This is a genomic window from Sphingomonas sp. Leaf208 (assembly GCF_001421415.1).
Lineage (GTDB): Bacteria > Pseudomonadota > Alphaproteobacteria > Sphingomonadales > Sphingomonadaceae > Sphingomonas.
Window position 1 is genome coordinate 113626 of the sequence record NZ_LMKH01000036.1, and the last position, 57671, is coordinate 171296.

Here is a 57671-nt window from a genome sequence, read left to right on the forward strand (position 1 = left end):
CCGGCCGGTGGTCCCACAGCATGTTGAGCAGCCAGCTCCGCCCGTCATCGTCATGGAACAGCGCCGGGTCGAAACCACTGCTGTTGAGGTGGACGGGATCGGACCACGGCCCATCGATATGCTCCGCCGTGACCCAGTAATTGTGGAAATCGCGCAGCGACGCGCCCCGCGCACCGTCGATCGTGGTCTGGCCGTAACGCTTCACGTCGGTGTAGATCAGGTGGAACCGGCCGTTCGCATGGCTCAGGTCCGGCGCCCATACTCCGCACGAGTCCGGGTTCCCGCGCATGTCCAACTGGCTCGCGCGGTTGAGCGGCCGCGTTATCAGCCGCCAGTTCGCGAGATCGCGCGATTGGTGGATCTGGACGCCCGGATACCATTCGAAGGTCGAGGTCGCGATGTAATAATCGTCGCCGACGCGGACGATCGACGGGTCCGGATTGAAGCCGGGAAGGATCGGGTTGCGAATGGTCATGCGGGCTTTCGTATCAGGACCCAGAGGAGTGCGGCGCCGACCAGGTCGAGCAGCCCGAGTAGGATGAAGAACGGCTGGTAGCCGACCTCCGCGACCATCGAGCCGAGCACCAGCGTGAAGATCAGCACGCCGAGATTGGCGGCGGTGCCCGACATTCCCGTTGCGGTCGCCACCTGGTCCTGCGGAAACAGGTCCGACGACAGCGTGATGACCGTCACCGACAGCGTCTGGTGCGCGAAACCGCCGAGGCACAGCAGTGCGATCGCCGCGATCGGGCTGGTCACCGTGCCGACGAACATCATCCCCGTCATCAGCACCGCACCCACCGTGAAGGCACCACGCCGCGCATCGATCAGGTCGACGCCGCGCCGTTGCAGCCACGCCACCACGATCGGCCCGAACAGGCATCCGAGGTCCGCCGCCAGGAACGGCAGCCACGCGAACATCGCGATCTGGCCGAGATCGAAATGGCGCACCTGCACGAGGTACAGCGGCATCCAGAACGACAGCATCCCCCAAACCGGATCGGCGAGGAACCGCGCCGCCGCGATCGCCCACAGGTTACGACGCCGCAGCAGTTCGCCGAGCGGCGGACGCTTGCGATGCGTGGCAAGCGATGCCTCCTGCCCTTCGACGATCAGCGTGCGTTCCGCCGGCGACAGCCGTCGATGTTTTGCGGGCGGCGCATACCAGAATAGCCAGGCGATCACCCACACCAGCCCAAGCGCGCCGGCGATGAAGAAGGCTGCGCGCCAGCTATGGTTGAGCACCGCCCAGGCCACCAACGGCGGCGCGAACACCGCGCCGAACGAGGCACCGATCTGATAGATGCCGCCCGCGACGCCGCGCTCTCGTGCCGGAAACCATTCGGCGACCAGCTTCATGCCCGCGGGTTGCGCCGATCCCTCGACCAGCCCCAGTGCACCGCGCAAGCCGGCGAATCCCATCCAACCGGTCGCCAGTCCGTGCGCCATCGTGATCAGCGACCAGACCGTGACGAACAGCGTGAAGCCGATCTTCAGCCCGACCACGTCGAGCACATAGCCGGCAAGCGGCTGGAACATGATACCGATCTGGAATGCGCCGGTGATCCAGGAATATTCGGCGGCGCTGATATGCTGCTCGGCCATGATCGCCGGCGCCGCGACGCCGAGCACGCTGCGTGCGAGATAGTTGATGACCATCGCCACCACGAACAGGCCGATGATGGTCCAGCGGATATTCCTGAAGCGCTGCACCCTCACCCCCTCGGTAACGTTATCATCGCGTGGTAGCCGTCGACGCTCGCCTTAGGCAAGCATTGCTGCTGCAAAAACGCGTCGAAATGCGGTCGAGAGCAACTGTAGCCACGCGCGGCGCGGTCGCGGTCCGGCTCAGGGCGCCGCCGCGATCGGCATTTCGTAGATCGCCGCGGAGATCGCCGGTACCATCACGGTGCGTGTCCCCGCCACCTTGCTTTCGGCGATCGTCACGCCGTTCGGGGAGGCGATCGTGTTCACCGCCTCCACCGTCTTGCCGGTCATGACCCAGCGCCTGCCGCCACCGCGCAGGCTCATGCCGGAAAGCGCAAGGTTCAGTCGCTGCGGCTGGAACGTCGCGTTCACCACTGCGAGGCGCAGTTTGGTGCCGTCCGGCGACAGCCCGGCGATCACGTCGAGCGGATAGGTCGGGCTGCCCGCGCGCACCTTAGGATGCGCATGGCCGACCGGGTATTTCGGCTCTGGTTGCGGTACATCGCCATCGACCTTCAGCGGAACCGTCCCGGCGCCGAAATGCTCGCCGTACAGCTTGAACACGGTCCCGGTGGCGTTAAGGGTCGCGGCGGATGGCGAGATGTCCATCGTCGACACGCCGGTCGTGAACGCCGACATCGTCAGGAAATCGGTGTGGCGTAGCATCTCCTGGAATACCATCGCATAGGCCAGCGAGGATTTCAGCGTCGGCGGCCCCGCCATGTACGCGTATTCGTCGATCGACAGGAACGTCTTGGCGGCGCGGATCTTGGGGAACTTCGTCTCGTAGAACGCCCACTCCTCCGCCTCCATGCGGACGTGGTTCGAGGGCGAACGGACGAACTCGATAAGCTCGTCGGCGGCCGGCGCATCGGGCCGTTTTTCCGCGCGATCATACCAATGCTCGGTGATGCCGTCGAAATTGCCCCATGCCTTGGCGAAGAAGCCACCGGTCCAGTCCTCCTCGGTACCGAACTTCGCCTGGATGCTTTCGATCGACGAGTTCTGTTGCACGCCCTTCGGATGCAACTGGTCGGGCATCGCGCCCGATGCGATGAGCGTTATCGACGGGTCCTTCGCCCGCATCGCCCTCGCAAACTCATTATGCTTGATCATGAAGTAATCGAGCGAGGTCTTGCCGATCTGCCACCAGCCGAACGGTTCGTTGCCGATGTTCCACCATTTGACGCGGTATGGCTCTGGATGACCGTTGGCCGCACGCTTGGCGCCCCATTCGGAGGTCGCCGCGCCGTTGAGATATTCGACCTCCTCGGCCGCCGAGTTCGCATCGCCCAGCCCGGCATTGACCGTAACATAGGGTTCGACGCCCAGGATACGCGTCAGGTCCATCCATTCGTCCATGCCGAGATCGTTCGGCTGCATCGCGCTCCAGGCGTGATCGAACATCGGCGGGCGCGCGTCGCGGGGCCCGATCGCCTCGTGCCAATCCCAGTCGGACAGGAAGTTTCCGCCGGGCAAGCGCCAGAAGCCCGAGTTCAGCGACTTCGCGATCGCGGTCGTATCCGCGCGCCAGCCATTGACGTTGTCCGCCGGCATCAGCGACACCACGCCGACCCGAAAAACGCCGTTGCCAGTGCCAGTGATCTCGAGCCGTGCATCGGACGCGGACGCGGTCGGCGTGAACGCAAAGCTGGCCTCGCTCCAGTCCGCGCCGGGCGTCGGCAGCGGCACGACCTGCCGGTCCTGCGGCCGATCGCCCCAGACCAACGCCACCGACACCGCCACGTCTGGGTCGCCACTCAGCCTGAGCTTGCCGACATACCGCCGGCCGCGGACGACCTCGATCCCGCCTTGGACGATGCCGGTGACATGGTCGGCGGACACCGCGATCCGCGCGCTCTGCGTGCCGGCGTACGGATGCTGCGTGTCCATCGTCACGACCGCGTCGCCGCCGATCGGGCGCCATTTGCGGTAGACGACACCGGGCCGCCCTTCGGCGTTGACGGGTGGCGGCGCGTCGCTGGCGGCGGGGCCGATCGGGTAATAGAATTTGCGGTCGTCGAGCATCTCCGCCCACAGCGTCCGCGCGACGAGTCCGCCGATCGGTTCGATGAACATGCCGTATTCATAGGGCGTAACGGCCGCAGACCGCGCCGTTGCGTCGATCCGGACGGCGATAGGCTGAGCCCGTTGCGCCTCGGCCGAGACCAAGACCGTGACTTGACCCGCGAGCAGGACGAACGCTGCGACGACCGGTTTCATCGACCTCTCCCCTTTGTGCGTGCTCGCCATTCCGGCGATGATCGCGACGCGCCGGTTCGATCCGATGTCGGCGCTTATCCGAATAGATTACGCAGACTAATGATAACGTCAACATGAACGTTCGCTGGGTCGGCATACTCTGGTCGAGATCGGACCAACTTGCATCGCGGGGCCAAAGGTCTAGGTCGCTTCGTCGTGTATGGTTCGTATTGAGGGGCTCGACGTGACGATCGTCGGGCGGGTTGAAGGGATCGGTGTGAAGGAACGCGCTCGGCGCTCGCGCAGCCCGACGATCATCGATGTCGCCGCGCAGGCCGGGGTATCCCCGATGACCGTGTCGCGCGTCATCAACGGCCGCGCCAGCGTCGATCCGACCACGCGCGCCAGCGTCCAGGACGCGATCGACGCACTGGGCTACACGCCGAACCTCGCCGCGCGCAGCCTGGTCACGTCCACCGAACTCAAGATCGGCGTGATCTACGCCAACCCGAGCGCCGCGTTCATGAGCGACTTCCTCACTGGCGTGTTCGAGGAGGCCTCGATCCGCGGCGCACGCCTCATCCTGCTGAAGGGCGAAGACGGCCGTCCGCCCAGCCCCGCCGCGCTGGAGAACCTGGTCGCAACGGGTATCTCCGGCATGATCTGCGCGCCGCCGTTGAGCGAGTCCGAAGCGGTCCTCGACGTGTTGCGCAAGGCGCGCGTGCCGGTGGCGGCGGTCGGCGCGCATGATGTCGACAACGTGATCTGCGTCCGTATCGACGATCGTCTCGCCGCGTACGAGATGACGCGCGAGCTGACCGCGATGGGTCACCGCCGGCTGGGGTTCGTCGTCGGCAACCCCGACCAGGTCGCCAGTCTGAAGCGGCTCGACGGCTTCTACGCCGCGGTGCGCGAACATCCGGGCGTTCGCGCAACGATCGCGCAAGGCGATTTCAGCTTTGCCTCGGGACTCGCCGCCGGCGACCAGTTGCTCCAGGCCGATCCGCCCCCCACCGCGATCTTCGCCAGCAACGACGACATGGCCGCCGCCGTCGTGTCGGTGGCGCATCGGCGACAACTGGACGTACCGCGCGAACTGACGGTCGTCGGGTTCGACGACACCACCGCCGCCGTGATGCTGTGGCCACCGCTGACGACGGTGCACCAGCCGGTCCGCCGACTCGCCGCGGAAGCGCTCGGCCTGCTGGTCGCGGAGATCGCCACGCCGCCGAGAACCCCCGCCAAGCGCGCCGACCGGGTGCTGGACCACGAAATCGTCAAGCGACAGTCCACGTCGCCGCCACAGGACGACGCCACGCCCTAACGCCATCCGCCGTTTCTGCGGACGTCGACGACCTCCACCCTACGCCACCGATAGTATGAGTATTGACTCCTCCGCGATGTCGACGCATTGTTGCGTGGTAACGTTATCAAACAGCAACATCGAGTTGCGGGATGACGATGCAGGAACGCCGGTAAATCGGCGCGCCGTAAAAGGGGGTAGGATGCAATGGTTTCTAGAATCACGACTCTGTCGGCTCACGTCCGCGCCAGCATTTGGGCGCAAGAGACATCGCGTTTAACGACAGCGGCACGATCGGTTTCTACCGTTTCCAGTCCGACTACACGGCAACGGCGCACCCTCATCGCCGGATCGAGCAGCATCGCCGCGCTTATCCTCTCGCTATACGCAGCGCCGTCTTTCGCACAGGCCGCACCGCCGCAAACCACCGACACCGTCGTCCCCGCAGAGCCGGTCGCCGAGACGCCCAAGGCCGCCGAACCCGAGGCCGTCAGAACGGCGGACATCATCGTCACCGGCTCCCGGATCCAGTCGAGCGGCTTTACCGCCCCGACGCCGACCACGGTCATCAGCGAAGCCGATATCCAGAACAACGCGCAGCCCAACGTCTTCACGACGATCGCGCAGCTGCCGTCGTTGCAGGGATCGAGTGGCTCGACGACCAACACCTTCAGCACGTCGAGCGGCCAGCAGGGCCTGAGCTCGTTCTCGCTCCGGGGCCTCGGCACGATCCGTACACTCACCCTGGTCGACGGCCAGCGCGTCGTCGGCGCCTATTATACCGGCGTCACCGACGTCAGCCTGCTCCCGCAATTGCTGATCAAGCGAGTCGACATCGTCAACGGCGGCGCGTCGGCGTCCTACGGATCGGACGCGGTCGGCGGCGTCGTCAACTTCATCACCGATACGCATTTCCAGGGCTTCAAAGGCAATATCCAGGGCGGCATCACCAATTACGGCGACGACGGCCAGGGCCTGATCCAGCTTGCCGCGGGACGGAGCTACCTGAACGATCGACTCCACCTCGTCGTCAGCGGCGAATATGCCAAGGAAGCAGGTGTCGGCCCCGGCGATTTCGGCACCGACCTCGCCGGTGGTCGCGACTGGTTCACGCAGACGACGATGATCAACCGCAACGTCGTCGACGACGGATCGCCGCAATACGTCCTGCGCGACTTCGCCCAGCCGTATAACTTTACGAAATACGGCCTCATCACCGCCGGTCCACTGCAAGGCACAGCGTTCGACCAGAGCGGCCGCCCCTTCCAGTTCCAATATGGCTCGAACGGCGTGCCCGCACGTGACAATTCCGGCGCGGTTCGAGGCTGCCTGCCCGGCTTTTGCGTCGGCGGCGACCTGTCGGGGAACATCGATACCGGCCGCACCTTGCAGTCAGCGATCCAGCGCCTCGATAGCTATGGGCGTATCGGCTATGATTTCGCGACCGACAACGAGGTCTATGTCAGCGTCAATGTCGGCCAGGTGAAGACTCACAACCAGCCAACCAACGGCGCCAACCGACCCGGCCTGAGGCTCCAGTGCGCCAACCCGTTCGTCCCGGCGTCGATCCAGGCGGCGTGCGCGACCGCGGGGATCACGGACTTCCAGTTCGGCGCCAGCGTCGCGATCCTGCCGAACACGATCGTTCATACCGACCGCCGCCAATACCGTGTCGTCGGCGGCCTGAAGGGCAAGTTCGATATCGGTGGCTCGCCCTGGACCTATGACGCCTATTACGAGCGCGGCATCACCGATACCGCAATCGACGTCGACGACATCGTCCTCACGCCGCATTTCAACCAGGCGATCCAGGCGATCACGCTCAACGGCGCGATCGTCTGCGCCAATCCGGTCGCACGCGCCAATGGCTGCATCCCGCTCAACATCATCGGCGGCGCGACGCCCTCCGAGTCGGCACGCCGGTATGTCCAGCCAGAGAACGGCCCGATCCAGCGCCTCCACTTGACGCAGGACGTCGCGAGCCTCGCCTTCTCCGGCACCCCCGTCGAGCTCTGGGCGGGTCCCTTGTCGGTCGCGTTCGGCGGCGAATATCGCAAGGAATTCTACAAGGTCCGTGCCGATGCATACGGCGCCGGCGTTTCCACGCTCAGTCCCTATACCAGCGAATACCCCGCCGACCCGACGCTGCTAACCGCAGGCAACAACTGGTATGCCGGCAACTACAAGAACGGCACCGGCGCCTACGACGTCAAGGAAGCATTCCTCGAGCTCGATGTCCCGCTGTTCAAGTCGGACATGATGGGCAGGGCCAACGTCAACGGCGCGGCCCGCATCACCGACTACAGCACGTCAGGCCGGGTCTGGACGTGGAAGATCGGCGGGACATGGGACACGCCGCTCAACGGACTTCGCCTGCGCGGCGTCACCTCGCGCGACGTTCGCGCACCCAATCTGTCCGAACTGTTCGCCGCACCGGTGACGACGACGCTGCCCAACTTCCTCGACCCTGCGCGCAACGTGAACGTCGTGGCTATCCAGAACGCGATCGGCAACCCGGCACTCACGCCCGAGATCGCGCGCAATACCGAGGTCGGCGCGGTCTATGCCAACCCGTCCTGGCTGCCGGGGTTCAGTGCCTCGGTCGATTACTATAACATCAAGGTCACCGACGTGATCTCCAGCCTCGGCGCCGCGCAGATCGTTGACCTGTGCTTCCGCAACATCCTGCCCGAAACGTGCAGCGCGTATAATCTCAACAACACCGCCGGCCCCAATTTCATCAACACGCAGGCGTTCAACCTCGCCTCGATCAAGACCGACGGCTTCGATATCGAGGCAAGCTATCGGTGGCGGCGCCCGCTCGGTGTGGACGGGACGTTCACGCTCCGCGGCCTGGCGACGCACATCCGGAAGTTCGTCACGGATACCGGCCTGCCGGGGACGATTCCGACCGACGGCGCCGGCGTCAACCTCGGTGCCACCCCGCGCTGGAAGCTGCTCGCGGTACAGGCGTTCAGCAACGACCGCTTCAGCCTGACGGTGCAGGAACGCTGGTTCAGCGACGGCAATTACGGCAACCAGTACGTCGTCTGCGCGCCCGGAACCTGCCCCAAATCGACCACGACCGCGCCGACGATCGACCGCAACTTCATGCCCGGCGCCTTCTATCTCGACGTCGGCGGAACGTATAATATCACCAAACAGGTGTCCGGGTATTTCAAGGTCGACAACGTCTTCGATCACGACCCGGCAGCCTCGCCGCAGAGCGCCAACCCGGCGTTGTACGACATCGTCGGGCGCATCTACCGTGTCGGCGTCCGCTTCTCGTTCTGACGCTCCACGCCCACCCATACGGAGATCCAGCATGCGCGCTCTCGCCCTTCTGATTGCCGGCATCATGCTGGGTTCGCCCGCGATCGCGCAGACCGCTAAAGGCGCGGCGGCGCAATCTGCGGCACTGGAACGCGGGTCCGGCGCCTACCCCGCGATCTTCGAGGAACGACCGGAGCTGCCCGACCATGTCGTCTACCGCCCGGCGAATCTTGGTGCGCTGGGTCGGGCCAAGCTCGGGATCTACGTCTTCGGCAATGGCGGCTGCAGCGCAGACGGGACGAGTTCGCGCAACCACCTGCTGGAGATCGCCTCGCACGGCTATCTCGTCATCGCGTCGGGCACGATCCCCAAGCCAAAGTCCGACGCCGCGACGAGCCCCGCCCCCGCCCCAGCGCCCGGCACGAAGCTGACCTCGGCAACGTCGACACGCGCGCTGACCGACGCGATCGACTGGGCGCAGCGTGAGAATTCCCGCGCCGGCAGTCCGTTCAAGGGCAGGATCGCCACCACCGAGATCGCGGCGTCCGGCTGGAGTTGCGGCGGCTTGCAGGCGCTATCCGCCGCACAGGACCCGCGCGTGACGACCGCGGTGATCATGAACAGCGGCTTCTTTCCCGAGGGCGCGAACCCGATCGGCGGCGTGGTGTCCGACAAGGCGTTGCTGAAGACGCTGCACGGCTCGATCCTCTACGTTCTCGGCGGCCCGACCGACATCGCGGCCGCGAACGGCACCGACGATTTCCAGCGGATCGACCACATCCCAGCGGCGCTGGTCAACATACCGGTGGGTCACGGCGGCACCTACATGCAACCGCATGGCGGTATCGCGGCGGAGGTCGTGACCGCGTGGCTGGATTGGCGGCTGAAGAACGATCGCACCGCCGCCGCACGCTTCGTCGGCAAGGACTGCGGGTTCTGTCAGGACAAGCGGATCACGATCGAGCGCAAGCACTTCGACTAAGCGAGCCGTCCGCACCATGACGGACGGAGAGAGGGAAACCACGGTTCCCGAAGGTCGACGTCGGTAACCCAGACGAGGATGATCGCCGGGAGGACGCCGCGCCGCCCCGTCAGAACCAGCCGGTCCGACACCAGGGCGCGCGCTTGCCCCCACCATAACGTCGCGCGAGCCCGGTCCGTACCAGCGCCTCGCCGAGCGATTTCCCGTCACGCTCGACGATGCGCAGTTTGCGGCCATAGCGATCGACGTCGCGCTTGATCGGGACCAGCGTGAAGGGGCCGGCGTTGAGCAGCGCCTGCATCTCGAGCGTGGCGGCCTTGCCGGCGCGGGCTTCGGACGCGCAACGGGGCGGATGGGTTTCGGGCGTGTCGATGTCGGCGATGCGGATCTTGGTGCCCGCCATCCAGAAGGTGTCGCCGTCGACCATGCAGTCGATCCGCTTGGCATGGCCGCATATCGTGAATCGCGCGGATACCGCCTTGCCGCCCGACAGCGCGGAGGCGGCGGCAGCGGCGGTCGACGCCGCACTCGCGACGCCTGCCGCGGTGGCCAGCGCCCCGGTGGTGGTGGAAGCGGCGGCGGCGGCAGCGTTTGCCGAGGACGACGCGTCCGCCGCGGCAGCGCCCGCGGCCTTGCTCCAGCCGCCCGGCACACGCAGATGACCGGCGGGCCAGGCGATGCCGAACCCGCTGGGCCATTCGACCTTCAAACCCGGCGGCACCAAAGCGGCCCAGTCGATCTGGCGGATCACCGGCACCATCAGCCCGAGCAGCACGCCGTAGAATACCAGGCGGAGTTGCAGCAGGACTCCGGGCGCCGGGCGTCGACCGGATCCACCGCGGCGCGTGGCGCCAGCGCGATCGCCACTCAGCAACCGCATGAAATCAAACACATACTCCATCGTCCCTCGCGCGTACGCGCGCGCGCGACGATGTCACCTCGCGGCGGCGAAGGTTGCGACGGGCGGAGTCGGAAATAAGGCGAACGCATCGTGAACATGGACAGGATGCGTGTCTCGGGTGCGACAGCCGATGCGCGTCGCGGCACCAGCGACGTGGCGGAGCAACCTCAGGGTGGCGTCCAGCATCCCGGGAACGCGCCGTGGGCCCGAGCGATGCTGCTGTCCTACATCGCCGAGCCGTGATCAGATGCGGCGTGAGCATGGCATCCATCCGCATCCGGACGACCGATTACGACGCTGTCGCGCGATGTGCACAACCGCGCCAGCGTGTGAACTTTGTGCACTTCCGCGCAATCCGGGCATTGGCGACACTGCGGTGGCAAGCGTTCGAACCGCTCGATCTCGGCCCAAAAACCCAACGATTCCAGACGCACGAAAGGCGGGAAATGGCCCTAGCCACTCCCCGCCCCCGCTACGCGTCCAGCTTGAACCTCTTGCGAGGCAAAGGCTTAGAAGTGCGTGATGATACCGAGCATCGGACGGAAGCTCTGCGCGTCGCCGAAGGTGTTGACCTCGGCGCGGATGCGGAAGCCTGCGTTGCCGGTGATGCCCTTCAGGCCGATGTTCTGCGGACCGACTTCTGCGCCGATGCCGTAGGTGATCGCGCTGTAGTCACGACCGGTGTCTGCGACGACGTTCGAACGACCCGAGAAATGGTCGAAGTTGACCCACTGGTAGCCGACCTTGCCGTAGATCAAGCCGCTGTCGCCAGCGCGGAAACCGAAGCGGCCTGCTGCGCCGTATTCCCAATCGATGTTGCCATCGATGCCCTTGATCACGTTGCCTTCTGCGCCGACGAAGACCGGGCCGAGCGGCACGTTCACGCCGAGCACGCCCTGAACCAGCGAGCCCGATGGCTTGTAGCTGCGACGGGTCGAACCGTCAGCGTTGATCGCCTGCGGAATGCCGTGGCCGCGCTCGTTGTCGAACTGCTCCCAGCCGCCCATCACGCCGAAATACGGCTCGATGCCGAATGCCTTCGAGCCGTCGGGCGCTGCTGCTTCGCCGGGCTGTGCGCTGTTGTCGACAGGTGCCGGTGCCGACATGTCCTGCGCGAAGGCGGGAACTGCGACCGTTGCGGCGGCGAGGGCGATTGCCAGGGAAAGCTTACGCATGAGTTTGACCTTATACCGTGTTGTTGCGTGGATCGCCGACTGCACGGTGCGTCGGTTCGGTCCAGGCAAGCCAAACCGGTCGGCGAGCACATGGTTGCACAAAAAACGTCACATTCAGGGAACTGTTCCGCTGTGTTGCGTTACAGCAACGGTTCCTGTCATTTGGATGAACGAACCATGGCCGCTGCGGGGCGGACTAGGCAGGAATACAGCGGAAAAGCGGCAAAAAGCAGCCGCGGCTGGTGTTAACGCCGTCTGTTTACCCTCTGGTGACAACCAGTGTGCGATGCAGCATCGATGGGGTTTTCACGCCTGTTCCGCAGCCGCTGGGCGGCGCTCTTCTGGTCGGCGGGAATCGTGTGGACGGCCTATGACGTCGCCAGCGATGCACCGGAACCGGCCCCAACAAACGCGACTTCGGGTAACACGGTGGAGCAACCAACTGACGCCGCCGGTGCTGCATTCAACGCAGACGATCTCGCGATCCTCGCGAACGCGGCCGGCTGAGGGCGACGCGCCTGTCAGAGGCGCGTCGCGAATAGTTCAGGGCTTCAGCGCGACGTCGTCGGCGTCCTTCAGGTCTTCGTCGTCGTCGATCGTGTCGTCGTCGAGTTCGTCCTGTACGTCGTCCTCGTCCATGTCGGCTTCGTCCATCGTCACCGACGAGTCCGTCTCGCCGACCTCTTCGGAGTCCATCTTGGTCTCGTCGATCGACTCATCGTCGGTGTCGTCTTCGCCGAGGTCGGGTTCGAGGTCGGTCAGGATGATGCCGTCGCTCGGCCCGTTGCGCGTGGCCTCGAGGATCTCGGCGCGCTGGCTCTCGTCATAACCCTCTTCGTCATAACCGTCGTCGCCCGAACCGGCACTCGGCACCTGATGTCCGCCCATGGTCACACTCCCTCGTTCCAGGACGCCCGCGTGATGCGGGCCTACCGGATGCGAACGGTGGACGTGCGCGGTGGTTCCTTCAAGCGCGCACTGGCGCCGTCGACGCCGGCCGGAACAAGCGACCGCGCTCGGTCACCAGGATCGACAGCAACGCGGCGAGCCCGGCGAGCAGGAACCCACCGACCAGCGGCACGGTGGTGCCGTTGAACGCCTGGCCGATCAATGCGCCGAACACCGCGCCAATGGTCACGCTCAAGAACCCCTGCACGCTAGACGCGGTACCGGCGATCCGCCCCATATTCTCCATCGCCATCGCCGAGAAATTCGACGTCGCCAGCCCGAAACACCCAAGCGTCAAAGCCTGGAAGACCGCGAAGCTGACCAACGTCTCGAACCCGACCTCGATCGCAAACAGGTGGACGAGCGACACGAGGATCATCAGCGACAGCGCACCATGGCTGATCAGTCGCGTCCCCAGCCGCATCACGATCCGCGAGTTGAGCAGGTTGCAGATCGCCATCGTCACCGACGTGGTGGCAAAGATCAGCGCGAGCAGCGACGGCTTGTGGAACACGTCCGCCATGATCTGCTGGATCGAATTGAGATAGCCGTACAGGGATCCGAGCAACGCGGTCGAGGCGAGCGTGTAGCCAAGCGAATTGCGGTCGCCGAGCGTCTGCCGCCAGTCGCTGAGGATCCGCCCCGGCGTGATCGGCAGGACATTCTCCGGCGCCAGCGTCTCGGGCATCCGCAGATAGAACCAGATCAACACCCCCAGCGTCAGCACCGCAACCGTCCAGAAGATCGCGCGCCAGTCGCCGAACTGGAGCACCGCCCAGCCGAATGTCGGCGCCAATATCGGCACGATCATGAACACCATGAACGCGATCGACATGACCCGCGCCATCGCCCGCCCGTGATAACAGTCCCGCACCAGCGCGATCGTCGCGACACGGGCCGCGGCGATCACCGCGCCGCCAAACGCGCGCGCGGCCAGCAACAAAGTGAAGCTTCCCGCGGTCGCGCAGGCAACGTTGGCGATGATGTAGAGCATGAGCGACCAGAGCAGCACCGTCCGCCGCCCGAACCGATCCGCGAGCGGGCCGTGGACGAGCTGCGCGACGCCGAAACCGATCACGAACGCGGTCACGACGAACTGCCGCCCGTTCTCGGTCGCGACACCGAGCGAGTCGCCGATCGCCGGCAGCGCGGGCAGCATCGAGTCGATACCGAGCGCGGTCAGCGACATCAGCGAGGCGACGAGCGCGACGAACTCGACGAAGCCGATCGGCGCGCCGCGCATCGCTGGCGCGTCGGATTGGGGATCCTGGGTCTGCATGATGCGTGGCCCTGTACCCGCTCGGGCGGTCGCGCGGAACCCGCTAACCGGCGCAGCTACACGACGATTGCGCAGTGCGCCGCCGATCCCTATCTGTATTGCCAGAACAACACACTTCGGAGATGACCATGATCCGCCCGTATTTGCTCGCCGCTGTCGGTCTCACCAGCGTGCTTGCCCTGTCCGCCTGCGATCGCTCGAACGAGGGCGCGTCGGTCTCGATCAACGCCGACGGCGGCAACGTCCTTGGCGCGATCAACGGCGAAACCGGCGAAATGAAGATCGACGTGCCCGGCTTCCAGGGCTCGGTGAAGCTGCCGAAGATCAAGATCGACACGGGCAATTTCGATCTCAATGGCGTGCGGCTGTATCCGGGGTCTTCGATCAAGAACCTGAATATCGTCGGTAACGAAAACAACGGTAGTGATGCAGGCAGCGGCCTACGTGTTGCATTTACCAGCCCGGCGACTCCGCTAATCGTCCGTGACTGGTTCGCGCAGCGCTTGGGCAAGGTCGGCTACAAGGTGCACGGCGAAGGCGCGAATCTGATCGGCACGACCGACGAGGACAAACCCTTCCGCCTCGAACTCGCCCCAGATGGCGAGGACAAGGCGACCGGCACGATCGTCATCAGCGGATAAGTCTACGATCCTCTCCCGCCAGGGGGAGGATCATTACAGATTCCAAATCCAGACCAACCCTAACCCAAGCATTTGGCACGGCACCCCCAATCCCCTATATCGGGCGTCCCCCAATCCGGACACGCACCTCATGCTCGACACCCCCGCCGCCCAGGTCCCGACGCTCAGCCTCGCCACGCAGGATACCGACCCCGACGGTTTCGCCGCCGCGTTCGGCGAATCGTTCGAGCGGTACGGCTTTGCGATCGTCGCCGACCACGGCATCCCCGCCGACCTGATCGAGCGCGCCTGGGCCGAGACCAAGCTCCTGTTCGACCTCCCCGAGGACGAAAAGCGTGGCTACCACATCCCCGGCGGCGGCGGCGCGCGCGGCTACACGCCGTTCAAGACCGAGATCGCCAAGGACGCCAAGGTCGTCGACCTCAAGGAATTCTGGCACGTCGGTCGCGAACTGCCGGAAGGTCATCGCTATGCGGACACGATGGCGCCGAACGTCTGGCCGACGCGGCCCGAGGGCTTCAAGCCGGTCTTCCTCGAACTCTTCGCCGCGTTCGACCGCGCCGGCGACAAGCTCCTGTCTGCGATCGCGCGCCATCTGAAGCTTAAGCCCGACTGGTTCGATCCGGCGGTGAAGGACGGCAACAGCATCCTCCGTTTGCTGCATTACCCGCCGATCCCCGTCGATGCGGAAGGCGTCCGCGCCGGCGCGCATGAGGACATCAACCTCATCACGCTGCTGCTCGGTGCCGAGGAAGCCGGGCTCGAACTGCTCGACCGCGCGAACGGCCGCTGGCTGTCGATCAAGCCGCCCGAGGGCGCGATGGTCGTCAACGTCGGCGACATGCTCCAGCGGCTGACCAACAACGTGCTGCCCTCGACCACGCACCGCGTCGTCAACCCGCCCCCCGAGCGCCGCGGTCACTCGCGCTATTCGATGCCGTTCTTCCTGCACCCCGCGCCAGACTTCCTGATCGAGACGCTGCCGGGCACGATCACGCCGGACAACGCGAACCGCTATCCGAACCCGATCACCGCGCATGATTACCTGTACGAGAGACTGGTCGAGATCGGGCTGATCAAGAAGTAGGCGAGCTATCGATCCTCCCCCGCCAGGGGGAGGTGGCTGGCACTCGCCAGACGGAGGGGGAGGAAAGGTGTAACCGCTGTTGCATATCCTCCCCCTCCGTCACCTTCGGTGCCACCTCCCCCTGGCGGGGGAGGATTGTAATGACAGGCACGCTCCACAAACCCCAAACATGCCTTCCTTCCCCACCCCGGCGAAGGCCGGGGCCCAATTGGGGGACGGTGATAACGAAGCGCAGCGCGCCGTTACGACCACCTTTCCAATTGGGCCCCGGCCTCCGCCGGGGTGGTGCGTTTCTCGAGACCGCTAAAGCGAGGCAAACACCCCACCGCTTTTCTCCCCACCTGATACCCAACAAGCACGCATCGCCCATTGGTGCGCGCCCTCGCATCCGCTAGACCGCGCGCGATGCCCCATCTCTATCTCGTCGACGGCTCCGGCTATATCTTCCGCGCCTATCACCGGCTGCCGCCGCTCACCAACAAGCATGGCGAGCCGGTCGGCGCGGTGTATGGCTATACGACGATGCTGTGGAAGCTCGCAGACGAGGTCCACGCCGCCGACGGCCCGACCCACATGGCGGTCATCCTCGACAAGTCGTCGAAGACTTTCCGCAAAGATCTCTACGACAAGTACAAGGCGCAGCGTCCGCCGCCGCCCGAGGATCTCGTCCCCCAGTTCCCGATGATCCGCGACGCCACGCGTGCGTTCAGCCTTCCCTGCATCGAGACCGAGGGCCTCGAAGCCGACGACATCATCGCCTGCTATTCGAAGGCCGCACTCGCCCAAGGCTGGGAAGTCACGATCGTCAGTTCCGACAAGGATCTGATGCAGCTGATCGAGCCCGGACTCGACATGTACGACACGATGAACAACCGCCGGCTCGGCGCGGAGCATGTCGCGGAGAAATTCCACGGCGTCTCGCCCGCGCAGCTCGGCGACGTGCTCGCGCTGATGGGCGACAGCGTCGACAACGTCCCCGGCGTCCCCGGCGTCGGCCCCAAGACCGCGGCGAAGCTGATCCTCGAACACGGCGATCTCGAATCCGTGCTCGCCGCCGCCGACGGCATGAAGAAGGGCAAGCTCCGAGACAATCTGATCGAGCATGCCGAGATGGCACGGCTGTCGAAGGTGCTCGTCACGCTCAAATGCGACGTCGCGCTGCCCGAGCCACTGGAGGATCTCGAACTCAAGGGCATCCCCGACGCCCCCCTGCGCGCGTTCCTCGAACATCACGGCTTCAAGTCGCTGATCGCCAAGCTTTCCGCGGTTGCCGAGGCCCCAGTCGAAGAGTCGACCGTCGTCGCGGACATGGACGACGACGAGCCCTGCAAGCACGATGACTATGAAACCGTCGTCGACGAAGCCGCACTCGATCGCTGGATCACGGTGGCGAAACATCAGGGCTGGATCGCCATCGACACCGAGACCACCGGCATCGACGCGACGCGCGCGGACCTGGTCGGGATCAGCATGGCGCTGCACCCGAACCTCGCCTGCTACGTACCTATCGCGCATGGCGGCACCGATTTGCTCGCGGAAAACCCGGTCCAGCTCGATCGCGCGCTCGTGCTAGAGAAACTGAAGCCGTTGCTGGAGGACCCGAGCGTCCTGAAGATCGGCCACAACCTCAAATACGACATGATCGTCCTCGGCCGCGCCTATGCGTCGACCGGCGGCGTGCAGATCGCGCCATTCGACGACACGATCGTGATGAGCTTCGATCTCGACGCCGGGTTGCACGGCCACGGCATGGACGAACTCGCCGCCACGCACCTCTCGCACAGCTGCATCGCGTTCAAGGACGTCGTCGGCACCGGCAAGACGCAGCGGACCTTCAACGAAATCGACCTCAAGGCCGCCACGCGCTACGCCGCCGAGGATGCCGACGTGACGCTCCGTCTCTGGCGCCGCTTCAAGCGCCGCCTGCCCGCGGAAGGCTCGACCCGCGTCTACGAGATGGTCGATCGCCCGCTCGTCCCCGTCATCGCGCAGATGGAGATGCACGGGATCAAGGTCGATGCCGCCAAACTGTCGAAGCTCTCGACCGAGTTCGCCGGCCAGATGGCGAGCCTCGAAACCGAAATCCACGCGCTCGCGGGCGCGCCGTTCACGATCGGCAGCCCCAAGCAACTGGGCGACGTGCTGTTCGAGAAGATGGGCATCAAGGGCGGCCGCAAAGGCAAGTCCGGCGTCTATTCGACCGACGTCAACGAACTCGAGCGCATCGCCGCGGACAAGGATTCACCCGGCGCGGTGATCGCACGCAAAGTGCTTGACTGGCGCCAGTTGTCGAAGCTGAAATCGACCTACACCGACGCGTTGCAGGCGCAGATCAATCCGGCGACGGGTCGCGTCCACACGTCCTACTCGCTGACCGGTGCGCAGACCGGCCGCCTGTCGTCGACCGATCCCAACCTCCAGAACATCCCCATCCGCACCGAGATCGGCCGCCAGATCCGCGACGCGTTCGTGGCCGAGCCCGGCAACGTCATCCTCGCCGCCGATTACTCGCAGATCGAGCTACGGCTGGCCGCGCACATGGCCAACGTCCCCGCGCTGAAGGCAGCGTTCGCGAACGGCGACGACATCCACTCGCTGACCGCGCAAGAACTGTTCGGCGAGGTCAACCGCGACACGCGCGGCCGGGCGAAGACGATCAACTTCGCGATCCTCTACGGCATCTCGCGCTGGGGACTGGCCGGCCGCCTCGACGTGACCGCGGACGAGGCGCAGGCGATGATCGACCGCTATTTCGATCGTTTCCCCGGCATCTCCAACTACATCGTCGAGACGACGGAGAGCGTCCGCGCGACCGGTTTTACGACCACGCTGTTCGGCCGCAAGACCCACTTCCCCCGCATCCGCTCGAAGATCCAGCACGAACGCCAGGGCGCCGAACGCGCCGCGATCAATGCGCCGATCCAGGGGACAAGCGCCGACATCATCAAGCGCGCAATGGTGCGGATGGGGCCGGCGTTGCTCGAAGCGGGGCTGCCGAACGTCCGCATGCTTCTCCAGGTCCACGACGAACTCGTGTTCGAACTGCCGGAAGGTGACGTGGACGCAGCTAAGCCCGTAATCGAACGCGTGATGGCGGCGGCGGCACAGCCTGCGGTAACGCTCGATGTGCCCCTCGGCATCGAGATCGGCACCGGCCTGAGCTGGGGCGCGGCGCATTGAGCCAGTCGATGCCCGAAAACCTTCCCCCCTCCCTGGAAGGGAGGGGCCGGGGGTGGGTAGGCTCGAGGCAGGCGCAACCGAACCTCACGGGCGAACCCACCCCCTACCCCTCCCTTTCAGGGAAGGGGGAAGAGTGACCGAGGCCACTCAGGACATCGACACGCTCGCCAAGGGCGGTCGCACGAACATCGCCGGCTTCGTCCTCCGCCTCGCCGCGCGTATCCCGTTCCTGTTCATCGCCGGCCGCATCTACGGCCCTGACCTCGTCGGCCGCTTCGCGATCGCGGTCGTGGTGGTCGAACTCGCCGCGCTTCTCGCGACGCTCGGGCTGAAGCGCGGCCTCGCGCAGGCCCTCAGCAGCGCCGACCGCCCGCACGCCAACGTCGTCTGGGACGCGATGGCGGTCGCGTTCGTCGCGTCGCTTATCGCCAGCGCGGTGCTCTGTACGTTCCCGCAGATCATGTATCCGAACAGCGCGATCACCGGGCTCGACCGGTTCCTGCCGCTGATCATCGTCGCGGTCGCCTGGTCCGACGTCAGCCTCGCCGCGCTCGCCTACCGCCTCAACGTCAAGGCAGCGGTCACTGCCCGCGCGGTGGTCGAGCCGTGGACGATCTCGATCGCCGCCTGGGCCTTCTCGTATTTCACGATCCGCGATGGCCTCGTGCTGAGCTACGTCGCGTCGATGACCGCAGCGCTGATCGCCAGCCTCGTGCCGTTCCTGCGCAGCTACGGCATTCCGCGTGGCTGGAAACCGCAGCTCCGCCCGCTCTACGCGCTCGCCCGCGCCAACGTGCCGCTGGCCGGCGCGGACATCCTCGAATGGGGCAGCCGTAACGTCGACCGCTTCATCCTAGGCGTGATGTTCGAGCCGAAAATTGTCGGTATCTATTACATGGCACAGCAGGTCGCGAGCCTGCCGCAGAAGCTTAAGACCAGCTTCGACCCGATCCTCGGCCCCGTCATCACCCATAGCCTCGCGATCAACGACCGCGCGGCGATCGCCAATCAGGTGCGGCAAGTCGCGTTCTGGATCATGGCGGCGCAGGGCGGGCTCGCGCTGATGGGTTCGATCCCTGGCGAAGCGGTGATGGGCGTAGTCGGCCCGCAGTTCGTCGCCGGCACCGCCGCGCTTGCGTTCCTTCTCACTGCCGAAGTCCTTGCCTCGACCGGCGCAGTCAGCGAGTCCGCGCTCGTCTACATCGCCCGACACCGCAACCTGATGATCTCGGCGGCGATGCTCGCCTTCCAGGTCGGTCTGAGCTTTGCGCTGATCTTCACGATCCGGGCACTGGGCTATCCCGTCAATTACCAGGCCGCTGGCCCGGCGATCGCACTGATGCTGTCGGTGGGTCTGACCTCGATCATCAAGTCGAAGCTGCTCGGCCATCTGCTCGGGACCAGCGTCTCGCCGTGGCGCTGGCCACTAGTGTGGGCCGCACTAGCAGCGATCGTGGTGGGCGCAGGCTTCACCGCGCTACCCAAGCGTTACGAATGGGTCGAGCTGGCGATCGGCGAACCCGCGATCGCGGCCACCTATCTCTACATCCTGTGGAAATACGCGTTTGGCCCCGCGGACCGCGCCTTGTTCGGCAAATCGACGCCGGTCGGCGAGGCGACGCTGCCGAATGCCGGATCACCGATCCGCTAGCGCGATCAGTATGCGCGGGCGACCGCGAACTCGACGGCTTCGATCATGGCGTCCTTGGCGGCGCCGTTAGGGAAGCCGGCGATCGAGTCGATCGCGCGCTGGCCGTAATGCCGGGCGCGCGCGAACGTGTCATCGATCGCGCGGGTGGAGCGGATCAGGCGGATCGCGTGTTGCAGATCGGCCTCGCTGTCACGACGACCTTCGACCGCATCCTTCCAGAACGCGCGGTCTTCGTCCGAGCCACGCGCATAGGCGAGGATCACCGGCAGAGTCATCTTGCCCTCGCGGAAGTCGTCGCCCGCATCCTTGCCCATCGTATCAGCATCGGAGACGTAATCGATCGCATCGTCGACCAACTGGAACGCGATGCCGAGATTGCGGCCATAGGCATCGAGCGCAGCCTCCTCGGCCTCGGGACGATCGGCGACGACCGCCGAAATCCGGCACGCAGCCGCGAACAACGCCGCGGTCTTCGCGCCGATGATGTCGAGATACCGCTCCTCGCCGAGACCGACGCGGCGCGCGGCGGTAAGCTGATTGACCTCGCCTTCCGCGATGACCGCACTGGTCGAGGACAGGATCTTCAGCGCCTTGAGGCTGCCTGCCTCGACCATCAGTTCGAAGCTGCGGCTGAACAGGAAATCGCCGACCAGCACGCTGGCCGGGTTGCCCCAGATGATGTTGGCGGTGCGCTTGCCGCGGCGCAGGTCCGAGCCATCGACGACGTCGTCGTGGAGCAGCGTCGCGGTATGGATGAACTCGACCGCGGCGGCGAGCAGGTGATGCTGCGTACCGGTATAGTCGATCAGTTGCGCGCTCGCGAGCGTCAGCATCGGCCGCATCCGCTTGCCGCCACCCGCGATCAGGTGACCGGCGAGTTCGGGGATCAGCGGGATCTCGGACTCCATCCGGCCGCGGATCACCGCGTTGACGTGATCCATGTCGCCACGGACAAGCTTGACCATCGGGTCCAGCGAGGGCTGGGACTCGGGCGTGGGACGAAGGGTGTCGAGGCGGTGGACGGTGGCGCTCATCTTCCCGAGCCTCTGACGCCTATGCCCCTGCAAAGCAACCCTTGCCGGGCGTCGGCCTGCACCGGCTCGCCCCGATCTGCTGTGCGACGCCTTGCCGATCCGGCCACGTCGCCGCAAAAGGCGCGCCGAACCAACGAAAGGGTATTTTGGTGGCTGACGACCTGTTGACCGGATACCGCCAGAGCATCGACAACATCGATGCGGCACTGATCCACATGCTCGCGGAGCGCTTCAAGGTGACGCAGGCGGTGGGTCGGCACAAGGCGACGCACGGCCTGCCCCCCGCGGATCCCGGCCGCGAGGAGCGCCAGATCGCACGACTGCGGCACCTCGCGGCGGAGGCGCAGCTCGATCCCGAGTTTTCCGAAAAATTCCTGCGCTTCATCATCGACGAGGTGATCCGTCACCATGAGCGGTTGGCGCACGATCCGGTTTGAGGGGCGAGACGGTTCTCCCCCTCTCCCTGAAAGGGAGGGGTCGGGGGTCGGTCGGTTTCCGCATATCAGACCGTTACGGCACGAGCGCGCCAACCCACCCCCCAGCCCCTTCCTTTCAGGGAGGGGAGCAGTGCGTGAAGAAAACTTCACTATCGCTCCACGTGCCGATCACCCGCCCCGGTGCAATCGGTTGCGGATGACGTGGCTCTACCGATCCCTGCTCGCGCTGGTCCTGGCCGCTATCGCCGCGGCTGGCTTCATGGGCTGGCTCGGCTATTTCGGTGGGCCGCTTTTTACCGATGTCCATCCTACCAAACCGCAGCGGCCGTTCGCCGTCGTGCTTCTCACCGGCGATCTCGGCTACAAGATCGGCATGGCGCCCCAGATCGCGCGACGGCTGGCGGCGGACGGCGTGCCGGTGGTCGCGGTCAACACGCTGACCTATCTGCGTACGACGCGGACGCCGGCGGACATCACGACGCTGATCGCGCGCGCAGAACAGCGCGCGTTGCGGCTCGGCCACACCGACCGGGTGGTGCTGATCGGCCAGTCGTTCGGCGCGGACATGTTGCATGTCGGGCTGGTCGACCTTGCCCCCGAACTGCGCGCCAAGATCGCCAAGGTCGCGCTGATCGTGCCCGAGGACAACGTCCAGTTCCGTGCGTCACCAAGCGAGGTGTTCGATCTCTGGACCCCGACCGTCGACGCGATGCCGACCGCGCGCCGGCTGACCTGGGCACCTCTGCTATGCGTCCAGGGCGTGGAGGAAGTCGGCAGCCTGTGTCCGTTGCTGACCCAGGCCAATGCGACGCGGATCGCGTTGCCGGGCGGACACCCGCTTCACCGCGACGCCGATGCGCTCTACGAGGTGCTGGCGCGGTTCGTTTTCGCGGATTGAGGATCGACCGATGATTCCTGTGATGATGGCGCTCGCGATGGCCGTGGGCAGCCCGGCCCCTGCTTCCCCCGTGGAAGGCACCTGGCACAATCCGAAGAACAGCGTGGCCGTGAAAACAGGCGCCTGCGGGGACAGGCTGTGCGGCTGGGTGGTGCGCGCCAGCGACGAGGCGCAGGCCGACGCCCGCGATGGCGGCACGCCGAAACTGATCGGCACCGCCTTGCTCCGCGAATATCGCCCTAGCGGCCGCGGGAAATGGTCGGGCCAGATCTTCGTCCCCGACATGGGCCGCACCTTCGGGTCGACGCTGACGCTGGTCGACGCGAATACGATCGACGTGAAAGGCTGCCTGATCGGCGGGTTCCTGTGCAAGACGCAGACCTGGCACCGCGGTTGACCCGATGACGACTCGTCCGTTCGTTATTCGGATTCGCGACTGGATCGCGCATCGCCGGGGCATGCTGATCGCGCTGGCGGTACTCATCGTCGCGGTGCTTGGCTTCGCTGCGATCCACAAGCTGACCGCCGAAATCCGCCTGTCCGAAGTCCGCGCCGCGTTTTCCGCGCTCGGCTGGTCGCAGCTCTCGGTGGCGATCGGGCTGACCGTCGTCAGTTATATCGCGCTGACCTTCTACGATTCGATCGCCCTGAAAGTGATCGGTCATCCACTGCCGTGGCGGACGGCTGCAGTCGCGTCGTTCACGAGCTACACGATCAGCCACAACCTTGGGCTGGCCATGCTGACCGGCGGGTCGGCGCGATACCGCGTGTATAGCCGCGCCGGGCTAGACGAAGCCGCCGTGGCGCGCGTCGTGCTGATAGCCGGCGTGACGTTCTGGGCGGGGGTCATCACCGTCGCGTGCCTGTCGATGGCGATCCATCCGGGGACGCTACCGATCGTCAAGTGGACGATGCCGCCTCTGCTCGAGCGCAGCGTCGGCATCGTCATCCCGCTCGTCATGCTGGGGATCGTCCTGCGTCACCGCCAGGGCGGATCGATCGGACTGCTGGGCTGGCGGCTGCCGTTGCCGAACTGGCGGCAGGCGCTCGCGCTCCTACTGGTCTCGACGGTCGACCTGGCGGCGGCAAGTGCGGCGTTGTTCGTGCTGCTCCCCAATGCCTCGCCCGAGCTCTATCCGGTGCTGTTCCTCGGCTACGCGGTGGCGATTGTCGTTGCGTTGATCAGCCATGTGCCAGGCGGGCTCGGCGTGTTCGAGGCGGTGATCATAGCGACGATGCCGCAGGACAATGCGACGGTCCTCGCCGCGCTGCTCGCCTACCGGATCATCTATTACGTCGCGCCGCTGATCCTCGCCGCAGTGTTGATGGCGTTCCACGAGGGACGCCAATGGCGTGGGCGAGGCACCGATCCGCTCGCAATCGCACTGCCGCTAGCGCCCTTGCTGCTGGGCGTGCTGGTGTTCCTGAGTGGCGCGATGCTGCTCGTGTCGGGCGCACTGCCCGCGGCGCCCGGTCGCATGGACACGCTGGCGACGATCCTGCCGCTGCCGATCAGCGAGATGGCGCACGTCGCGGCGAGCCTCGTCGGCGTGATGCTGCTGCTGGTCGCGCTTGGCCTGTACCGGCGGCTCGACGGCGCGTTCTGGGCGGCGCGGACGTTGCTCGTTGCAGGCGCGCTGCTGTCGATCGCGAAAGGTCTCGATTACGAGGAGGCGACGATACTGCTGCTGACCGCCGCCGCGCTGCAATGGACGCGCGCGGCGTTCTACCGGCGGACGCGGCTGACCGCGGAGCCGTTGTCGCCTGAGTGGCTGGTCGGCGTTGGCGCCGCGATCGGGCTGTCGGTGCTGATCGGCTTCTTCGCCTATCGCCGCGTCGGCTATTCGAGCGACCTGTGGTGGCAGTTCGAAACCAACGCCAACGCCTCGCGCTTCCTGCGCACCAGCCTCGCGGTCGGGCTGTTGCTGATCGGCGCGGCGATCTGGCGGCTGTTCGCGGCGGCGCCCGTGCCGATGGTCCACGACATGCTGCCCGACGACGTCGCGACCGCCGCGCTCGCGCATGCCGACCGCACCGACGCGATGCTCGCCTTCACCGGCGACAAGCGCTTCCTGGTCTCGGACAGCGGCGACGCGTTCCTGATGTATCAGGTGAAGGGCGCGAGCTGGATCGTGCTCGGTGACCCGGTGGGACCAAGCGAGGCATGGTCCGAACTGTTATGGGCGATCCGCGCGCGCGCCGACGCCGCACAGGGGCGGCTGCTGCTGTACCAGATCGGCCTGCGCATCGTCCCGATCGCGATCGAGATGGGCCTCAAGCTGGTCAAATACGGCGAGGAGGCGACGGTCGAACTGGACGGCTTCACGCTGGAGACGCCCGAAATGCGCAGCGTGCGGAAGGCAAGCCGCGTCGCCGAACGCGCAGGCGCAGCGTTCGAAGTCGTGCCAGCCGCTGCGATGTCCGCGCTCATCCCCGAACTGCAAGCGATCTCCGACTGGTGGCTGGCCGACAAGGATCATGCAGAAAAGAGCTTCAGCGTCGGTCGGTTCGAGCCGGGATATATGGCGAAGTTCGACTGCGCGGTGGTGCGGATCGAGGGCAGGATCGTCGCCTTCGCCAACGTCTGGGGTACGCCGAACAGGCAGGAGCTGTCGGTCGACCTGATGCGCCACGCCGAGGACATGCCGCAGGGTGGCATGGACTTCCTGTTCACGCGGCTGATGCTGTGGGGGCACGAGCATGGCTATCGCAATTTCTCGCTGGGGATGGCGCCGCTGTCGGGGATCGAGGCGCGGCGGCTGTCGCCGACCTGGTCGAAGGTGGCGGCGTTCCTGTTCCGCCACGGCGAACGCTTTTACGGGTTTGCAGGCCTGCGCGCGTACAAGGAGAAGTTCAGGCCGAACTGGACGCCGCGCTATATCGCCTCGCCGGGCGGCACGTCCTTGCTGCGCGGGCTGATCGATTTGCGGGCTTTGGTGAGCCGGTAAGCCTTGCTAGGGCTCTTCCATGAGCTTCCTCCTGGCAATCGAAGGCGCCGACGGCGCGGGCAAGGCCACCGCCTCGGCATTGGTGGTCGAGCAACTGCGCGCCGCGGGCCGCACTGCGGACGTCGTATCGTTCCCGCGCTATACCGAGACGGTCGGCGGCTGGGCGCTCGGCGCGATGCTGGCAGGGACCTTGCCGCGCGGCACGTCCCCCAGGGCGGCGGCGGTGTTGTATGCGCTCGACAGGATGGAGTCGCGCGACCATCTGTTGGCGACGATGGCGGCGAACGACGTGGTGGTGTTCGACCGGTATATCGCCTCGAACATGGCGTATCAGGCGGCGCAGGTGCCGGCGGACGAGGCTGACGCGATGATGGCGTGGATCGCTGATTTGGAGACGGGCTCGTTCGCGCTGCCGAAGCCTGACCTGTCGGTGTATCTCGACACGCCGGCCGCAATCGCGCGCGGGCTGATCCTGAAGAAGCGCAAGCGATCCTACACCGACGATGCGTTCGACGCGTACGAGGCCGATACCGGACTGCAGGACCGGGTGCGGACGAACTATGCGGCGATGGCCGAGGTCGGGTTGTTGGGCCGCTGGGCGACGGTGTCGACGGTAGCTGACGGCGCGTCGCGCTTGCCCGCCGAGATCGCCGCGGAGATCGTCGCACTTCTCGCCTGACGCCGTACCACCCCGGCGAAGGCCGGGGCCCAATTGGAAAGGTCACAGTAATGGCACGCGACGCTCGCCAAGCGTCGTCCCCCAATTGGGCCCCGGCCTTCGCCGGGGTGGGGGATGTATCGGCGCGTGCGCGTCCGGAAATCCCCCTATCCGTTTCGAAACTTCCCGTTATGTAGCTTGACCATATAACGCAGGGGTGACGACAATGCGGGGACATGATTTCACGCGGCTAAGTGCCGTGCTGCTGGCGACGACGTGCCTGCCCATGATGGCAAACGCGCAAACCAGCGCCGCTAATCCGGAACAGGCTCGCACCGAAGGCCGCGTCGCACAACCAAGCGAACCCGACACTTCGATGGAAGTGATCGTCACCGCCCGTCGTCGTGCGGAAAACGCGCAGAAGATCCCCGGGTCGCTATCCGTTGTAAGCGGCGCGCTTCTCGACCGCTCCTATACCGTGAACACGCAACAGCTCGCACAGCTCGTCCCCGCGCTGAACTACAGCTCGGCCAATCCCCGCAACACCGCGTTCACGATCCGCGGGCTCGGCAGCAGCGTCGTCGCGGTCAGCCAGGCCAATGACGGTTTGGAACCCGGCGTCGGCTATTATGTCGACCAGGTCTATCACGCGCGCCCCGCCACCGCCGCGTTCGATTTCAGCGACATCGAGCAGGTCGAAGTTCTACGCGGCCCCCAAGGCACGCTGTTCGGTAAGAACTCCACCGCCGGCGCGATCAACATCACCACGCGCGCTCCGACCTTCACGACGCAGGGCGAGGCCGAGATCAGCTATGCGAGCTACAACTTCGTGCAGGTGAAGGGTGCCGTCTCGGGCCCGATCATCGGCGACACGCTCGCCGGCCGCGTGTCGGTGGTCAGCACGCGCCGCGACGGCGTGATCGACAACGTCGTCACCGGCCGCGATCAGAACACCATCGGCAACCAGGCGATCCGCGGGCAATTGCTGTTCCGCCCTTCGGAAGTGTTCCAGGTGAAGGTCAGCGCCGACTTCACCAACTTCCAGAGCAACTGCTGCACGCAGGTCTATTACAATGTAGCGACCCGGCCCGGCAGTGGTACCGATGGCCGTCTGTTCCGCACCGCCACGCGCCAGTTCGGCGGCCCGACCGGCCTCGCCGCGCAGTTCAACTACGCACCGCCCAGCACCAATCCGTACGACCGCAAGACCGACATCGACGCGGCGCTGGGCGTCGACACCAATGAAGGCGGTGTGGGCGTGATCGCGGACTGGAACCTCGGGGCCGCGACGCTCACCTCGGTCAGCGCATGGCGGTTCTGGAACTGGGATGCCGACAACGATCGCGACTATACCGGCATCCCGATACAGACCGAACAGCACATCCCCGCGCGACAGGACCAGTATAGCCAGGAACTGCGCCTCGCCTCGAACGGCGACCACAAACTGAGCTACGTGGGCGGGCTATATTTCTTCCGCCAGCGCGTCATCGGCCGCCCGATCTCGATCTACGGCCCCGCCGCCGCACGCTATCTGATCGGCACGTCGACGGGCACGGGCGCCGCTGCAACCGCCGTCCCCAGCAACCTGCTCGACGGCTACGGCACCGACGGCCGCACCGATTTCCGCTCGGACAGCTATGCGGCATTCGGCGAAGTGAACTGGAAGCCGGTCGATCGCCTCACCCTGACTGGCGGGCTTCGGTATACCTACGAAGAGAAGGAGGGGACGTACGACACCTTCACCTTCGGCGGCTTGCAGACGACCAACGCCGCACTGAACGCAGCCAAGCTGTCGATCCTGCGAGGCCAGAACTACGCCGCCAGCGACAAGGACGGCGCGCTGACTGGGCGCGCGAACATTGCGTATCAGGCGACCGACGGCATCCTCGCCTATGCCAGCTACGCGCGCGGCGAGAAGTCGGGCGGGATCAACATGTCCGGCCTCCCGCTCAACGACCGGAACCAGCCCGCGATCGGCACCGCAGTCGTCCGCCCCGAGAAGAACACCGCGTACGAGATCGGCCTCAAGACGCAGCTGTTCGACAATCGCCTGATCTTCAACGTCGACGGCTATTACACGCGCGTCACCGATTTCCAGGCGAACGTCACCGACACGCGCGCCGCCGCCGCGCTCCGCACCTACCTCGCCAACATCCCGAAAGTGACGGTGCGCGGGTTCGAGGCCGACGCGACCGCACTCGTCACGCGCAACCTGTCGCTGCGCGGCAGCGTCGCCTACGCCGACGGCAAGTTCAATTCCTACCCGGCGGCCCCCTGCCCGATCGAGCGGATCTTCAACACCGCAGCGTTCTGCGATCTCAGCGGCCAGCGCCTGTCCAGCCTGCCCCGCTGGTCGTACACGCTCGGCGCGGACTACAACCAGCCGATCACCGACATCGGCAGCGGCTTCGTCCACGTCGATTCGAATACCCGCACGCGGCAGTTCGGCGATCCTTCGGGGTCGGCGTTCACGGTCATCCAGGGCTACACGATCGTCAACGGCAGCATCGGCTTCCGGTCGAAGCAGGGCTGGGAACTCGCCGTCTTCTCGCGCAACCTGCTGAACAAGGACTACATCCAGAACGTGACGATCCAGGCGGGCAATTCGGGCCTGATCCTCGCCACGCCGAGCGACCCGCGCACGATCGGGCTTACCTTCCGCATCAAGCAGTAGGTATGAGGGGGCTATGACGCTACCGACGCCCCCCCCCCTCCACGCCACGATCCTGCTCGCCAAGGACCAGACAGGCCGCGTCGGCGCCGACCGGATCGCGCTGCTCCGCGCGATCCGCGATGGCGGCTCGATTACCAGCGCGGCGAAGGTCGTGGGGCTGAGCTACAAGGCGGCATGGGACGCGGTGCAGGTGATGAACAATCTGTTCGACCGCCCGCTCGTGCTCCCCGCAGCGGGCGGCAAGGACGGTGGCGCGAGCCCGATCACCGAGGCGGGCGTGGCCGTGCTCGACGGTTATGCGGTCGCCGAGGCCGAGCTCGCCAGCGCGATGGCGCGGATCGAGGCTAGCGTGTCGAACGGGCTGTCGCTGAAGCCGCTGCTATGGGGAATCGGAATGAAGACGAGCGCACGCAACGTGTTGCGCGGCACTGTGTCGCGCGTGACGCCGGGGACGATCGATGCCGAGGTTACGCTGGCGGTGGCGGATGGCGTCGAGATCGTCGCGACGATCACGCGCGGCAGCGCCGAGGATCTAGGACTAGTGCCGGACGCGACCGCGCTGGCGCTGATCAAGTCGAGCTTCGTTATCCTCGCACGCGGCCACGAGAGCCTGCGGACGTCGGCCCGCAACACGCTGGCGGGGACCGTTATCGCGCGCGAGGATGGCGCGATCTCGAGCGAAGTGACGCTGGAACTGACGCTCGGCAAAACGCTGACCGCGACGTTGACCAAGGAGAGTGCGGAGGCGCTCGACCTGCAGATCGGCACGCGCGCACTGGCGTTGATCAAGGCGAGCCACGTGATCCTGGCGGTCGAGTAAGACCTCTCCGTCGAGCGGCACCACCCCGGCGGAGGCCGGGGCCCAGTTGGGAGACGCCGCCAACTACCCACTGCCCTCCGTTACCTCGGCCTTGCCGACTGGGCCCCGGCCTCCGCCGGGGTGGTGCCATTAGCGGGGACCCGTTTCTAACATTTCCGTCATAAACCGATTCCGCATTGCAGCACACGCGATCGTCATTACTTAGCACGCTAATGACTTCCCCCCGCGCCATCCTCGAGTCGTCCTACGCTCGCACCCTCCTGCCGCTCGCAAGAATGTGGCGGCGGGCGGCCGATCGGGCGTTGCGTGACATGAACGTATCGGCGTCGACCGGCTGGGCGCTCGTCCAGGTCGGGAGGCTCGGCGACGACGTGCGCCAAACCGACCTCGCGCAGCAACTCGACGTGACGCAGGCGTCGCTGGTGCGCTCGATCGATCAGATGTCGGCGGCCAACCTCGTCGAGCGTCGCCGCGACCCCGCCGACGCACGCGTCAGCCGTATTCGCCTGACCGATCACGGCCGCGCGCTCGTCACCACGATCGAGGCGAAGTTCGCCAGCCTGCGCGCGGGGATGCTCGACGACGTGTCCGACCACGATCTCGCCACCGCGTTGCACGTCGCGGAGCGGCTCGGGGCACGGTTCACCGCGGATCACGCCCGATGAGCCCGGCACGATGAACCTCACCCGGTTCGGCGGAAAGGAAGCGCTCTTCTCGGTCAAATGCCTGATCGCGGCGTTCCTGGCCTATTACATCGCGCTCAGGATCGGTCTGACGCGTCCCTATTGGGCGGTGACGACGTCGTACATTGTCGCGCAGCCGCTGGCAGGCGCGGTGCTCTCGAAGGCGGTGTTCCGCGTCGCCGGCACGGTACTCGGCGCGGCCGCCGCGGTGGTGCTGGTGCCGAACCTGGTCAACGCGCCCGAGCTTCTCTCGCTCGGCCTGGCGCTGTGGCTCGGTCTGTGCCTGTACATCTCGCTGCTCGATCGGACGCCGCGCGCGTACCTGTTCCTGCTGGCGGGCTACACGGCCAGCATCATCGGGTTTCCGTCGGTCACGACTCCGGGTGCGGTGTTCACGATCGCCGCGTTGCGCGTGCAGGAGATCACGATCGGCATCTTGTGCGGGAGCCTGATCCACGGCTTCGTCTTCCCACAGACCGTGACCGCGACGCTGCTCGCGCGGATCGACGCGATTCTGGCCGATGCCGAGCGCTGGTCGCGGGATTCGCTGGCGGGGGCATCCGATGCCGCGCTCGACCGCGATCGTCGTCGCCTCGCGCTCGATATCAACGAGCTTCACCAGCTGTCGATTCACCTGCCGTTCGACACTGCGCGCCTGCTTCCCCGCACGCGGACCCTGCGCGCGCTCCAGGCCGAACTGTCGATGCTGCTGCCCCTGGCGAGCGCGGTCGACGACCGGATCGTCGAGCTGAAGCGCGGCGCCGATGCGCCCCGCCCCGAAGCGCTCGCGCTGATCGAGGATGTCCGCGAATGGCTGCGCGATCCGCCGCCCGTGGCGGAGCGTGGTCCGACCGCAGATGCCTTGATCGAACGCGCCCGCGTCCTTGAGCCGGTGGTGGGCGACACGCTGATCTGGCGCGATGCGTTGCGGCTCAGCCTGCTGGCGCGGCTCGGCGAACTGGTCGACGCGCACCGTAACGCGCGCGACCTGCGCGACCAGATGCGCTCGCCGTCGCGCGCACCGGTCACGCCTGCGGTCGCACGGCTGCTCGCGCGGATCGCCAAGCGACCACTCCACCGCGACCGGGGTATCGCACTCCGCGCCGCCGCCGGCACCGTCGCGACCATCCTGCTCGGCTGCGTCTTCTGGATCGGTACGGGCTGGTCGGACGGGGCGGGCGCGGTGCTGATCGCGGGCGTGTGCTGCGCGCTGTTCGGCAACAGCGATGATCCCGCACCATCGATACTGGCGTTCTTCTACGGCACCATCATCGGGCTAGTCATATCCGCCGTCTACGCCTTCGCCATCCTGCCGCGCGTGACCGATTTCGTGACGCTCGCCGCCGTGCTTGCACCGCCGATGCTGATCGGAGGGATGTTTCTCGCCCGACCGGCGACCTTGCTGATGACGCTCGGCGGCTTGCTCGGGGCGCTGAACACGGTCGGCCTCAACGACCGGTTCGGCGGCAGCTTCGACGCGTTCCTCAACGGCGGCATCGCGCAGTTGATCGGCACGTTGTTCGCGGTCGTCACGGTCGGCCTGTTCCAGACGATCGGCGCAGATACCAGCGCACGGCGACTGATCCGCGCAGGCTGGCGCGAACTGGCGGCGCGCAGCGACTCGATGAGCCGCCCCGACGCCGCCGGCTGGATCGCGCGGATGCTGGACCGCATCGGCCTGCTCGCCCCGCGCCTCGCGTTGCAGGGCGAGGATCCGGGCAAGCCGCTGCTCGACGCGCTGACCGACCTGCGCGTCGGCGTCGCGGTCGGCGAACTCAAGCAGTTGCGGATCGATGGCTCGTCCGACGAGGCCGCGGTGATCACGCCGGTCCTTCGTGGTATCGGCGCGCATTACCGTGCGTTACGTCCGGATGAGCCCGCGCCACCCGAACCCGACCTGCTCGCCGGAATCGACGCCGCAATGACCGGTTTCGCGACCAGCACGCCCGATCGCCACCGCACCGGCGTACTCGCGCTGACCTCGCTCCGTCGCAACCTGTTCCCGCAAGCGCCAGCCTACGGAGCACCGGCATGACCGGCGAAATCTCGATCGGCGGCGTCTATCTGCCGAGCATCCTGCTGCTCGCCGTCGCCGCCGTCATCCTGACCGGCATCGCCACTCGGTTGCTCGCGTTTGCCGGCGCCTACCGCGTGGTGACGTATCGACCGCTCGTCGACCTCGCGCTGTTCATCCTCATCCTCGGGCTGCTCGCCCTGCTGACCGGACCTTCCGCATGATCTCTTCCCGCCTCAAGTCGCTGTTCGCCCCGCTGGGTCGCTCGGCCGTCACGCTGATCATCGTCGCGCTCGCGGTGCTGGTCGCGCTGTGGCTGTGGAAACGGTACGAGACCGATCCGTGGACGCGCGACGGGCATATCCGCGCCGACATCGTCCGCGTGACGCCCGATGTCGCCGGTCTCGTCACGCAGGTCGCGGTGCACGACAACCAGGCGGTAAAGCCCGGCGACGTGCTGTTCGTGGTCGATCGCCCGCGCTTCCAGTTGACACTGGCGCAGTCCGACGCGTCGATCGCGAGCGCCCGCGCCACGCTGTTGCAGGCACGACGCGAGGCACAGCGCGACCTGGCGCTCGGCGATCTGGTCGCGAAAGAAACGCACGAGCAGAACGTCGCCCGCGTCGCCACAGCGTCGGCGGCACTGGCGCAGGCGCAGAGCGCACGCTCGACTGCGGCGCTGAACCTAGCGCGGACGACGGTGCGCGCAACGGTGCACGGGATCGTCACCAACCTCGACCTCCACCCCGGCGACTATATCGCGACGGGCGCACAGGCGATGGCGCTGGTCGACACCGACTCACTCCGCATCGAGGGCTATTTCGAAGAGACCAAGCTTGGCAGCATCCGGGTCGGCGATCCGGTCGTCGTCCACCTGATGGGCGAACCGCAGGCGCTCCACGGCCGCGTCGACAGCATCGCGGCGGGAATCAACGACAGCGAGCGAACCAACACGACGAACCTGCTGCCGAACGTGAACCCGACCTTCAACTGGGTGCGACTGGCGCAGCGTATCCCGGTGCGGGTGAAGCTGACCAGCGTGCCGAAGGGGACGCAGTTGATCGTGGGCCGTACCGCAACGGTGACGGTGGTGCCGCGCGCTACTCCGGGGACGACAGCATGATGTTCGGTCGCCATCTCACGTCGCTTAGAAACGCCCCTTCTTCCCCCCTCCCTGAAAGGGAGGGGCCGGGGGTGGGTAGGCTTCTACAAATCCGTACCGATGTGCCACAAGCCGGCCTACCCACCCCCAACCCCTCCCTTTCAGGGAGGGGGGCGGTTGCGTCCGTCGCTGCCCTTGTAGCTTCCACACTGCTAGCCGCCTGCACGACCGCCGGCCCAAACTACGCGCTCCCCAAGTCCGCAGTCGTCAACCGCCCCTCCGCCAAAGGCAGTTTCGACAGCGGCCACGAGAAGGCGTTCGCCGACACCCCGCTCCCCGACCATTGGTGGCAACTCTACGGTGACCCCCGCCTCGACGCGTTCGTCACCGAAGCGCTCGCCGCCAACACCGATCTCCGCGCCGCCGACGCCAACCTGCGTCGCGCCGATGCCGTGGTCGCCGAAGTCGCCGCGGGCCGTACGCTATCGACCGTTCTCGGCGGCGGCACCTCGCTCGATCGCCCCTACACGACCGGCGGCAATCTCCCCGGCACGCTCGACTACAACCTCGGCATCACGCTCGCCTACCCGCTCGATCTGTCCGGCCGCATCCGCCGCGCGATCGAGGCGGCTCAAGGCGATGCCGAGGCGGTTGCCGCCGCCCGCGACAACGTCCGCGTGACCGTCGCCGCGGAGACCGCGCGGAGCTACGCCACCGCCTGCACCGCGAACTCGGTGCTGGCCGCGAACAACCGTATCCTAGCGCTGCAACGCCAGACGCTGAACGTGACGCAGCGCCTGCAACGTGGCGGCCGCGGCACCGCGTTCGACGTAACGCGCGCAAGAACCGCAGTCGACCAAAGCGAAGCGCTGATCCCCTCGCAGGTCGCGACACGAACCGCCGCGCTGTACCGGTTGGCGACGTTGATGGGCCGCGCCCCCGCCGATTTCCCAAAGGACGTCGCGACGTGCGCGCGGCCACCCGCGCTCACCCGTCCGCTGCCGATCGGCGACGGGACCGCGTTGATCCTGCGCCGCCCCGATATCCGCCAGGCCGAACGGTCGCTCGCCGCCGCCACTGCGCGGATCGGCGTGGCGACCGCCAACCTCTATCCGCAGGTCAGCCTCGGCGGCTCGGCCGGGTTCACCGGGCCGGTGTCGTCGCTCGGCTCGACCAACGCATTCCATCTCGGGCTCGGGCCGCTGATCAGCTGGAGCTTCCCTAACTGCCCGGTTATCCGCGCGCAGATCGCTCAGGCCGGCGCCACCGCGGACCAGGCACTGGCACAGTTCGATTCGACCACACTCGAAGCGCTTCGCCAGACCGAGACCGCCCTCTCCGCTTACGCCCGCGAAGGCGACCGCAACGCAGCGCTGCGCCGCGCGCAGTCCAGCGCCGCGCGCGCCGCGGATCAGGCCGGTACGCTCTACCGCTTCGGCCGCACCGACTTCCTCTCGCTGCTGACCGCGCAAGCGGCGCTGACCACCGCGCAAGCCAACCTCGCCGCGTCCGATGCGCTGCTGGTCGATCGCCAGGTCGACGTCTTCAAGGCGCTCGGCGGGGGGTGGCAGACTTGAGGCTGCGTCGCCGCGGGCTGGCGTCGATCAACAGCGAAATCCGCGATGGCATCATGCCCGCCGCCGACACCATCGCGCGCGTCGCCAAGGACCCGAACGCGCTGCCGCACACGCCGAGCAACTACCGCGTCACCGCGCTGATCATCGCCTGCGCGCTGTTCATGGAGCAGATGGACTCGACCGTGCTCGCCACCGCGCTGCCGACGATGGCGCGCGATTTCGGCGTGCCCGCGACCAGCATGAGTTCGGCACTGACGTCGTACCTGCTGGCGCTCGCGATCTTCATTCCCGCCAGCGGGCGCCTCGCCGACCGGTTCGGCTCGCGCACGATCTTCCGCGCGGCGATCCTCATCTTCGTCGGCGGATCGATGCTCTGCGGCCAGGCGACCAGCCTGCCGTTCATGATGGGCGCGCGGTTCCTGCAAGGGCTCGGCGGCGCGATGATGATCCCGATCGGCCGCCTCGTCCTGCTCCGCAGCGTCGCCAAGGAGGACATGGTCCAGGCGATGTCGTGGCTGATTATGCCCGCGCTGATCGGCCCGATCCTCGGGCCACCGGTCGGCGGCGCGATCGTCACATATCTCGACTGGCGCTGGATCTTCTACCTCAACGTGCCGATCGGCCTGCTCGGCGTGATTCTGGTAACGCGTTTCATCGGTGAGGTGCGCGAGGACAAACCCGCGCGGTTCGACGTGCCCGGCTTCATCCTGTCGGGCGTCTCGCTCGGCTGCCTGTTGTTCGGGTTCGAGATGACCAGCCGCACCGGCGAATTGTCGCGCGCCGTCGTGCTGATCGCGGTCGGGCTCGTCGCGGGCGTCGCGTACATCCGCCACGCGAAACACCGGAGCGACCCGATCCTCGACCTGTCGCTGATGCGCATCCCCACCTTCCGCCTTTCGGTGATCGGCGGATCGCTGACCCGCATCACGCAAGGCGCGCAGCCGTTCCTGCTGCCGATGATGCTCCAATTGGGCTTCGGCATGACCGCGGCGGCCAGCGGCGCGATCACGATTGCCGGCGCGATCGGCTCGCTGATGATGAAGAGCCTCGCACCGCGCGTTCTCAGGCGCTTCGGGTTCCGCAACAGCCTGATCGTCGGCGGACTCTGCGCAAGCTCCGGCTATGCGGTCGCCGGCTTGTTCCGCCCCGACTGGTCGATCCCGGTGATCTTCGGCGTGCTGATGATCTCCGGCTTCTTCATGTCGTTCCAGTTTTCGGCGTATAACACGATCGCGTATGACGAGATCCCGTCGTCGCGGATGAGCAGCGCGACCAGCTTCTACGCGACGTTCCAGCAACTGATGCTGTCGCTCGGCATCTGCGTCGGTGCAGCGTCGCTGCATGTCGGGATGCTCGGGACGGGCGCGACCCGGCCGGCGCTGACGGACTTCACCCTGGCGTTCCTGGTGGTTACCGCGGTGTCGGCGTCGGCAACAATCTGGAACCGACGGTTCGCGGTGGATGCGGGTGCGGAGTTGAGCGGACACCGGGCATAGCAGGACCAACCTGCCCCCCTCCCTGAAAGGGAGGGGTTGGGGGTGGGTAGGCCAGCTTGTGGCGCGACCGTTCGGCGATACGGAAATCGACCCACCCCCGGCCCCTCCCTTCCAGGGAGGGGGGAAGTATTCGGCGTCAGACCTGCGTCGCTGGCAGCGAAGGCCGCGAGAGCACCGATACATGCTCGCCCGGCTCGACGAACATGCCGTGCGACAGCGCCCACTTCCCCGCCTTCTCGCTCGCCGTCAGCATCGTCAGAAACGGGCTGAGCAACAGCCCCAACGTCACCGGCGCGAGCCACGCCGCAGTGATCGGCGCAAACGGGGTCACAGCCAGCAGCGCGACGCCCACCCCGACATGCCAACGATACCGCGGCATCACGTCCGCCAGCGATAGTTCGTGCGCATCGCGGTTCTGCGGCGCCCAGCCGGACTTGCGCCCCATTAATATCCCCCCCAGATCCATCGTCTGCGTCAGTGCGATCACCGGCGCCGACAGCATCGAGAACGGCACGTCGATCAGCACCGACCGCACGATCCCGCGCCGCCCGCCAAACCCCGCACGCCGCTCCGCGTTCGAGAACGCCCAGATCACGCTCAGCAGCTTCGGCCCGAACAGCAGCAACAGCGTTACCATCAGCACCTGCAGCGAGGTCTGCGCCTCGACGATGTTGCGCTCGCCGATCAGCGCCTGCACGACGCTCGTCGCAATCATCAGCAGCCACACCGGCGAGGTGATGAACGCCGACGCGCCCATCAGCAATTGCAGCCGACTGACCCAGTGGAACCCCGACGACGTCAGCAGGCTGAGATGCTGGATGTTCCCCTGCGCCCAGCGCCGGTCACGCACCGCTGCGTCGATCAGCGTCGGCGGATATTCCTCGAACGTCTCCTCGGTCATCAGCATGTGGACGCGCCAGCCGCGCCTGCGGAGCAGCGCCGCCTCGACCATGTCGTGGCTCATGATGACCCCGCCGAACGGCGCGCGGCCGGGGAGATCTGGAAGCCCGCAACTCGAAGCGAACGCCTCGATCCGGATCAGCGCGTTATGCCCCCAGAAAGTCGCTTCCGAGCCCGACCACCAAACGAGGCCAGCGGTCGAGATCGGACCGTACAACCGGCTCGCGAACTGCATCCAGCGCTGAAAGAACGTCACGCCATTGATCACCGCGGGCACGGTCTGTAGCAGCGCCACCGCAGGCCGTCGTTCGAGCACCTGCGCCATGCCGATGATCGTGTTGCCGCCCATCAGGCTGTCTGCGTCGAGCATCAGCATGTAGCGATAGCCGCCGCCGAACCGCCGGATCCACTCCGCGACGTTGCCGGGTTTGCGGCCCACGTTCACGGTGCGGCGACGGTAATAGAGCGCACAGTCGAGCGTCGGCGCGAGGCGCTCCCACGCCGCGACCTCGCCCGCTTCCGCCGCTTCGCCCGAATCGCTCAGGATGAAGATGTCGAACCGGTCGGCGACACCGCCCGCGGCGATCGCGCGCGCCATCCACGCGATCCGCTCGAACACCGCATCGATGTCCTCATTGTGGACCGGCATCAGGATCGCGGTGCGGCCTTCGAGTGGTTCCGATTGTCGCGGGGTCGGCACGAACCCCGGATGGCCGCCGGTCATCAACAGCACAAAGCCGATCGCGGCGTTCATGAACCCGAACGCGATCCACGCGAACAGCGGGAAGAACAACGCGAGCAACGCCGCATCCCAAAAGCTCAGTCCGTCCGCAAGCAGCGATTCCTGCACGGCCGACGACGCCGCGGTTGCCAGGAGGCCGGTCATCAGCACGAGGAGGATGCGGCGCGCGAGCATGTCGTCGGAGGATACGACCATGCCCGGGCCCGGCTCGGGCGCGGACCAAGGCGGCGGCGGGCCGTCGAAACGCTGCGGGGGCATCTCGATTGGTGTTTCGCCCGGCATCATGGGAAGCGCGGGCATCAGAAGATCGGGGTCAGGACGGTTTCGCTAAGCGCACGACCGCCGCGCGTGAGGAACAGCCTGACGTCGGCGGGTCCTTGCGCGTCGGGGGCCACGTCGGCGGTGACGCGCCAGCGGTTCTTCTGGCCGACGACGGGATAGGCCGCGTTGGCGAGTACCTTGCCGCGGACGACGTCGATCTTGGCCGTCACGCCGCTCTGCCGATCGAGACCAGCGAGGCCGTCGCCGATGAAATCGACCACGAGCTTCCGCGCCCCCTTCACCGGCTCGGCGCCCGGCCGGCCGGCGACGCCCTGCCAGCAATCGACGACGTGCGCCGTCGGGGCAACGGCGGTCGGATCGGTCGATTTCCACGACAGCGAGTAATCGAACTGCAATTGCTGCCCCGCTTTCGCAGGCGCTGCCGGGGTCCAGAACGAGACGACATTGTCGACGGTCTCGCTGTTGGTCGGGAACGCATACAGCATCACCGCGCCCTTACCCCAGTCGCCCTGCGGCTGGACCCACAGGTTCGGCCGGCGATCGTAGAACGCGCCGTCGTCCTGATAATGATCGAAATTGCGGTCACGCTGGATCAGCCCGAAACCCTTGGGTGCTTGGTCCGCGAAACTGTCCAGCGTATCATGCGGCGGGTTGTTGAGCGGGCGCCAGATGCGCTCGCCCGCGCCGGTGAGCAGCGCCAGGCCGTCCGAATCGTGGATCTCGGGACGCCAGTCGACCGCGGCGGCGCGATTGCCCTCGCCGTACCAAAACATGCTGGTCGCAGGCGCGATGCCGAGCCGCTCGATGTCGCGGCGGACGTTGAGCACGGACGAAACCTGCTGCTCGACGCCCGCGCCGGCGACGTGCCGCGACTGGATGCGGTACGCGCCGGTAACGCTGGCGCCGTCCATCAGCGCGTAGATCGTGTATGCGTCCGCGCCGGTCCGCTCGATCCAGAATTCGGTGAAGTCGGGAAATTCCTCGCGGCCCGGCAGCCCGGTGTTGATCGCGAGCCCGCGCGCGGACAGGCCGTACTGGTCCTGCGCGCCGGCGGTGCGGAAATAGGATGCGCCCTGGAACGCCATCCAGTCGCTGGTGCCGCCCGGTGCCATCGCGCGGAATCCGGCGATGCCCAGCGCGGCGGCGTGGCCCTCTTCGGCCTCGAACAAGTCACGAGAGAACTCGATGCGGCGCGCCTGACCATTCTCGACGACGTTGATCGCGACCGGCATCGGCGCATAGCGGCCGAGCGGGAACAGGCGGATGCCACCGGCCAGCGTCTTATCGGCGCGGAAGCGGATGTTGCCGACCTTGTCGTAATCGATCGCGGCGGCGGCGGCGACCTTGGCGGGAGCGGCGTATGGCTTGGTGGCAAGCGTCGCGGCACGCTGCTGGAGCGTGTCCCAAGAGAACGGCTCGGCCTTGCCGGGCGCTGCACGCATTGCGGCTGCGGCCTGCGGGAGGACACCCAACAGACCCAGCGCGGTTACTACTTCGCGTCGACCGATCATGCAGAGCGCTCCCTTGTCGTCATCATGCTGCAGTGCGGTAGCATAGTGACGTCACGCGCGCGCGTCGACAGGTCCCGCCGCGGGCGCGCCTTATCGCGCGGCGCGTCGCCAGCGGGCGCTGATCCTGACCGGGTCGTAGATGTGTCCGCCAACGACCACCAACATCGCGCCGGCACTCGCGCAAACGAAGCCGGTCATGGCGAGTAGGAACGCAAGCGGGTCGGTTGCCGGGTGGAGGCGAGCGAGTGTGTGGATCGCAATAACGGCAATTGCGAGCGACAAGACACCGCTCGCGCGGAGGCTGAGATCGGTACGGAGGCGGTCGGCGTCGGTCATGTGACACTTCAGCTATCGCCTGCGGCATAAGCGTTCGAGATTGGTTTTAAGGGGGAGCCATAGTGTTCACGTAGTGCGCAACCCCGTCATCCCGGCGAGAGCCGGGACCTCGCGCGGCAAGGGCAAGCGTGGCTGGATACCTCAACTTTCGCTGGGGTGACGGTTGGCTGCGTGCATTTACCAGCGAACCGACCGCTTTCTTGTTCTCCCGCGGAAGCGGGAGCCCAGTCTGGATCCCCGCCTTCGCGGAGAAGCATGTTGGCTGCTGGGCAACGCGCTAGGCGTCGACCAACAGCCGGTACCCGATTCCGAGTTCGTTCGCGATGACCGTGCCGACTCCCCCCGTCCCCTCCAGCTTCTGCCGCAAGTTACGCACGACGATGCGGAGATATTCGATCCGCCGGTCGTGATCGGTCGGCCACGCCGCCTCCAGGATCCGCTGGTGCGTCACCACCCGCCCCGGATGCGCCGCCAGCGCCGCAAGCACGTCGAACTCTTTCCGCGTCAGATGCGCCTCCTCATTCCCGCGCCGGACGAGCCGATGCTCGAAATCGATCTCCACCCCATGCGCGCGCAGGACCGTCGGCCGAGACGTCGCCTCTCCGCGGCCACGCAGCGCGACGCGGAGGCGTGCGAGCAGTTCCTCGGTGTCGAACGGCTTCGTCACATAATCCTCCGCGCCGAGATCGAGCGCAGCGACCTTCTGGTCGGTCGCCTCGCGCGCGGAAACCACGAGGATGATCGGATCGCCGAGCTTCTTCAGCAGCGGCACCAGTTCCAGTCCGTCGCGGTCGGGCAACCCCAGGTCGAGCAGCACTGCAGTCAACGGCCGGCTCCCCGCGATCCGCAGCGCCTCGCGCGCGTCGACCGCCTCCTCGACGCCGTACCCCGCGCGCTCCAGCGTGTTCTTCAACAACCGCCGGATATGCAGTTCGTCGTCGACGATCAGAACCGTTTGCGCGCTCATAGATTCGCTCCATCGGTGTCGCGGACGAGCAGGGCCACGGGGAAGCACAGGCTGAAGCGTGCGCCGGTCAGGTCTTCGCGATTGCTGGCTTCGACGGTCATGCCCATCGCTTCGGCGAACGCCTTGACGATCGCAAGCCCGAGTCCGGTGCCGCCAATAGCGCGATCGGAGCCTTCGAGGCGGCGGAACGTCTCGAACACCTCCTTCTCGCGACCGGGTGGCAGGCCCGGTCCCTGGTCGATCACCGACAGCCGGAGCAGCCCGAACCGGTGCTCCGCACGGACGACGATCAGCGTCCCCGGATCGGCATAACGCCCGGCATTGTCGAGCAGGTTGAGCAGGCAATGATGCAACAGTTGCGGATCGACGCGGACCAGCGGCAGGTTCGGCGCGACGTCGAGCTCGATCGCGTGGCCTTCAAGCACCCGCTTCGTATCGTGCACTGCGCCCGCCACCGCATCGGTGAGGTCGGTCGGCTCCAGCCGCAACCGGAGCGCGCCCGCCTCGACCCGCGCCATGTCGAGCAGATTGCCGACGAAGCGGTTGAGCCGCGCCGCCTCGGTCTCGATCGTGTCGATCAGCTCGGGCGTGACGCCGCGGTGCAATTCCGCCGCCGCCGCCATCACCGACGTCAGCGGCGTGCGCAGGTCGTGGCTTACCGACGACAGCAACGCCTGCCGCAACCGATCGCGCTCGCGCACCGCGTCGACATCGCGCATCTCGACCTCCAGCCGCGCGCGTTCGAGCACGAGCGACGCCTGATCGACCAGGCTCATCAGCAGCGGCAACTGGTCCGATCGCACCGGATCGCCACCTGCTTCCCGAGCCAGCCCAAGCACCGCCAGCGTCCGCTCGCCCGAGCGCAATGGCTGGAAGAACCACTCCGACGCCGCTAGCGTGCTCGACCCGCGACCCGCCGGCGCACCCGTATCATACGCCCATTGCGCGGCCGCCATCTCCATCGTCTCGAGCCGGTAATCCGCGCCGTTCGCCGCCTGCACGGCGAGACCGGGGTCCTCCGCGACGAGGATGAGCGCGCGCACGCCGAACAGCCGTCCGATTTCCTCGCAGATCGCGCGGGCGAGCGCGACCGGGTCGTTGAGCGAGGTCAGCTGGCGAAGGAATCCGGCCAGTGCTGCGTTGGTGCGTGCGCTGGCGGCGGCGATGTCGGCCTGCGCGCGGACCCGCGAGGTAAGCTGGCTCGTCACGAACGCGATGCCAAGCAGCACGAGGATCGAGATCACGTTCTCGGGATTGTTGATCGTCAGCGTGCCGGTCGGCGGCAGGAAGAAGAAGTTGTACGCGATCGACGACACCACGCCTGCGAACAGCCCGGTGCGCAGGCCGAACAGGCTCGCCGCGGCCATCACCGGGAGCAGATACAGCAGCGCGACGTTGCCGAGGTTGAGGATGTGGAACAGCGCGCTCGCCACACCGGTGACACCCGCAACCATCGCCGTCGTCCAGGCGTAGCCCGCCTTGCTGCCCCATCCGCCGGTCCGCATGCGCGTGCCTCGGGGCGCGGTGGGTGGATCCATCGGCAGGACGTGGACGGCGATTCCCGGTGACTCGCGGACCATCTGGTCGACGACCGAGCCGTGGCGGAGTTCGAACCAGCGCGAGCGGGTGGACTTGCCAACGACGAGCTGCGTCGCGCGCGCCTCGGTCGTGAAGGTCTTCAGGCCGTCGACCACCGAAGTCGCGGGGACGGTCGCGACGTCGCCGCCGAGTTGGGTCGCGAGGTTGAAGACCTCGGCAAGTCGCCGGTGCTCGGCCTCGCCGAAGGTCTGCGCGCGGGGCGTCTCGATATACACCGCGGTCCAGGGCGCGTGCATCGCGTCAGCGATCCGCTTGGTGGCGCGAACGAGACCGAGCGCTCCCGGCAGTTCGCTGATCGCAACGACGATCCGCTCGCCGCCAGCCCATGTCCCGCCTACGCCCAATGCGCGGACGTGTTCGAGCATCTGCGCGTCGACGGCTTGCGCGGCACGACGGAGCGCGAGTTCGCGCAAGGCCGACAGGTTCGACTTGGAGAAGAAGTGCGCGAGCGCCCGCGTTGCCTCGTGGGGAAGGTAGACCTTGCCCGCCTTCAGCCGCTCGATCAGTTCGTCCGGAGGGATGTCGACGACTTCGATCTCGGCCATCTCGACGATGCTGTCGGGGACGGTCTCGCGGACGCGGACGCGCGTGAACGAGGCGACGACGTCGTTGAGGCTCTCGATGTGCTGGATGTTGATCGTCGAATAGACGTCGATGCCCGCGGCGAGCAATTCCTCGACGTCCTGATAGCGTTTCGGGTGGCGACTGCCGGGGGCGTTCGTGTGCGCGAGTTCGTCGACCAGGACCAGCGTGGGCGCGCGTTCGAGGATGGCGTCGAGATCCATCTCGTCGAGCGTGCGGCCTTCGTAGGGGATCGCTTTCCGCGGGACGATCTCGTGGCCGCGCGTGAGCGCTTCGGTCTCGACGCGGCCGTGCGTCTCGACCACGCCGATGACGATATCTACGCCTGCGCGGCGACGTTCCGCGCCTTCGGAGAGCATCTCGTAGGTTTTCCCGACACCGGGGGCGGCGCCGAGGAAGATCTTCAGACGGCCGCGACCCTCCTGCGACGCCTGTCGCAGAAGGGCCTCGGGTGATGGTCGCGTGTCGTCGTTCAACGCGTTGCGTCGAGGGCGCGGTTGAGAGCGAAGACGTTGACGCGTGGCTCGCCGAGGATGCCAAACAGCGGGCCGTCGACGTTGGCGGTTACTAGCGCACGGACCTTGTCGGCGGGCAGACCGCGGGTGCGGGCGACGCGGGCGACCTGCGCATAGGCCGAGGCCGGCGACAGATCGGGGTCGAGACCCGAACCCGACGCGGTGGCGAGATCGGCCGGGAGTGGCCCGGTCACGCCTTCCGCGCGGCGCTTGGCAACATCGGCCTTGGTGCGATCGACGAGCGCCTGGCTGGTCGGGCCGTAGTTCGAGCCCGACGAGGCCAGCCCGTCATAGCCCTTGCCCGCTGCAGACGGACGCGTCTGGAAATAGCGGTCGGTGGTGAAGGCCTGGCCGACGACGGTCGAGCCGATCGCCTTGCCGTTGGCCATGACGAGGCTGCCATTGGCTTGGCTGGGGAAGATGGCCTGTCCGATCCCGGTCATCGCGAGGGGATAGACGATCCCGAGGAGCAGCGCGAACAGGATCGTCATGACGAGCGCCGGGCGGAGGGCGGAGGTGAAATCGGAGGTCATTCTGTTATCTCCATGTGTCCCCGCGAAGGCGGGGACACAGTCTGGGCACCCGCCTTCGCGGCTGAACAATTCTTGGGGGTGAGGGTGACGGAGGTTGCTCCGGACGACCATCCCCTTGGCACCACCGCGAAGGCCGGGGTCCAATTGGGCAACTTCGCCAACTTGAGTTGCGCTTCGTTACCTCGACCTCTCCAATTGCGCCCCGGCCTCCGCCGGGGTGGTGTTGGCTCGCGGTGCAACGGCGTGCAGGCGCACGGCAGGCTAATGTTGGTCATCATGCCAGCCCCAGAGCACCGACCAAGAGGTCGATGAGCTTGATCCCCACGAACGGGGCAATCAGACCGCCCAAGCCGTACACCGCCAAGTTCCGCGCAAGCAGCGGCCCCGCTGCCATCGGCTTGTACGCCACGCCCTTCAGCGCGAGCGGCACCAGCATCGGGATGATGATCGCGTTGAAGATGATCGCCGACAGGATCGCACTTTCGGGCGAACCCAGCCGCATCACGTTCAGCACGCCGAGCCCCGGATAAAGCGCGACGAACATCGCCGGGATGATCGCGAAATACTTCGCCACGTCGTTCGCCACCGAGAAGGTCGTCAGCGCACCGCGCGTCATCAGCAGTTGCTTGCCGAGGCCGACGATCTCGATCAGCTTGGTCGGATCGCTGTCGAGGTCGACCATGTTACCCGCCTCGCGCGCGGCCTGCGTCCCGGTGTTCATCGCCACGCCGACGTCGGCCTGTGCGAGCGCCGGTGCGTCGTTGGTACCGTCGCCGCACATCGCGACCAGACGTCCGCCCTGCTGTTCCTTGCGGATCAGGTCGAGCTTGTCCTCCGGCGTCGCCTGCGCGAGGAAATCATCCACGCCAGCCTCGGCCGCGATCGCGGCGGCGGTGAGCGGGTTGTCGCCGGTGATCATCACCGTGCGGATGCCCATCGCCCGCAGCTCGCCGAAACGCTCGCGGATGCCCGCCTTCACGACGTCCTTGAGGAAGATCGCACCGAGCAACCGGCCGTCGCGGGCGACTGCCAGCGGCGTACCGCCGGCGCGCGCGATCTCGTCGGTGATCCGGCGCAGTTCGGTGGCGGCGGCGGTCGCCCCTGCTCCCGGATTGGCCTTCAGGATCGAGTCGACCGCGCCCTTCTGGATCAGCGAGCCGCCGACGATCACGCCCGAGATGCGTGTCTGCGCGGTGAACGGGATGACCTCCGCATCGCTCGGCAACGCGTTGGTCGTCACGCCGAACTTCTCGCGCGCCAGCACGACGATCGAGCGGCCCTCGGGCGTTTCGTCGGCGAGGCTGGCGAGCAACGCCGCCTCGGCCAGATCCTCGTCACGCGTGCCGCCGACCGAGCGGAATTCGCTCGCCTGGCGATCGCCGATCGTGATCGTGCCGGTCTTATCCAGCAGCAGGACGTCGATATCGCCCGCCGCCTCGACCGCACGGCCGGACTTGGCGAGCACGTTGAAGCGCACCAGACGGTCCATGCCCGCGATACCGATCGCCGACAGCAAGGCTGCGATCGTCGTCGGGATCAGCGTGATCAACAGCGCCGCAAGGATCGCGACCGGCACGCGGCCGCCTGCATAGCTGGCGAAACCGGGGATCGTGCCGACCGCGATCAGGAAGATGATCGTCAGGCCGACGAGCAGCAACGTGAGCGCGATCTCGTTCGGCGTCTTCTGCCGCTCGGCACCCTCGACCAGCGCGATCATGCGGTCGAGAAAGCCTTCGCCGGGGTTGGCCGTGACCTTCACACGGATCTCGTCGGAGATGACGCGCGTGCCTGCGGTCACCGCCGAACGATCGCCGCCCGCCTCGCGTATCACCGGCGCGCTCTCGCCGGTGATTGCGGCTTCGTTGACCGAGGCGACGCCCCAGACGACTTCGCCGTCCGCGGGGATAAGGTCGCCCATCGTCACCAGGACGATGTCGCCCGCGCGGAGCATGCTGGCGGGGACGGACTCGACCTGGTCCCCCTTCATGCGGCGGGCGGTCAGCTCGGCCTTGGTCGCGCGCAACGACGCGGCCTGCGCCTTGCCGCGCCCTTCGGCGAGCGCTTCGGCGAAGGTGCCGAACAGCACGGTCAGCCACAGCCAGATCACCAGCTGGATCTTGAAGCCGACCGAGAGCCCGTCGCCGCCGACATTGACGAGGATCGTCAACAGCGTGGCAACGACCGCGGTGACGAACATCACCGGGTTGCGGATCAACTGCCGCGGATCGAGCTTGCGGAAAGCGTCGCCGATCGCGGGAACGATCAAGTCGGCCGTGAACAGCGACTTGGTAGGGGTGCGTGCCATTTTGGCTTGTCCCGTCAGAAGGTTTTGCCGCTGATCATCGCGAGATGATCGGCGATGGGACCGAGCGCGAGGCTCGGCAGGAAGGTCAGGCCACCGATGATCAGGATGATCCCGACCAGCAGGCCGACCCACAGTGCGCCCGTCGTCGGGAACGAGCCTGAGCTCTCCGGCGTGTACTTCTTGGCCGCGAGACCACCGGCGATGGCGAGCATCGGCACGATGATGAAGAAGCGCCCGAGCCACATCGCGACCCCCAGCAAGCCGTTGTAATACGGCGTGTTGGCGGTGAGCCCGGCAAAGGCCGACCCGTTGTTCCCGACCGCGCTGGTGAAGGCGTAGAGGATTTCGCTGAACCCGTGCGGCCCCTTGTTGAGCGGCCCGGCGAGCCCGTCCGGCAGCACGGCGCTGAGCGCGGTGAAGCCGAGGATCACGAGCGGCAGGATCGCGATCGCCAGCACCGCCAGCTTCACTTCGCGCGCCTCGATCTTCTTGCCGACATATTCTGGCGTGCGGCCGACCATCAGGCCCGCGACGAACACCGCGAGTATGGCGAACAACAGGAAGCCGTAGATGCCTGCACCAACGCCGCCGATGACGACTTCGCCGAGCTGGATGTTGAGCAGCGGGATCATGCCGCCGAGCGCCGTGAAGCTGTCGTGCATGCCGTTGACCGCTCCGCAGGATGCCGCCGTCGTGACGACCGAGAACAAGGCGGACGCGGCGATCCCGAAGCGGACCTCCTTGCCTTCCATGTTGCCGCCAGCGACGCCGATATTGTGGAGGATCGGGTTCCCCGCGGCTTCCTGCCAATAGGTGACGGTGACGCCGGCAAGGAACAGCACGAGCATCGCCGAGAGGATCGCCCAGCCCTGCCTGGTGTTGCCGACGGCCTTGCCAAACGTCCAGGTCAAGCCGAAGCCGATCAGGAAGATCGACAGCATCTGCACGAGGTTGACGAGCGCGGTCGGGTTTTCGAACGGATGCGCCGAGTTCGCGTTGAAGAAGCCGCCACCATTGGTGCCGAGCATCTTGATCGCTTCCTGGCTTGCCACGGGTCCGAGCGTCAGCGTCTGCTTGAGCCCTTCGAGCGTCGTAATGTCGACCGTGCCAGCCATCGTCTGCGGCACGCCGCTGGCGATGTAGAAGATCGTCACGACGACGCAGATCGGCAGCAGCACGTACAGTGTGACGCGCGTCACGTCGGCCCAGAAATTGCCGATCGTCGCACTCGAGCGCCGCGCGAACCCGCGGAACAGCGCGAACGCGAGCGCGATGCCGGTCGCCGCCGACAGGAAGTTGTGGATCGTCAGCCCGAACATCTGGCTGAAGTTCGACATGGTCGATTCGCCGGCATAGCTCTGCCAGTTGGTGTTCGTCGTGAAGCTGATCGCGGTGTTGAACGCGAGATGGGGGCTGAGCCCCGCGAGACCTTGCGGGTTACCCGGCAACACGCCCTGCAGACGCAGCACCGCGTAGGTCAGCGCCATCAGCATCGCGTTGAACAGGATCATGTGCAGCGCGTAACGGCGCCAGCCCTGCTCCGCCTTCGGATCGATGCCGCTGAGCTTGTAGAAGCCGGTCTCGACGGGGCCGAGGATCGCGTGGATCGGCGTGCGGCGGCCTTCGTACAAGGCGAACAGCCACATACCGACGGGTTTGGTCAACGCCAGCAATATGCCGACGAAGCCCAGGATGAGGATCCATCCTTCGAATGTCATGAGGACGCGCTCCTAAAAGCGTTCGGGGCGGATGAGCACCGCCACGAGGTAAAACAGCAGCCCGAGCGCGACGATCGCGGCGAGCCAGAGGTCGAGGGTCATGATGGTGTCCTCATGGGCTCAGGCGTTGTCGCACAGGCGGACATAGGCGAGCGTCGCCGCCACCAGTCCGACCATGAACGCTATCCAGAGTAGATCCTGCATCGGTCGATCCTTCAGAAGGCGGCGGTGAGCGAGGCGACGATCGTGCCGTCGGCGATCGATCCGGTTCCGTCCTGGCCGCGGCTGAAGCTAGGCTGGAGATACGCGGCACTGCGATGCGTGATGTCGGTGTCGACATAGCTCACGTTGAAGGTGAGGTTTCGATACGTAGTGTCCGCACCCAGCGACCAATCCCAGTATTCGCCGGTCGGCGCCGCGCTGGTCGCGTTGGGGCCGAGGCCGTCGTTGCCCCAGCTATGGCCGATATGCGCCTTGGCGGTGATCGGCGTCCCTGCGATCGCGAACGCGCCGTCGCCGGTGAGGTAGAGGTTGTCCTCCTTGTCGCCCGCGTCGGTGTAGACGCCCGCCGCGGCATCGGCGCCGGTGCGATACCATTTGCCAAGCGCCTGCTGCTTCGGCGCGTAGAACGCGCTCGCGGTCAGCGTTGCCGGGCCGGTCGTGCCGCTGAGCTTCACATAGGGCTCGGCATAGTCGGTCTTCGAGGCGCCGCCCGGATACATGTACCAGGTCAGGCCGACGTCGATCGTCGCGTTGCTGGCCAGCTTGTGCTTGTAGCCGCCGATCAGGTCGAGCTCCATGTTCGAGCCGCCGAACGTGCCCCAGCCCGATAGGTTCGAACCCCATGCGCCGACATACACGCCGCTCTGGTGCGCGATCGTCAGCCCGCCTTGGATCGCGCCGTCCTTGTCCGACTGCGACACGCCGCGCAGGCGATAGTCGGTCGCGAGCGTCGCCGAACCGGAGACGGTTACCGGAGACGGCGGCGCGGTGTCCTGTGCGAACACGGGCGTGGCGATACCGCCGAGAAGTCCGGCGGCGGCGGTGAAACGAAGAATGTGCATTGCGGTCCCCATGCGCGCGCCGCCGAAAGGATGGCGGTTCGCGAGGACTGGCAATTAGGCTCCGGCGACGTAGCAATTCGAGATCGATTGCCGGGCCGGAGCATATGTTTCGCGTAGTATTGTCGATATTATCGACGGCTACCGTACTGGCCGAGACGCACCACCCCGGCGGAGGCCGGGGCCCAGGTGGGAAGGTCGCTATGACAGAGCGCACCCGCCAGTGGCAACGTTGCCCAACTGGGCCCCGGCCTTCGCCGGGGTGGTGCCTGCCCAGTGCCGATCAGCAATACCGACTTACTGTGCTGTGCGGCGAAGGATCAGCCAGCCGGCGACGCCCGACAGGATCGAGCCCGCGAACACGCCGACCTTTACCGCGTCCATCGCATGCGGTGCGCCGGCGAAGGCGAGCCCGCCGATGAACAGGCTCATCGTGAAGCCGATCCCGCACAGCACCGCCATGCCGTACACCTGTGTCCAGCTCGCATTCCTGGGAGCCTCGGCCAGCCGGAACGTCACGAGCCCGCGGATCGTCGCGAAGATGCCGATCTGCTTGCCGAGGAACAGCCCCAGCATGATCCCGACCGGCAGAGGCGCGATGACGTCCGCCGCCACCATCCCGCCGAACGCGATGCCCGCATTGGCGAACCCGAACGCCGGCACGATCAGGAAACTCGACCAGGGCTGGAGCGCGTGTTCGAGGCGTTTCAGCGGCGGTTGCCCCTCCCCCGTCCGCAGTGGGATCGTCAACGCGACCGCCACGCCGGCGAGCGTCGCATGCACACCCGACAACAGGACGCCGTACCAGATGCCGACGCCAATCAGCAGATACGGCACCAGCGACCGCACCCCCGACAGGTTCAGGATGACCAGCACGCTTAGCCCGGCGCCCGCCGCAAGCAACGGGAGCAGCGCGATATGGCCGGTGTAGAACAGCGCGATGACGAGGATCGCGAGCAGGTCGTCGATCACCGCGATCGCCGTCAGCAACACTTTCAGCGAGGTCGGTACGCGCGACCCGAGCAGGGCCAGGATGCCGAGCGCGAACGCGATGTCGGTCGCCGCCGGGATCGCCCAGCCGCGCAGATTGGCGGGCGTACCCATGTTGACGAGCACATAAAGACCCGCCGGCACCGCCATGCCCGCGAGCGCCGCCGCACCGGGCATGATGCGCTCACCCCAGGTCGAGAGATGCCCCGAGACGAACTCGCTCTTCACCTCCAACCCGATCAGCAGGAAGAACAGCGCCATCGCGCCGTCGTCGATCCAGTGATGGACGCTCATCCCGCCGACTGCGTGGTGCAGCGTCGCGAAGTAGGTCGGCGCGAGCGGTGAATTTGCGACGATCAGCGCCGCTATCGCCGCGGCGAGCAGCACGATGGCGCCTGCCGCATCGCCCGAGAAAAAGCGCCGGATCGCGGTCAAAGACCTTCGCCGCCAACCCATTGCGCGTTGGACAGGCGGCGCGCAAGATCCCAGCTCTGTACGCGGATATCGGGCACCGCGACCACCTCCCACAGGCCGCCACGAGTCATCGGCCCGATGCAGTGGATGCGGTCGTCGGGCGTCCCATCGGCGCGGATCGCGCGTGACTGCGCATCGACGTCGACGCCGAGCCGAAGCGGATCGGGGCGGATCGCACCTGCCGCGAGCAGGTGCTTCACGAGCGGTTCCTCCGAGCGCAACAGGTCACCCTGCGGCCCGGTGCAATTGACGATCCGCGCGGCGCGCGTGACGACCGGGTCGGTTTCGCCACGTGGCCGCCACGTCAGCTTTGCCTGCGTCCCGTCGGCGTCGGCGGACACGATCTTGCCAGCCGCGAAGGTGAGCCGCCCGGTCGCGACGAGCGCCTCGACCCGGTCCGCCACCGCCGGTGCGAGCCGGTGGCGGTGGACGTCCCAATACGGGCGTAGATGGCGAAGGAAGCGCCCGCGCACCTCCTGCGACGCCGCTGCCCACAGCATCTGCGTGACCGGACGAAGCTCGTCGACGGCGCAACGCCACCCTTCCTGCGCAGCGCGTGCACGAACATGGCGGACGAGGTCGGTCAGCCCACCCTGCGGTTTGTCCGAAACACCGCGATGCGCCGGAGCACCATCGACATGCCGCCGCGGCGACAGCCCGCGTCGCGACATCGCCAGGATGTTTCCGGCGAACCCCTGCGCATCAAGCAGCAACGCCGCGTCGATCGCGGTCAGCCCGGTTCCGACCAGCACGACGGTATCGTCCGCGCCCAGCCCCTCGGCGAGGTCGGCCGCCCAGGGGTCCGCGTAATAGACACCGGTCGGCAGCGCGTCCGGCTTTAACCCCGGCGGTGTGTGCGGTGGCAGGTTGCCGAGCGCGAGCACCGCGGTGTCGGCGGCGATCTTGCGCCCATCCGCCATCGTCAGCGTCACGCCGTCGCCTTCGACCGGATCGATCGCGCAGACCTCGCCCTCGACATGCACCAGCCGGCCGCCCGACTCCGCGATCGCCGCATCGAGCAGTTCGCGCAGATACGCGCCATAGGTGGTGCGCGGGACGAAGGTCTTGCGGTCGCCCTTACCGTGCGCTTCCAGCCAGCGGACGAAGTGATCGGGATCGTCGGGCAGCGCACTCATGTTGCCGGCACGGACGTTCAACAGGTGATCGGGATGCGCGGCACTATACGCGACGCCCCGCGCAAGCTGCCGATCGCGCCGCTCGATCAAGGTCACGCGCGGCCCCTCATGCCGAATCAGATTGACTGCGAACAGCGCGCCCGAAAACCCGCCCCCGACGACGACGACATGATCCTCGGGCCCCGCGATCCGCGGCATCGTCGCTCGGTCGTCCATCTGCTCGCTCACCTTGTTAGACGCTGGACGCCATGCCTGATCGGCAGCGACTAGCCTACCCCCCGAGCGACATCGCCTCCTCCGAACCGGTCACATTTCCCCCTGTCCGTTCGCGCATCCCGAGCCGATTTACGACCATGTGATATCTGGCATTCCGACTGCAAGCCGAGCATGCTTGCGGGTGAACACGGCGCCGCGCGGCCTGAGCTTACGGAAGATACGATACTATGCCGACCCTCCCTTCTGCCGCGCGCCTCCTGTTGATCGGCACGTGCCTGACGTCGACATTCATGATGCAGGCAAAGGCCGATCCGCTCGCGACGCTCGACCGGAACGGAAGCCTTGTCGCGATCGAGCCGTATGCGCCGAACATCGTCCGGGTCACCATTTCACTCGATCGCGCGCTGGCCGACGCGCCACCAGGCGAAGGCCCCGACGCGAAGGCGGACGCGACCGGCTGGACGCATCGCACCGACGCAAGCGGCGACGTGTTCGCCTCCAGCGCGATGGCGTTGACCGTAAAGGCACAGCCCTGGCCCAAGGCACCGTCGCAGATGCAACGCTATTTCGCGCCGTCGCTGCCACCCGTGTCCATCGCCGTGCGCAAGCCCGATGGTTCGGTGATCGCCGAGATGACCGGCTGGGAAATGTCGCCGCAGACCGTCAACGGCGAGAAGACCTTCCGCGTCGGTGCAAGCTTCGCCGTGCAGCCGAACGAGCATTACTACGGGCTCGGCCAGAACCAGGAAGGCGTGCTCGATCTCAAGGGTCGGACGATCGACTGCCGCCATAACTACGACGCGCCGGCGGGCGAAACGGTGTGCGTGCCGTTCATGGTCACCAACAAGGGCTACGGCATCGTCTGGGACAATCCATCGGCGACCACCGTCTCCCCCGGCCTGTCGAACTCGACGCACTGGCAGTCGAACGTCGGCGAGCGCGTGTCGTTCTTCGTCATCACCGGCACCACCACCGACGAACTTTATGCCGGTTATGCCAAGCTGACCGGCGCGACGCCGCTGCCACCGAAAGCCGCATTCGGGCTGATCCAGTCGAAGGCGCGCTACGAGACGCAGGCCGAACTGCTCGGTGTCGCCAGCGGCTACCGGAAGCGCGGTCTGCCGCTCGACGTGATGGTGCTCGACTGGTTCTACTGGACGCGAATGGGCCAACTCGACATCGACCGCACCTATTTCCCCGATCCCAAGGGCATGAACGACACGCTCAAGGGCATGGGGATGCACTCGATCATCAGCGTGTGGCCGCGGTTCGAGAAGGAATCGCGCTATTTCAATTTCCTGGGCACCAAGGGGTGGCTGCTGAAGGACAAGGACGGCGGTGTAGTAGACGGCCTGCCGATCCGTTCGGACCGCGCCGGCGCGCTGCTCGATTCGACCAATCCTGATGCGCGCGGTTGGTTCTGGGACCGGATCCGCGACAATATCGCGAGCCAGGGCTTCGACTGGTTTTGGCTCGACGAGACCGAGCCGGATCTCGTGCCGGACGGCAATTTCTTCTCGATCGGGTCGGGCGACCGGTATCACAACCTCTATCCGCTGGTGCACACCAACAGCGTCGCGGAAGGGTCCGCGCGCGACCGGCCGGACTTCCGCAACCTGATCCTCGCCCGAGCCGCCTATCTTGGGACGCAGCGCAACGGCGCGCTGTTCTGGTCGTCGGACGTGCAGGCGAACTGGGAAACTTTGCACCGCCAGGTTCCTGCAGGGCTCGGCTTTACCGCGACCGGCATGGCGTATTGGGGCAGCGACACCGGCGGCTGGCAGTATCCGAACGGGCCGAAGGCGGAACATGCGCCGTTGCTCGATCCGGCGGGTGCGACCGCGATGTCGCCGAGCTACACCGACTATCCCGAACTGTTCACGCGCTGGTTCGCGTATAACAGCTTCACGCCGACGCTGCGCATTCACGGCCAGCGTCCGGCGACGGCGATATGGGATTATGGTGCGGCGGCCGAACCGGTGCTCGCGGGCTTCCTGAAGCTGCGATATGCGCTGATCCCGTATCTCTATTCGCTCGGCTATCAGACCTACAAGACGGGCGCGCCGTTCATGCGCGCGCTGTTCATGGACTTCCCGAACGACCCCGCCGTCGCGACGATCGGCGACGAATATATGTTCGGCCCGGCCTTCCTGGTAGCACCGGTCACGGAACAGGGCGCCACCAGCCGCAAGGTCTACCTGCCGGCCGGGTCGGAATGGTACGATTATTGGACGGATCAGCGGTTTGCCGGTGGTCAGACGATCGTGGCCGCAGCGCCGATCGACCGCATTCCGCTGTTCGTCCGCGCGGGTTCGATCGTGCCGATGGGCGTGCAAGTGCCCAGCACCGCGACGAAGCAGGCGCTCGAGACGATCAGGGTCTATCCCGGCCGCGACGCGAGCTTCACGCTGTACGACGATGACGGCGTGACCAATGGTTACAAGAAGGGCAGCGGATCTAGCGCTGTTCTTCGTTGGAACGATGCGGCGAAGACATTGACCACGTCCGGCCCCCTGCCGACCCGCCAGGCGGTCAATACGCTGGTGAAGATCGTGACGCCGCGCGATCCGGCGGCAGCACGCTAGGGCCCGACGAAGGGCGGGTTCCGCCTGTTTAAAGGCGACCTGCCCTTCGCGTTCTTCTGCCCGGCTACGCGTCGATCAGGCGACTCAGCAGGTTCGCCATGCGCAATCTACCAAGTGCGGTGAGTTGGACATGCGATCGGCGGCCGTCGCGGGCGTCGCGAATGCGTTCGACCAGGTCGGCATCCTGTAACATCGTCAGATAGCGTAGCGCGGTGGCCGACGGCGCGCGTGCGCCGATGCAGACCGCCGAGACGCTCAGCCGGCGCTGCTCGTGTTCCGAGATGAACAGGTCGAGCAGGATGTCCCAGGCAGGTTCCGAGAACAGTGCATCGCCGAGCATCGCATCCCGGACCTTGCGGAGTTCGTACAGTCGCCGGGCCATATCGACCAGAACGGTATCCGATACGGCGAACGGCGTCGCGCGCTTGGCGATATTAATTGGCGCCATGGCAAGTGCGTAAGTCATAAACGTCTTCCGAATTCGCTTATCGGATCGTGCGGTCCTGACGGCTCCAGTCGAGATCCCAGCCCTGCGCCTGGATCCGCCGCGAATGCCTGACCGTCCCGATCACGAGAAGCAGAACGATGGGATAACTCCAGACGGCAGAGAGGACGGCATAGACGAGCCGGATGACGTCAGGGCTGATCGCCTTGGCCAGATGAGCCCCCGTCCCCAATGCGTGGAGCGCGGTGACCCAGGCTGGCCAGAAGCGATCGGCATGCAACGTGATCATGATCATCACGACAAGCAGGATCAGGTCGACGACCATGACACCGACCTCCATCCCGGCGAACAATACCGGGATGTCGCGCTGGATGACGCTGGTGGAAAGCGCCGCCAGCAACAAGGCCAGGCCCGTCAACCGCTCCGGTGCCCCGCCCCGCAGGAGCGCATAGCCGGACGCGGTCAACTGTATCGCGTAGAACACCCAGACCCGATCCAACTCTTACCTCCGCAGGACCGTAGTCGGTCGTTCAGGCGACCGCGGCCAGATGGACCGGGGCGTCGAAGTCGGTTGCAAGCCGCAGCGCGCCCTCGTTCGGCGGGCATTCCGCGGTATCGCCGTAGCCGTAGAACTGGCCGAGACCGATCTCGGTACGGACGTCGACCAGCGCACGGTGCGCTTCGATGAAGCGCTGCCGGACGGCGACCATCTCGAACGACGCCTGCGATACCATCTGCAACGCGGCGGCGCCGGTGCCGAGCGGCAGGTTCGCAGCGACGCGTTGCTGCATCAGTGTCGCCATGCACGAAGCGGTGAGCATCGCCGCCTTGTCGACCGCGGCCTCTGCTTCGAGAAAGTCATTGGCTACCCTGTCGGCAGCGCGGCGGCGTTCTTTCAACATCGAAATTCCTCCCCTAGGCACCGACGTTGCGGTGCCGTGTACGGGAGCGCTCTGGTCTCGGTTCGATCGTAACAGCGTCGTCAACGTCATCGCCATGTTGACGACCGCCATCGACGTGACGGCAATCAGCCCCATGAGTGCGAGCAGTCGAAATATCCTGTCGCCGATCGAAAACCGGTTGCGCGCCACCCCCGTCGATCCGCTGCCACCGGATAGCCCGAGGAAGCGGCGAACAAACCCCCGCGGCTCGCTCTGATCACTGCTTGCAGGCTTGGAGGGGCCGGGGGGAACGTCGAGTGGTTCGGATGGTAGCCGTTCGTATGCGGCGGCCGGGTCGGACGGTGATGCTGGCTCGGCACGGGCGTCGGGGTAGGACGGAAGGCGGTCGCGGACGAGCAGGGCGTCTTCGGCCCCGCCGCGCTCGTGGTCCTGCAACCGACGGGCCGCCTCGAACCGCGTGCCGACGCCGAGGATCTGGATCGCACGCTCGATCCGCTTGTCGATCGCGGACGGCGATACGCCGACGATCAGCGCGATCTCCTTCGAGTTGTGATGTGTCAGTACGAGCCGGAGACAGGCGCGTTGGGCTTCGGTCAACTGATCGATGCGTCCTGCGGTCATGCCGCGATGGTAGCGGGAACCCATGACGGTTGCACCTTCCGCGTGAGAGCGGAGGAAACTGAATTACAAACCTCTGAATTGGAAAGAATTTCTGGAGCCCAGTCGACGGACAGATCCTAGTATCGGCCCAAATAGAGAGGGTGCGATGATCGATGCTGCGGCAAACGCCAGGCTGGGCCTGCGCGTGGGGGAAAAGCAACGACTGAGGCGGGGCGGATTTCCACTGATTGCGGCGGCAATACTGTCCACGATGCTCACCGGTTGCGTCAATCCGGTTGGCCGTTCGCTGTACCAGCCTGCCCCGCTCGCGGCGACGCCGACATGGACCGGACGGACGCCGAGGCTAGTCGAAGCAATCGCGGCTGACGGAGTTCATTTGCAGGGCTGGTTCTGGCCGCCGGAAACACCGGGCGGCGCGGTGCTGATCTACGTTCCAGGACGCGCGGGCAATCGCGACATCTCGGCGAAGGCAGCGCAGGCCTTCGCGCGTGACGGCCGCGGCGTGCTCGTCGCGTCGTATCGCGGCTATAGGGACAATCCGGGCGTTCCGGACGAACGCGGATTGTACCAGGACGGCCGTG

At 66.4% G+C, this 57671-nt stretch carries 47 protein-coding genes (2 of these 47 only partly in view); 24 read left to right on the forward strand and 23 right to left on the reverse strand.

The features are described from left to right. The 3 genes from ASE69_RS18100 to ASE69_RS18110 all read right to left on the reverse strand — a co-directional run. Positions 1-475, reverse strand: the beginning of a protein-coding gene (locus ASE69_RS18100; RefSeq protein WP_056489661.1) for a glycoside hydrolase family 43 protein. 1151 nt of this gene lie to the left of the window's left edge; the window shows 475 of its 1626 coding nt (coding positions 1-475); the start codon lies at positions 473-475; its stop codon lies beyond the left edge, outside the window. After that, positions 472-1713, reverse strand: coding sequence for an MFS transporter (locus tag ASE69_RS18105; protein ID WP_056489663.1), 1242 nt, complete (start codon positions 1711-1713; stop codon positions 472-474). The genes ASE69_RS18100 and ASE69_RS18105 overlap by 4 nt, the downstream gene beginning before the upstream one ends. 135 nt (positions 1714-1848) lie before the next feature. After that, positions 1849-3930 (reverse strand): alpha-L-arabinofuranosidase C-terminal domain-containing protein, encoded by a 2082-nt coding sequence (locus ASE69_RS18110; RefSeq protein WP_082453227.1) that lies wholly within the window; start codon positions 3928-3930, stop codon positions 1849-1851. A gap of 199 nt (positions 3931-4129) precedes the next feature. Between ASE69_RS18110 and ASE69_RS18115 the strand changes: the two genes are divergently transcribed. From ASE69_RS18115 to ASE69_RS18125, 3 genes are all read left to right on the forward strand, one after another. Next, positions 4130-5233, forward strand: a complete 1104-nt coding sequence (locus ASE69_RS18115; protein WP_082453228.1) for a LacI family DNA-binding transcriptional regulator — start codon at positions 4130-4132, stop codon at positions 5231-5233. Between the two features lie 186 nt (positions 5234-5419). Further along, positions 5420-8506 carry a TonB-dependent receptor plug domain-containing protein gene (locus tag ASE69_RS18120; protein WP_082453229.1) on the forward strand — a complete coding sequence of 1029 codons (3087 nt, stop codon included), beginning with the start codon at positions 5420-5422 and terminating at the stop codon, positions 8504-8506. A 31-nt stretch (positions 8507-8537) separates the two neighbouring features. After that, positions 8538-9467 carry a hypothetical protein gene (locus ASE69_RS18125; protein WP_235518966.1) on the forward strand — a complete coding sequence of 310 codons (930 nt, stop codon included), beginning with the start codon at positions 8538-8540 and terminating at the stop codon, positions 9465-9467. 109 nt (positions 9468-9576) lie between these two features. On the opposite strand, the gene ASE69_RS23080 is transcribed toward ASE69_RS18125, so the two are convergent. Continuing rightward, positions 9577-10359, reverse strand: a complete 783-nt coding sequence (locus ASE69_RS23080; protein WP_235518968.1) for a thermonuclease family protein — start codon at positions 10357-10359, stop codon at positions 9577-9579. A 105-nt stretch (positions 10360-10464) separates the two neighbouring features. Here ASE69_RS23080 and ASE69_RS22255 point away from each other — a divergent pair, with 105 nt between their 5' ends. Further along, entirely contained in the window at positions 10465-10611 is a 147-nt protein-coding gene (locus ASE69_RS22255) for a hypothetical protein (protein WP_156362400.1), read from the forward strand. A gap of 266 nt (positions 10612-10877) precedes the next feature. Here the strand turns inward: ASE69_RS22255 and ASE69_RS18135 are convergent, their stop codons facing one another. Continuing rightward, positions 10878-11543, reverse strand: coding sequence for an outer membrane protein (locus ASE69_RS18135; protein WP_056065788.1), 666 nt, complete (start codon positions 11541-11543; stop codon positions 10878-10880). A gap of 297 nt (positions 11544-11840) precedes the next feature. Here ASE69_RS18135 and ASE69_RS18140 point away from each other — a divergent pair, with 297 nt between their 5' ends. Next, positions 11841-12050 carry a hypothetical protein gene (locus tag ASE69_RS18140; protein WP_056489665.1) on the forward strand — a complete coding sequence of 70 codons (210 nt, stop codon included), beginning with the start codon at positions 11841-11843 and terminating at the stop codon, positions 12048-12050. A gap of 36 nt (positions 12051-12086) precedes the next feature. Here the strand turns inward: ASE69_RS18140 and ASE69_RS18145 are convergent, their stop codons facing one another. Together ASE69_RS18145 and ASE69_RS18150 are read right to left on the reverse strand one after the other, a co-directional pair. Next, positions 12087-12431 (reverse strand): hypothetical protein, encoded by a 345-nt coding sequence (locus tag ASE69_RS18145; protein WP_056065779.1) that lies wholly within the window; start codon positions 12429-12431, stop codon positions 12087-12089. Between the two features lie 79 nt (positions 12432-12510). Next, the gene (locus ASE69_RS18150; protein WP_056489666.1) at positions 12511-13770 is read right to left on the reverse strand and encodes a multidrug effflux MFS transporter; all 1260 of its coding nucleotides are present in this window, start codon (positions 13768-13770) and stop codon (positions 12511-12513) included. A gap of 128 nt (positions 13771-13898) precedes the next feature. On the opposite strand from ASE69_RS18150, the gene ASE69_RS18155 reads away from it, so the two are divergent. The 4 genes from ASE69_RS18155 to ASE69_RS18170 all read left to right on the forward strand — a co-directional run bounded on the left by ASE69_RS18155 (position 13899) and on the right by ASE69_RS18170 (position 20329). Beyond that, positions 13899-14411, forward strand: coding sequence for a hypothetical protein (locus ASE69_RS18155; protein ID WP_156362401.1), 513 nt, complete (start codon positions 13899-13901; stop codon positions 14409-14411). 130 nt (positions 14412-14541) lie between these two features. After that, positions 14542-15498: an isopenicillin N synthase family dioxygenase gene (locus tag ASE69_RS18160; protein ID WP_056489670.1), complete on the forward strand. Its 957-nt coding sequence runs from the start codon at positions 14542-14544 to the stop codon at positions 15496-15498. A gap of 405 nt (positions 15499-15903) precedes the next feature. After that, the gene (gene polA / locus ASE69_RS18165; RefSeq protein ID WP_056489672.1) at positions 15904-18678 is read left to right on the forward strand and encodes a DNA polymerase I; all 2775 of its coding nucleotides are present in this window, start codon (positions 15904-15906) and stop codon (positions 18676-18678) included. Positions 18679-18811: 133 nt separating this feature from the next. Continuing rightward, the gene (locus tag ASE69_RS18170; protein ID WP_056489674.1) at positions 18812-20329 is read left to right on the forward strand and encodes a lipopolysaccharide biosynthesis protein; all 1518 of its coding nucleotides are present in this window, start codon (positions 18812-18814) and stop codon (positions 20327-20329) included. A gap of 5 nt (positions 20330-20334) precedes the next feature. Here ASE69_RS18170 and ASE69_RS18175 read toward each other — a convergent pair whose 3' ends face one another. After that, positions 20335-21363, reverse strand: a complete 1029-nt coding sequence (locus ASE69_RS18175; RefSeq protein ID WP_056489676.1) for a polyprenyl synthetase family protein — start codon at positions 21361-21363, stop codon at positions 20335-20337. Between the two features lie 149 nt (positions 21364-21512). Between ASE69_RS18175 and ASE69_RS18180 the strand changes: the two genes are divergently transcribed. The 13 genes from ASE69_RS18180 (at position 21513) to ASE69_RS18240 (ending at position 36670) form a co-directional block, all read left to right on the forward strand. Further along, positions 21513-21800, forward strand: a complete 288-nt coding sequence (locus ASE69_RS18180) for a chorismate mutase (protein ID WP_056489678.1) — start codon at positions 21513-21515, stop codon at positions 21798-21800. A 196-nt stretch (positions 21801-21996) separates the two neighbouring features. Next, positions 21997-22698, forward strand: coding sequence for an AcvB/VirJ family lysyl-phosphatidylglycerol hydrolase (locus ASE69_RS18185; protein ID WP_056489680.1), 702 nt, complete (start codon positions 21997-21999; stop codon positions 22696-22698). Positions 22699-22708: 10 nt separating this feature from the next. After that, positions 22709-23095, forward strand: coding sequence for a DUF2147 domain-containing protein (locus ASE69_RS18190; RefSeq protein ID WP_056489683.1), 387 nt, complete (start codon positions 22709-22711; stop codon positions 23093-23095). Positions 23096-23099: 4 nt separating this feature from the next. After that, positions 23100-25646, forward strand: a complete 2547-nt coding sequence (mprF, locus tag ASE69_RS18195; RefSeq protein ID WP_200924199.1) for a bifunctional lysylphosphatidylglycerol flippase/synthetase MprF — start codon at positions 23100-23102, stop codon at positions 25644-25646. Positions 25647-25665: 19 nt separating this feature from the next. Further along, positions 25666-26325 carry a dTMP kinase gene (locus ASE69_RS18200; RefSeq protein ID WP_056489687.1) on the forward strand — a complete coding sequence of 220 codons (660 nt, stop codon included), beginning with the start codon at positions 25666-25668 and terminating at the stop codon, positions 26323-26325. Positions 26326-26530: 205 nt separating this feature from the next. After that, positions 26531-28978 carry a TonB-dependent receptor gene (locus ASE69_RS18205; RefSeq protein WP_056489689.1) on the forward strand — a complete coding sequence of 816 codons (2448 nt, stop codon included), beginning with the start codon at positions 26531-26533 and terminating at the stop codon, positions 28976-28978. 13 nt (positions 28979-28991) lie between these two features. After that, entirely contained in the window at positions 28992-29798 is an 807-nt protein-coding gene (locus ASE69_RS18210; protein WP_082453230.1) for a TOBE domain-containing protein, read from the forward strand. 311 nt (positions 29799-30109) lie between these two features. Next, positions 30110-30463 carry a MarR family winged helix-turn-helix transcriptional regulator gene (locus ASE69_RS18215; RefSeq protein ID WP_235518970.1) on the forward strand — a complete coding sequence of 118 codons (354 nt, stop codon included), beginning with the start codon at positions 30110-30112 and terminating at the stop codon, positions 30461-30463. 10 nt (positions 30464-30473) lie between these two features. Continuing rightward, a complete protein-coding gene (locus ASE69_RS18220) occupies positions 30474-32516 on the forward strand; it encodes an FUSC family protein (RefSeq protein ID WP_056489693.1) in 2043 nt (680 codons plus the stop codon). After that, positions 32513-32719, forward strand: coding sequence for a DUF1656 domain-containing protein (locus ASE69_RS18225; RefSeq protein WP_056065737.1), 207 nt, complete (start codon positions 32513-32515; stop codon positions 32717-32719). The genes ASE69_RS18220 and ASE69_RS18225 overlap by 4 nt, the downstream gene beginning before the upstream one ends. Then, complete coding sequence (locus ASE69_RS18230) at positions 32716-33618, forward strand: efflux RND transporter periplasmic adaptor subunit (protein WP_056489695.1); 903 nt, start codon at positions 32716-32718, stop codon at positions 33616-33618. Before ASE69_RS18225 ends, ASE69_RS18230 begins: the two co-directional genes overlap by 4 nt. A gap of 188 nt (positions 33619-33806) precedes the next feature. Beyond that, entirely contained in the window at positions 33807-35174 is a 1368-nt protein-coding gene (locus ASE69_RS18235) for an efflux transporter outer membrane subunit (protein WP_056490291.1), read from the forward strand. Next, positions 35171-36670 carry a DHA2 family efflux MFS transporter permease subunit gene (locus tag ASE69_RS18240; RefSeq protein WP_156362402.1) on the forward strand — a complete coding sequence of 500 codons (1500 nt, stop codon included), beginning with the start codon at positions 35171-35173 and terminating at the stop codon, positions 36668-36670. The genes ASE69_RS18235 and ASE69_RS18240 overlap by 4 nt, the downstream gene beginning before the upstream one ends. 136 nt (positions 36671-36806) lie before the next feature. On the opposite strand, the gene mdoH is transcribed toward ASE69_RS18240, so the two are convergent. From mdoH to ASE69_RS18300, 12 genes are all read right to left on the reverse strand, one after another. Beyond that, entirely contained in the window at positions 36807-38612 is a 1806-nt protein-coding gene (gene mdoH, locus ASE69_RS18245) for a glucans biosynthesis glucosyltransferase MdoH (RefSeq protein WP_235518971.1), read from the reverse strand. Further along, entirely contained in the window at positions 38612-40105 is a 1494-nt protein-coding gene (locus tag ASE69_RS18250) for a glucan biosynthesis protein (RefSeq protein WP_056489697.1), read from the reverse strand. Before ASE69_RS18250 ends, mdoH begins: the two co-directional genes overlap by 1 nt. A 90-nt stretch (positions 40106-40195) precedes the next feature. After that, positions 40196-40441 carry a hypothetical protein gene (locus tag ASE69_RS18255; protein WP_056489699.1) on the reverse strand — a complete coding sequence of 82 codons (246 nt, stop codon included), beginning with the start codon at positions 40439-40441 and terminating at the stop codon, positions 40196-40198. Positions 40442-40718: 277 nt separating this feature from the next. Further along, positions 40719-41408 (reverse strand): response regulator transcription factor, encoded by a 690-nt coding sequence (locus ASE69_RS18260; RefSeq protein ID WP_056489701.1) that lies wholly within the window; start codon positions 41406-41408, stop codon positions 40719-40721. Then, positions 41405-44065: a sensor histidine kinase gene (locus tag ASE69_RS18265; protein ID WP_056489703.1), complete on the reverse strand. Its 2661-nt coding sequence runs from the start codon at positions 44063-44065 to the stop codon at positions 41405-41407. The genes ASE69_RS18260 and ASE69_RS18265 overlap by 4 nt, the downstream gene beginning before the upstream one ends. After that, entirely contained in the window at positions 44062-44637 is a 576-nt protein-coding gene (kdpC, locus tag ASE69_RS18270) for a potassium-transporting ATPase subunit KdpC (protein WP_056489705.1), read from the reverse strand. Before kdpC ends, ASE69_RS18265 begins: the two co-directional genes overlap by 4 nt. 274 nt (positions 44638-44911) lie before the next feature. Then, positions 44912-46942 (reverse strand): potassium-transporting ATPase subunit KdpB, encoded by a 2031-nt coding sequence (gene kdpB / locus ASE69_RS18275; RefSeq protein WP_056489708.1) that lies wholly within the window; start codon positions 46940-46942, stop codon positions 44912-44914. A gap of 14 nt (positions 46943-46956) precedes the next feature. Next, a complete protein-coding gene (kdpA, locus tag ASE69_RS18280; protein ID WP_056489710.1) occupies positions 46957-48660 on the reverse strand; it encodes a potassium-transporting ATPase subunit KdpA in 1704 nt (567 codons plus the stop codon). Positions 48661-48672: 12 nt separating this feature from the next. Continuing rightward, on the reverse strand, positions 48673-48762 hold the full coding sequence (kdpF, locus tag ASE69_RS18285; RefSeq protein ID WP_055875324.1) for a K(+)-transporting ATPase subunit F: 90 nt from the start codon (positions 48760-48762) through the stop codon (positions 48673-48675). A 113-nt stretch (positions 48763-48875) separates the two neighbouring features. Next, on the reverse strand, positions 48876-49724 hold the full coding sequence (locus tag ASE69_RS18290; protein ID WP_056490300.1) for a TorF family putative porin: 849 nt from the start codon (positions 49722-49724) through the stop codon (positions 48876-48878). 294 nt (positions 49725-50018) lie between these two features. After that, entirely contained in the window at positions 50019-51146 is a 1128-nt protein-coding gene (nhaA, locus tag ASE69_RS18295) for a Na+/H+ antiporter NhaA (protein ID WP_235518972.1), read from the reverse strand. Continuing rightward, positions 51143-52537 (reverse strand): FAD/NAD(P)-binding protein, encoded by a 1395-nt coding sequence (locus tag ASE69_RS18300; RefSeq protein ID WP_082453251.1) that lies wholly within the window; start codon positions 52535-52537, stop codon positions 51143-51145. Before ASE69_RS18300 ends, nhaA begins: the two co-directional genes overlap by 4 nt. A 290-nt stretch (positions 52538-52827) precedes the next feature. Here ASE69_RS18300 and ASE69_RS18305 point away from each other — a divergent pair, with 290 nt between their 5' ends. After that, positions 52828-55122, forward strand: coding sequence for a TIM-barrel domain-containing protein (locus tag ASE69_RS18305; protein WP_235518995.1), 2295 nt, complete (start codon positions 52828-52830; stop codon positions 55120-55122). Between the two features lie 64 nt (positions 55123-55186). Here ASE69_RS18305 and ASE69_RS18310 read toward each other — a convergent pair whose 3' ends face one another. Genes ASE69_RS18310 through ASE69_RS18320 form a run of 3 tightly spaced genes read right to left on the reverse strand, consistent with a single transcriptional unit; the run spans position 55187 to position 57090 of the window. After that, on the reverse strand, positions 55187-55588 hold the full coding sequence (locus ASE69_RS18310; protein WP_082453232.1) for a winged helix DNA-binding protein: 402 nt from the start codon (positions 55586-55588) through the stop codon (positions 55187-55189). Positions 55589-55607: 19 nt separating this feature from the next. Next, positions 55608-56066 carry a hypothetical protein gene (locus ASE69_RS18315; protein WP_132833631.1) on the reverse strand — a complete coding sequence of 153 codons (459 nt, stop codon included), beginning with the start codon at positions 56064-56066 and terminating at the stop codon, positions 55608-55610. A 31-nt stretch (positions 56067-56097) separates the two neighbouring features. Next, entirely contained in the window at positions 56098-57090 is a 993-nt protein-coding gene (locus ASE69_RS18320; RefSeq protein ID WP_056489718.1) for a sigma factor-like helix-turn-helix DNA-binding protein, read from the reverse strand. A gap of 250 nt (positions 57091-57340) precedes the next feature. Between ASE69_RS18320 and ASE69_RS18325 the strand changes: the two genes are divergently transcribed. Next, positions 57341-57671: the 5' portion of an alpha/beta hydrolase gene (locus ASE69_RS18325; protein ID WP_056489719.1), read on the forward strand. Its footprint extends 437 nt past the window's final position; only the first 331 of its 768 coding nucleotides appear in the window; its start codon is at positions 57341-57343; the stop codon falls past the right edge of the window.

Bases quoted from the DNA above. Each gene is read 5' to 3' on its own strand.
- ASE69_RS18225 (WP_056065737.1), top strand. From the start codon at position 32,513: ATGACCGGCGAAATCTCGATCGGCGGCGTCTATCTGCCGAGCATCCTG.
- ASE69_RS18310 (WP_082453232.1), bottom strand. From the start codon at position 55,588: ATGACTTACGCACTTGCCATGGCGCCAATTAATATCGCCAAGCGCGCG.
- ASE69_RS18250 (WP_056489697.1), bottom strand. From the start codon at position 40,105: ATGATCGGTCGACGCGAAGTAGTAACCGCGCTGGGTCTGTTGGGTGTC.
- ASE69_RS18135 (WP_056065788.1), bottom strand. From the start codon at position 11,543: ATGCGTAAGCTTTCCCTGGCAATCGCCCTCGCCGCCGCAACGGTCGCA.
- ASE69_RS18255 (WP_056489699.1), bottom strand. From the start codon at position 40,441: ATGACCGACGCCGACCGCCTCCGTACCGATCTCAGCCTCCGCGCGAGC.
- ASE69_RS18320 (WP_056489718.1), bottom strand. From the start codon at position 57,090: ATGACCGCAGGACGCATCGATCAGTTGACCGAAGCCCAACGCGCCTGT.
- ASE69_RS18120 (WP_082453229.1), top strand. From the start codon at position 5,420: ATGGTTTCTAGAATCACGACTCTGTCGGCTCACGTCCGCGCCAGCATT.
- ASE69_RS18110 (WP_082453227.1), bottom strand. From the start codon at position 3,930: ATGAAACCGGTCGTCGCAGCGTTCGTCCTGCTCGCGGGTCAAGTCACG.
- kdpC (WP_056489705.1), bottom strand. From the start codon at position 44,637: ATGACCTCCGATTTCACCTCCGCCCTCCGCCCGGCGCTCGTCATGACG.
- ASE69_RS18155 (WP_156362401.1), top strand. From the start codon at position 13,899: ATGATCCGCCCGTATTTGCTCGCCGCTGTCGGTCTCACCAGCGTGCTT.
- ASE69_RS18160 (WP_056489670.1), top strand. From the start codon at position 14,542: ATGCTCGACACCCCCGCCGCCCAGGTCCCGACGCTCAGCCTCGCCACG.
- ASE69_RS18220 (WP_056489693.1), top strand. From the start codon at position 30,474: ATGAACCTCACCCGGTTCGGCGGAAAGGAAGCGCTCTTCTCGGTCAAA.
- ASE69_RS18205 (WP_056489689.1), top strand. From the start codon at position 26,531: ATGCGGGGACATGATTTCACGCGGCTAAGTGCCGTGCTGCTGGCGACG.
- ASE69_RS18200 (WP_056489687.1), top strand. From the start codon at position 25,666: ATGAGCTTCCTCCTGGCAATCGAAGGCGCCGACGGCGCGGGCAAGGCC.
- ASE69_RS18300 (WP_082453251.1), bottom strand. From the start codon at position 52,537: ATGGACGACCGAGCGACGATGCCGCGGATCGCGGGGCCCGAGGATCAT.
- ASE69_RS18215 (WP_235518970.1), top strand. From the start codon at position 30,110: ATGAACGTATCGGCGTCGACCGGCTGGGCGCTCGTCCAGGTCGGGAGG.
- ASE69_RS22255 (WP_156362400.1), top strand. From the start codon at position 10,465: ATGGACAGGATGCGTGTCTCGGGTGCGACAGCCGATGCGCGTCGCGGC.
- kdpA (WP_056489710.1), bottom strand. From the start codon at position 48,660: ATGACATTCGAAGGATGGATCCTCATCCTGGGCTTCGTCGGCATATTG.
- ASE69_RS18210 (WP_082453230.1), top strand. From the start codon at position 28,992: ATGACGCTACCGACGCCCCCCCCCCTCCACGCCACGATCCTGCTCGCC.
- ASE69_RS18175 (WP_056489676.1), bottom strand. From the start codon at position 21,363: ATGAGCGCCACCGTCCACCGCCTCGACACCCTTCGTCCCACGCCCGAG.
- ASE69_RS18125 (WP_235518966.1), top strand. From the start codon at position 8,538: ATGCGCGCTCTCGCCCTTCTGATTGCCGGCATCATGCTGGGTTCGCCC.
- ASE69_RS18115 (WP_082453228.1), top strand. From the start codon at position 4,130: ATGGTTCGTATTGAGGGGCTCGACGTGACGATCGTCGGGCGGGTTGAA.
- polA (WP_056489672.1), top strand. From the start codon at position 15,904: ATGCCCCATCTCTATCTCGTCGACGGCTCCGGCTATATCTTCCGCGCC.
- ASE69_RS18260 (WP_056489701.1), bottom strand. From the start codon at position 41,408: ATGAGCGCGCAAACGGTTCTGATCGTCGACGACGAACTGCATATCCGG.
- ASE69_RS18190 (WP_056489683.1), top strand. From the start codon at position 22,709: ATGATTCCTGTGATGATGGCGCTCGCGATGGCCGTGGGCAGCCCGGCC.
- ASE69_RS18305 (WP_235518995.1), top strand. From the start codon at position 52,828: ATGATGCAGGCAAAGGCCGATCCGCTCGCGACGCTCGACCGGAACGGA.
- ASE69_RS18290 (WP_056490300.1), bottom strand. From the start codon at position 49,724: ATGCACATTCTTCGTTTCACCGCCGCCGCCGGACTTCTCGGCGGTATC.
- ASE69_RS18145 (WP_056065779.1), bottom strand. From the start codon at position 12,431: ATGGGCGGACATCAGGTGCCGAGTGCCGGTTCGGGCGACGACGGTTAT.
- ASE69_RS18185 (WP_056489680.1), top strand. From the start codon at position 21,997: ATGACGTGGCTCTACCGATCCCTGCTCGCGCTGGTCCTGGCCGCTATC.
- ASE69_RS18150 (WP_056489666.1), bottom strand. From the start codon at position 13,770: ATGCAGACCCAGGATCCCCAATCCGACGCGCCAGCGATGCGCGGCGCG.
- mdoH (WP_235518971.1), bottom strand. From the start codon at position 38,612: ATGCCCGCGCTTCCCATGATGCCGGGCGAAACACCAATCGAGATGCCC.
- mprF (WP_200924199.1), top strand. From the start codon at position 23,100: ATGACGACTCGTCCGTTCGTTATTCGGATTCGCGACTGGATCGCGCAT.
- ASE69_RS18140 (WP_056489665.1), top strand. From the start codon at position 11,841: ATGGGGTTTTCACGCCTGTTCCGCAGCCGCTGGGCGGCGCTCTTCTGG.
- kdpB (WP_056489708.1), bottom strand. From the start codon at position 46,942: ATGGCACGCACCCCTACCAAGTCGCTGTTCACGGCCGACTTGATCGTT.
- kdpF (WP_055875324.1), bottom strand. From the start codon at position 48,762: ATGACCCTCGACCTCTGGCTCGCCGCGATCGTCGCGCTCGGGCTGCTG.
- ASE69_RS18230 (WP_056489695.1), top strand. From the start codon at position 32,716: ATGATCTCTTCCCGCCTCAAGTCGCTGTTCGCCCCGCTGGGTCGCTCG.